We start from the raw sequence: 57,671 nt of genomic DNA, 5'->3' as shown, positions 1-57,671 counted from the left end.
ATACTAGCACTTGTATTTTTTATTAGTAACGACGAATAAACCCTGCTTTTTCTTTTAATCTCAAATCAAAATATGCTATAATTATTTAGGGAGTTGATGGCGTGGAAGAAGTATTGAAACAGATATTAGAGAGGTTAACAAGCATTGAAGAAGGACAACAACGCACAGAGCAAAGGTTAGATACTTTAAACACGACTGTTGCCCGTATAGAAAAGAATCACGGTGCTATGCTAAATGCTTTGTGTGATGCAAGGGAAGTTCAACAAGATACTAACGATCTTATTTTAAATAAACTCAACCACCTCGCAAATAAACTCGATAAACAAGATTTGGTACTACTTAAACATGATAGAGATATTAACAAGCTTAAACAAATCATCAATATTTAACGTTAATAAAGGAACTGGCTAATAGTCGGTTTCTTTTCTTTTAACCCAATATTTCCCTTGAGCGCCCGACTGAAATTAGTAATATCGCTTTAAATACGGTTTTTGACCCCGCCCGTCGCGCTATCCCTGACGGGAAAAGTTATTCATTCAATAAGCTATTATTTCTATCTCTTACTAATTTATCAATAATGACTGCCCTCAAAAATAAGGAAAAGGTTCGTAAGATTGTTACGACCAGGGTACTCTCAGACACGAATATTATTCGGGTTCAGAATCGTATACAAGCCAATACAGCCCCGTGGTAAGGTTTTTATGGCTTGTCTAAAGAATTGACCTAGCCTGTATTTAGGTCAGATTCTTATTCTTTTGAAATAGTATTTAAAAATTGCTCAAATAGGTTTAATAGTTCGGTATCTAGGTCTCTCTTTTCTGACGGATCAAGAGACCGGTCATATAATTTATCTGCCAGTTTACTGATTTTTATATCAAATTCAATTCTGCTCAAGGTGCTACTCCTTTCGTAAATAAAATCACAAAAGATATAATACACTTATTACTTATAAAATTTTGACATATTGTGGAGTTTATCTTTCGTAATAAATAGCGAATATTGTCACCTGAGCCTATGAAGCTCGCTCAAGATTTTTTATTCTGAGCATAGCCTTACGTTCTAAAACAATATTGATAATTCTCCATACCGTAGGTAATATATATCTTTTATTTCTTCACTTTTATTTATTAGTAGACGTTTGGCGACTATCTGTATAGACGTTTGGCGACTATCTGATAAAGGAAACGTATCAACAATAATGAAACCGCAAGCCCTAAAGCCTGACGGTTATTTTTTATACCTGAATTACTTCAAGAGCTTCTATGATATTATAGGTACTTTCAACAACATGAATTTTCAGAGCGTAATGTCATTTTATATTTTTCCGACTCTCCATAAATGCTTGAAAGTCCTTTTCCTCTATTCGATATTCCCGACCCATTTTATAAGCCGTCAATTTGCCTTGACGAATCCACTGCTGAATACCACGTTCTGTAAGCTGTAACAAATCAGCTATTTCCTTGACAGTATAATATTTCACGTTATCACCTCACGCTAATTATATGTAACAATCAGCAATACGTCAATATATATATTTACATGTATATAGACATACACTATAATATACTTAGTAAACCTCTAAAGAAGGTGCAAATAATGGCAGGTACAAAACAATATCCCGGCGTTCTACAGGTGACAGCCAACACCTTTAAACTAACAATCACAGACGGCTATACGGATGTAAAGGACAAAAAAGGCAATGTCATACTAGATAAACAAGGCAACCCTAAAAAACAACAGAAACGCTATTTTAAGACCGTCAACGCCAAAAGCGCAAAAGAAGCTTCTGACCTTCGCGCCCATGGATTGTTGAGATTAAAGGCGGTGCAATACTGACGAATAACAGAATGACACTCCGTCAATTTTATGCCTACTTTAAAGAACATACAGAGAAGCTTGCCCCTAAGACAATACAATTCTATGATGGCCTCTTTACCCCTCGAATTGACACGGCATTAGGACACAAGCAGCTTGATGATATTACGCCTGATAATATCCGGGCATTTATCAAAAATATTAGCGAACCTGGCATGTATAAAGGCACTCACAAAGACAGAAGTCAATTATCACCCAACACCATACATAAATATCATAGGTTGTTAAATCTAGTTTTTAATCGCGCCGTCAAATGGGGACACATGTCCTATAATCCCTGTGAACGCACAGAAGCGCCGAAACAAGAACGCCATCAAGAGGATATTTACAATGAAGAACAGACCGGACGTTTCCTAGTCCTATTAGAGAAGGAAGAAGTTAAACATCGTACAATGGCACTCATTACGCTTGCTACTGGCTGTAGACGGGGCGAAACAATGGGTTTACAATGGAAACATATTGACCTTGATAATAATTTGATTCACTTTGAACAGACAGCACAATATTTAACCGGCAAAGGTACATTACCAAAGACCCAAAAACCAAAAGTAGCAAACGGACAGTTACAATCCCTAAAAGCATAGCAATATTACTAGAAACCCATAAAGCAAAGGAAGCTGCCAAACGGCTAAAACTAGGTGAGCGTTGGGCAGGAGCAAAAAAATCAGAAGATGATTTTGTTTTCACAACTTGGGAAGGTAAACAGGCTCATCCTGACAGCATGAATACATGGCTCAAAAAGTTTGTTGATGACAATAAGCTACCAGCTATCACCCCTAAAAGCTTCCGACACATGGCTGCCACTTATCTTATTACATCTGGAACCGATATTCGAACCATTGCCGGTAAGTTAGGCCATGCTAATACTACTACAACTACTGTTGTATACTCTCACCTTCTCAAATCGGCTGAAAAAGAAACCGCTAATAAGATGGAATCCTTCTTAAAACAGGCCTCCGAGAAAGCAAAAGAGCAGCAAAAAAAGCAGGTAAAATAATTGCCTGCTTTTCATGTTTTTATATGTCTAATATACATTTGTTTAGTAGGGTAATAATCGGCTACAGCACCTGTATTCAACGGTACAATTAGTATATGATGCCTTTGCAACTGTTCAGGCCAATCTGCATAAAAATTCAAATATTATAGATTTACTTTAACTACAACAGTCATAACAGATTCTGTAATTCGAATTTATCAACAATATGCCGCGGATTTCCCTTTTCAGAAGAATCTTCCCATTCTTTCGTAAATTGACGCAATCTTTCTTGTACTGCTTTTTCTGTCTCAACTTGTGCTTCCTTAGCAACCTTATCTTTGATATCATTCTCTACATAAATGGAATCGTGATCGATACCAAAACTTCTAAGCCAATTTTCTATTTGTTGGCATACATTCGAAGGAATAATAATTTTCACAAGATACTCCCCCGCCGGGCGATAATAATCCAGTGGCCAGATATTCGTTCCATGGGCTGTGAAATTACCCGATTGCCTGCACATCCGTTTATCCTTCTTGGGGGCATAAAATGCTACTGGCAAATCGTCAACCAATTTTACTACGTCACTTGTTTGGATAATTTTCCCTTGTAGGATTGTACGTTCATTTAATTGCTTCGGATTAAGAATGAACAATGCTGCATCAGTATCTTTTCTTCCATCTATAGCAAAAAATAATGCAACTGTTGCATCTGTAGACCAATCCAACAATGGCGTTCTTACTCCATAATGCTGTGCTAAGCAAAATTTCATTACAATATCCATATTTTGATCATATGCTATATTTTTTTTATCTAAGAACTTAAAAAACGTCTTTAAATAAAGTCCATCAGGTAAAAATACACTATCACCGTGCGTATGATAATAAGTAACATGTTGAGGGTTCAACGGTCTATCATACCTATCTTTTATTGTATAAAGGTCTCTGTAAGCACTTGGTTGCAATAAAAAATTAGTATCATTATGTCCACGAAACCAGCTATCCCCCTCTATATTATATTTAACAATCACGTTAAATAAGTCTTGTAAAGATGATACTTTTATCGGTTGTAATGTACTTCGTACAACTCCCATAACTTTTCCCCTCCAAAATCATCTGCCGCCATATATAGCCTGATTTAAACTTCAATAGAGACTGGATTAAATCCGCAAACATATCTAGAATACATCTTTAGGCAAATCCTGCAATAAGACAAGCTCTGTATTGAAAAACTACTTCCTTTGGCTGGATAGTTCCCCATAAACTGTAAGATACCTGTCCCATCTGATTTTTTATTTTATCATATATCAGGGGGCTTTTTACTGCCACATATTGTTTATTAATACTTACTTAACTATTGATCGTGCACTTTTTTCTAAGATAAACACTAAACAAACACCATAATTTACATAATACCAAACAAAAAAGGTATATCTTAGAACCTTTCGGCCTTTGATACACCTGAGTTTTTAACTGGTGACCCACCACGGAATCGAACCGTGAACCTACTGATTAAGAGTCAGTTGCTCTGCCAGTTGAGCTAGTGAGTCATATAAATAGTAAATTAGGATGTTCCCTGATATCACTTGGAACTAAGCAATTCGCACAAGTTTTCGTGCCGTTGCTATCGCGCCAAAAAACTTGGCTCTTTACTCATTGGCTGGGGCGCTAGGACTCGAACCTAGGAATGCGGGAGTCAGAGTCCCGTGCCTTACCAGCTTGGCGACGCCCCAACGTCATAGATTAATGTTTAACGCACAATAAGTATTATATATAGTGATCAGCATTTTGTCAAATAGATATTTTTATTAATTGCAACTTGCATTAAAAAATTTACAAAAAAACGCAGCTTTTATGCAAAATTTCTGGAAGGCTGCGTTTTCTTGACCTATGTGAAATGCTCTTGTTCACAGCAAAACTAAAAATCGAATCTTCAATTGTGGACTCTACCCCACCAAAGTGAACTCGTTTCAGCATAGCTGAAACATTGGAGATTCAGCTAAAGAGTCTACTTCACCTGAATTAGCGCCGTCTATAAGGGCGGTAGTCTTGACTCGTGTCCATGATAAAAGGTCAAAAGGTTTAAAAGTCAAAAAGTCAGAAATAATGAGCCTGGGTATGAATTCCGGACATTTTGTTATTAGAATGGCTTACAGGGTTATAGGTAGCTATTTTTAAACATTCTTGATTTTTCCATTAGTAATTATTTTCTGTTACTATAAAGTTGTAAACAGGGAACTGCACCAACGCAAGTAATTATTTTATTGAAATAAAGAGGAGGCGCAAGTTATGGGAAAAGTAGTAGGCATTGATTTAGGTACTACTAACTCGTGTATATCTGTATTGGAAGGAGAACGTCCTGAAGTTATTGTCAATGTTGAAGGCGGTCGCACTACGCCCTCAGTTGTCGCATTTCGCGATAACGAGCGTCTTGTGGGCCAATTAGCCAAACGTCAGTCGGTCTTAAATCCCACAAAAACCTTTTATTCGATAAAACGTTTTATTGGTCGCCGTTTTAAGGAAGTCACAGATGAAATGAAGCTGGTTGGGGCGTCCCCCGCAAAATAGACAGGAAAAACCCAAGAATTTCTCAATATCTCAAAGCCATGCTCATTATTTCAACAAAGTCACTAACTTTTTTCGTATCGACGCGATAATTTTCCTGATTTCGCTACGACTCATCCCGGCTAAATCGAGATCAAATTCTATGTCGTCTACGAATATGTCGCCCATGGCCCAAATGTCCGACTTCTTTATCGTCCAACCTTTGATAAACTTGTGCTTGGGAGGCGATCCGGCCTGACGATAAGATTCAAGTAGCTTGAAATCAAACGCCGTATCGGTTTTGAGCTTGCGTTTTATTGTTCGTATAAACATGATAACAACCTCTTGTGAAATATAGTCACTACAGCCGATGTTTATAGTCACTACAATCATCAGTCTCTACATTCGCAATGTTTTGCACAATTGCCTACGCCGCCAAGGCGATTGAATAATATTCTTCCGGAGTTAGATAGCCGTTGGTTTCATGCAAGCGCTGTCGGTTGTAAAATATTTCAACATATTCAAAGACGGCAGCTCTTGCCTCATCTCTTGTCTTAAACCGATGCTCATTGAGCCATTCGTATTTCATTTTCCCCCAGAATGACTCCATTGGCGCGTTGTCCCAGCAGTTTCCCTTCCGCGACATACTGCAAGTGAACTTATATCTTTTCAGCAGCTTTTGGTAGTCGTGGGAGCAGTACTGGCTGCCTCGATCCGAATGAAGTAATACGTTTTCTGGCCGGCCCACCCGAAAATAAGCGCTCTTCAAAGCGTTTATCACTAGTTCTTTCGTCATTCTATCCCCCATAGATAAGCCTACTATCTTCTGTCCGCAAAGATCCATTATTCCAGCAACATATAGCCAACCTTCCTCAGTCCATACATAGGTAATATCGCTTACCATCTTCTGATTAGGTTTTTCTGCTGTGAACTCACGATTTAAGAGGTTTTCAGCTACCGGCAGGGTATGGTTAGAATTCGTAGTGGCCTTAAACTTCCTGGCTACTTTCGAGCGGATTCCTTCTTGTTTCATGATTCGTTCGACCCGCTTATGGTTTACATGATTGCCGAGTCGTCGTAGTTCCCGGGTCATCTTCCGGCTGCCACAGGTCCGATTCTTTCTTTCATGAATTTCTTTGATTTTTTCAGCTAATGCTTGATTTTCAAGCGTTCTATTGCTTGCCGGGCGTTTTTCCCATGCGTAATAAGCGCTTCTTGCAACAAAGAGCACTTCACATAGCTTCGCTACCCGATATTCATGGCGGTGTTCTGCGATAAACTCGAACCTTTTTACTTGAGGTTCTTGGCGAAGTACTGCGCCGCCTTTTTTAAAATCTCATTTTCCTCCCGCAGCTCACGAATTTCTCGTTCCAGCTTACGCATCTTTTCATCATCGTCGCTGAGCTTGCCGCTGCCGGGAAAAGGATTTACCGGTTTTTCACGGTGCCGCTTTATCCATCCGTGCATCGTATTTTCATTAACCCCAAGATCAGCAGCCACTTTAGCGACCGATTCACCCGTCTGCTCCAATCGTCGAATTGCTTCCATCTTATATTCTGCGCTGTACTTCTTAGCTTGCTTCATCTTTTCTATCCCCTCTCTGATATCAGTATACTATGTGTTTCTACTGTCCATCAAACGGGGTACGCGGCAGGTTCCCTATAAAATAGCTCAAGGCGAGGATAACACTGTTACTTTCATTGTTGATGATAAGAAGTACGCACCAGAGGAAATCTCAGCACAAGTGCTTCGGAAGCTGGTAGATGACGCCAACAAATACTTGGGCGAAAAAATAACCGATGCGGTTATTACCGTGCCTGCCTATTTTAACGATGCCCAACGTCAAGCCACCAAAGATGCAGGCCAGGTTGCCGGCCTCAATGTTTTGAGAATCATCAACGAACCTACCGCCGCGGCCCTAGCGTATGGCCTTGATAAGCAAAAGAATGAAACCATCCTGGTTTTTGACTTAGGCGGTGGTACTTTTGATGTATCTATTCTTGAAGTTGGCGACGGCGTGTTTGAGGTTAAAGCCACAAATGGCGATACCCACCTTGGCGGCGATGATTTTGATAAGGCTATCGTCGATTGGCTGGCTGCCGAATTTAAAAAGGATAACGGCATTGATCTTCTCAAAGATAAGCAGGCACTGCAACGTCTTACCGAGGCAGCCGAAAAGGCTAAAATTGAGTTGTCAGCTGTTACCGAAACAACCGTCAATCTGCCGTTCATCACCGCCGATGCTGGCGGCCCTAAGCATCTGGAGAGCAAGCTTACCCGGACAAAATTTGACGAAATTACCCGCAGTCTGGTAGAGCGTTGCCGCATCCCAGTGAAAAATGCGCTGGCTGATGCCAAGCTGTCCGCTAAAAACATTGATGAAATCATTTTGGTAGGCGGTTCTACCCGTATCCCCGCAGTTCAGGAGTTAATCAAGCTTATGACTGGTAAAAACCCAAATCAAAGTGTTAATCCTGATGAGGTCGTAGCCGTGGGCGCTGCCATCCAAGGCGCCATCTTGAGTGGTGACCTTAAAGATGTAGTACTCCTTGATATTACACCACTATCTCTTGGCGTAGAAACCTTAGGCGGCATCATGACTAAGGTTATCGAGCGCAACACTACCATTCCAGCCCGTCGCAGTCAAGTTTTCAGCACTGCTGATGACAATCAGGCCGAAGTAGATATTCATGTACTTCAGGGTGAAAGGGAAATGGCCAAAGACAATCGTTCCCTTGGTCAATTCAAATTAACTGGCATTCCTGCCGCACCACGTGGTCTGCCACAGATCGAAGTTACCTTCGACATTGACGCTAATGGTATTCTCACCGTCAGCGCCAAAGACAAAGCAACCACTAAGGAGCAGTCCATCACCATCAGTGGCTCGAGTAACCTGGATAAGACAGATATTGACCGTATGGTGGCTGATGCTCAGCACTATGCTGCAGAAGATAAAACCCGCCGACAATATGTTGAACTGAAAAACGAATTAGATTCTCTGGCCTATCAGGCCCGCAATTTGGTAACAGAAAAGGGAGACGCCCTGCCCGCCCATATTAGCGGCCGCCTAACAACCGCACTAGATGCAGTAAAACAAGCGGAAAACACCGCTGACAAAGCTAAGCTGTTACAGCTAAAAAATGAATTAGAACAAGCGTATAACCAAGCCTGCCAATATACTCCCGCTAATGCCGGCCAAAGTACTAATCCCGCTCAGCAACCCCATCCGAATGATGACATAATAGACGCTGAATATGAGTAAATAAACAAAGTCTAATAAAAAGGGGTGATGCTTATGAAATATATCGATTACTATGAAACACTTGGGATTTCCAAAACGGCATCTGAGAAAGAAATCAAGCAAGCCTATCGCAAGCTGGCCCGCCAGCATCACCCCGATCTTCATCAAGGTGATGCCAAGGCCAAAGCGGAGGAAAAGTTTAAGCTCATCAACGAAGCCTATGAAGTGCTGGGGGATCCTGACAAGCGTTCCAAATATGATCAGTTGGGTATGAATTGGCAGGCAGGTGATAACATTCATTTTGACCCCACCAACCCTGCTGGTAACCAGACTTATACCTACCAGAGATCTGCTGATTTTGATACCAGCAACTTTGGTTTTAGTGATTTCTTCTCAAGTATTTTTGGACAAGGTTTTACCCGTAGCGAATACGGCGGCAGCCAGGCCCGCAGTGCCAACTACAAAGGCGAAGACGTGGATGCCAACATTAGCTTAGCTATTAATGAGCTAATCCACGGAGTAGAAAAAGAGCTCTATCTATCTCTACCCAATGTCTGCACAACCTGCCATGGGCAGCGTTTCAGTCAACAAGGTATCTGCCCTTCCTGCGGCGGCGCTGGTGTCATTGAAGATACCAGAACTGTCAAGGTAAAGATACCAGCCGGCCTCTACCCCGGAGCTACACTACGCCTAAAAGGGCTAGGCGGTAAGGGATACGGAACTGGTTCTGCCGGCGATCTGCATCTTCACCTTCAGGTTGCTGAAAACGCGTCTTGGCTGGTAACTGGCAGCGACCTGGAAACCGAACTTGTCCTCTATCCTGAACAAGCCGTATTGGGTGACAGCATCAAAGTCTCTACCCCTCACGGTCCAGTCCAGCTCAAAATTCAACCCAATACACATACAGGTCAAAGACTGCGCTTAAAAAATAAAGGATTGCCCCAAAAACAGGGGTTGGGTGATTTATACCTTAAAATCCGTATCGATATCCCCCAAAACCTATCAACAGCTACCAAAGAACTATACCAGCAGCTACTCAAACTAAATACAACTGAGCAGGAGACGCCGGAAACCAAAATCGCCTAAATGTTACCGGCTGAGCTTAATAACTCCCATTATATGCTTGACAAACAAGTGTAATCAAAACGAAGTAAGTCCGCACCATATCAATCTATGGTGCGGACTTACTTCGTTTAAACTATCTCGTTAAACTTACTGCTTGTCAGGTAAATCTAACACTGCATTCATACTGCCAGTACGATACCCTGACAAATCCAGCGTAACATACATAAACCCTAACTTGCGAAGTTCTCCGCTAATCAACGCTGCTTTGTCCGGAGCAGCCAGCAACGGAATATCTTCAGGAGAAACTTCAATTCGCGCCAGTTGATCATGATGTCTTACCCTAACCTGACCAGCGCAGAACTGTCTAATAACAGCCTCAGCTAATTCGATCTGCTTTAGCCGCTCAGCCGTAATTGGTAAACCATACGCTACCCGTGATGACAGGCAGGCGGCGCTGGGTTTATTCCAGGTAGGAACTCCCCATTCCTTTGATATCACCCGGATTTCCGCTTTAGTCAACCCGGTCTCCAGCAAGGGACTGCGAACCCCTGTTAGTTCATCAATAGCCCGCATGCCAGGCCGGTAGTCTGATTTATCATCTGCATTCGAACCGTCTAATACCCAGGCAATTTGCTCCTCATCAGCCCACTTTTTCAAGTCGCTAAACCGTTGTTTCTTACAGAAGTAGCAGCGCTCCGCTGTATTGGCAACAAAATCGTCACTTACAAGCTCACTACTGTGTAACAGAACATGACGAATACCAATTTGCTTAGCAACATCAATGGCCTCCTGCCGTTCCGTATCAGGCAGGGTTTCCGAATAGGCAGTAACAGCCACCGCATTGTCCCCTAATACCCGCTGGGCAGCAGCAGCCAGGAAGCTGCTGTCAACGCCACCGGAAAAGCCGATTACCACAGTCCCCATTTCCTGTAATAGTTGTATTAAGTTTTCTAATTTATCATTGAATTGCACTCTGGGTTCCTCCTGCACCAAAACTACCTCTGTTACTATTTGCTTGCTACAAAAGCCTGCTCCAAATCAGCAATAATATCCTCTATATCTTCAATCCCAACAGACAGCCGCACCATGTCCTCACTTACACCGGCTGCAGTCAGCTGTTCGCCGTTTAATTGAGAATGGGTTGTGCTGGCCGGGTGAATGACTAGCGACTTGGCATCTCCAACATTGGCAAGAAGCGAGAACAGTTTAAGACTGTTAATGAATTTTTTCCCGGCCGCTAGGCCACCTTTAATTCCAAAAGTCAAAATAGCGCCCGCGCCTTTGGGCAGATATTTTTGGGCCAGTTTATGATCAGGATGGCTTGGTAGGCCAGGGTAGCTAACCCAGGAGACAAGCTCATGTTTTTGCAGGAATTCGGCTACCTGCTGAGCATTTTGGCTATGACGCTCCATTCGGAGGTGTAGTGTTTCCAGGCCCTGTAAAAATGCAAAGCTATTGAACGGGCTGAGGCAAGCACCTAAATCCCGCAAAATTTGTACCCGCAGGCGAATAATATAGGCCAATGGCCCTAAGGCTGCTGCGTATCTTAAGTCATGATAGCTGGGGTCAGGCTCAGATAGTAACGGGAATTTACCATTGTCCCAATTAAATTTACCGCTGTCAATGACAACACCGCCCATAGATGTACCATGACCGCCAATGAACTTAGTGGCCGAATGGATAACAACATCAGCACCAAAGTCAATGGGTCTGCAGAGATATGGGCTAGAAAAGGTACTATCAATAAGAAGTGGTATGCCATTATTATGGGCTATGGCGGCTACGCGTTCAATGTCCAGCACATCAATCTTAGGATTGCCAATGGTCTCGGCATAAAGAGCCTTGGTTTTTGGAGTAATGGCCTTGGCAAAGTTTTCAGGATCACTGGGATCAACAAAAGTAACATTGATGCCCAGCCGCGGCAGATTATAAGCGAACATATTATAAGTACCACCATATAAGGTCGAGGAACTGACAATTTCGTCGCCAGCCTCCGCAATATTAAAGATAGCTGCACTTATAGCGGCGTGACCGGATGCAAAAGCCAGCGCACCTATACCGCCTTCAAGTGCGGCAATGCGTTTTTCAAATACATCAGTAGTCGGATTCATAAGACGGGAATAGATATTGCCAGGCTCTTTAAGACCAAATAGATTGGCGGCATGGTCAGCGTCACGAAAATTGTAGGCTGTAGTCTGATAGATAGGTACCGCCCGGGAACCAGTAGTAGGATCAGGCTCTTGCCCCCCGTGAACAGCCACGGTATTGAATTTTAGATTTTCAGGTAATGCCATGTTTATTCCCCTCCCAATATTTGTAAGTTACTAAAAATAAAAAGGCCAAAGAATGGCTCACTAGAGCAGTTCTTTGGCCTTTAGTTTACTAATCAGCCTAAATAAATATACTTCATATACTGTTATATTACATAAAGTATATCATAGCACTAGGCATTTTGTCAATAAAAAGCACACTAAAAAATGTAAATGCTCTTAATTTTCATATCAGCAGGCAAAGAACTACTATCACCGCCGTTTAGCCAATCAATAGGCAGACTATCGGCACTGATATCAAGCTCATACCGCATTTTTCCATCGCGTGTTATGGCATAGAGGGAGTCGGTATATTGAATTGAACTTACACCGCTAGCTCGCCTCAGTTCGCCCAGTGTAGTCCCTACACCTATACCATTGCCGGTTCTATAACGTTCATCAAACACATGAATAGCAGTGACTATTTTTTCATTCTCTTTTCCCTGAGCAAAAAAAATAATAAGCGACAGGGACCCTGTGCTTTGGTTATACGCTCTAAGCACAGGATATATTCTGCCGCTAAGATATGCTTCACCGTCGGTTACAGCCTGCTCGCCAAACTCCTGGTACAACGGAGCAACCGACTTACCCACCCCAATGTTCCCCGCATAGGCTGTAGCTAATGTAAATTGCCCCGGAGGGCCAGCCACCGCTGCCGAGGGCTTACTGGCCGCTGAATTGTAGCTGGATGTTTTCGTTCCTTGCGGTTTGCTATCAGGTGTAGTTAACGGCTTGTCTGGATTACTAACAGAAGCGACTTTATCTAATGCATCTTTAAGTTCAGTAACCCCGGCTTGCACCAATGCTTCCAGCACCCTCCGGTCATTCTTGATCATAGCCATACTAACACTGCTATTGCCTTTACCATCATTGACGGTAATGTTAGCTCCCCTTTGCAGCAAGACAGTCACCACATTGGCATGGCTATTCCATACAGCCTTCATTAACGCGGTCTGACCGTCTTTATCACGGGCGTTTATATCGGCGCCTTGATCTAAAAGCAGGCGAACTATGGGGGTCCGGCCATAAGCAGCAGCTGCGTGGAGTGGCGTAAACCCATCAGTTTTCCGATAAGAATCAGGCCCCATCCCAGCTTGCAAAAATAGCGTAGTAATACCTTTCTCACCCCGGCCGGCATATTTAACAAAATCATCAGCCGTAAAATTCACACCCATGCGAAAAAGCTGGTTTTCCGGCAAATTAGCGGCTGCCAATTTAGCTTTACTGTCCATAATACCATAGTAAGTCCCAAGTCCAACGATAGCAGGCAGAAGTATTAACGCAAAATATACCAGATGCTTAGGTTCAAGACTTGCCAAAAGACTGCCTATAGCAACCTTTACCTTACTAAAGAGTCCAGCAAAATCAGGTTTACTCACCGTCGGCGGCTTAATTCCTTTTGTTTGCTCAATAGCTTCTTTAATTTTTATTTTTAGCTTTGCCCACAAATTTCGCATATTTTACTCCGATAGATGAATTATTTATCTTAATGATGCGATAAGACTCCCGCCTCTATAGGCGGCGTTACTTCGGATGGGGTAGAGTCTCTATCTGAAGATTCGATGTTCAGCTTTGCTGAACAAGTTCATTTATTATATTCGCTATAAAAACATATATTTCCTTTGTTTTTTCAACAAAAAGCTGCAAGTGAAATAAATATTTTACTAATAAATACTAACTTTTTTAAATAAGTTAACCGCCGTATCTCTGATTTTTCAAGAGATACGGCGGTTATTTCAAACTATTTGCACCTTGTATTCACGCATCCAATGGTCAGCTTGAATGAGATAGGCAAAGAGCTGCGGCCCACCCATCAGTTGACCAAACCAAGGGATATTGGATGCAGCTAAATTGGTTTCAGCAATTTCTCTTAATTTATCAATCGCAAGAACCTGTCTAAGCGGGGATGACGTTTGATTTAAAACAGTGAACGCCTCACTGACAACAGCCCTGGTATAAGCAGGATTATGTGTTTTAGGATAGGGACTCTTTTTTCGCCACAATACATCCTCAGGCAAAATACCTGTCAGCGCATAACGCAATAATCCCTTTTCCCGTTTTTGAGCATTTTTCAGCTCCCAAGGCACATTCCAAACATAATCCACAATCCGGTGATCGCAAAATGGTACTCTAACCTCTAGGCCAAATGCCATACTCATACGATCTTTACGATCAAGAAGTGTTGGCATAAAACGAGTAAGACTAAGGTAAAATATCTCCCGCATTCTGGCCGAACATTTATCTTCGCCAGGCAGTTGCGGCACTTCTGCCAAAGCCTCACTATAGCGCTGCGCAACATAATCGGCTGGCTTAATTCTGTGCTGCATTTCTGGTTTCAGCCAAGGAATGCGGATCTCGGGTTGCGGCGACCAGGGAAAGGTAGCAGCGTTAATCATCTCTTCCCGCTGAAACCAGGGATATCCACCGAAAATTTCATCAGCACACTCACCTGACAGGGCAACTGTCGCTCCTTTTTTGATTTCACGACAAAATAAATATAATGAAGTATCTATATCAGCCATCCCTGGTAAATCACGTGCTACTGCAGCTGGTCTCAAGCTAGCTGCCAGTTCAGGAGTATCTAAGACAATATTATGGTGACATGTACCAAAATGTTCCGATACGCGTCTAACCCAAGGCGTATCAGAGTTGGGTTGAAAACTATTTGCCTTAAAATACAATTCGTTATCTACATAATCTACGGAATAGGTGGCTAGACTTCCTAAACCTGATTGTTTATTTGACATAGCGGCTAGTGCAGTAAGCGCACTAGAATCAAGTCCCCCTGACAGCAGCGTGCAGATAGGGACATCTGACACCAATTGCCGTGTGGTAGCATCAATTAAAAGCTCACGGACTTTAGCCGACGTTGCAGCAAAATCGTCTGTATGCGGTTTGGTTTCAAGCGTCCAATATTTTTTTATCACCTTTCCCTGTCTGTTAACTATCATTGAGTGACCGGGTTTTAGTTCCTTAACACCACGGAACACGCCGTGCCCTGGTGTCCGGGCCGGACCAAGCATAAATACTTCAGCCAGGCCCTCTTCATCAATTTCTGGCCGTACAAGCGGATTCGCTAAAAGCGTCTTAAGCTCTGAGCCAAAAATTAAGCTGCTGCCTTGTTCAGTATAAAATAGTGGCTTTACACCAATGCGATCACGGGCCAAAAACAAGCTTTGGTTTGCTTCATCCCAAATACCAAAAGCATAGATACCGTTAAAGCGTTCAACACAAGCTGAACCCCACTCAATAAAAGCCACAAGCAACACTTCGGTATCACAACGTGTACTGAAAACATGACCCCGATCTGCAAGTTCCTGTCGAAGCTCAGGCATATTATATAGTTCCCCATTATATGTGATAACAAATTTTTGTTCACCACGAAAGCGAATCATGGGCTGCGCGCCCCCTACCGGGTCAATAACACTAAGACGGCGGTGTCCTAATGCCGCATGTGGTGTAATATATGCTCCCTGTGCATCTGGCCCTCGTGCCGCCAGCGTTTCAATCATCGCAGCTACGATATGGCTTTTTTCAACAAGATTTTGCTGCCAGTCAATCCACCCAGTAATTCCACACATTGTACCCATCATCTCCCCAAAAGAATAGCCTGTGTCAACACGCAGCCAGCTCTCTGGTACGTTGCACAGGCGACTTTGCCTCACGCATCACATGCTTATAAATATGCACGATAACAAACTATTGTCACAAACTCAAAGAAAGTATGTATGGCACAAGGATTCAACGGATACGCTAACTTCAAATATACCCGTTGCAATCAGGAGGAAATTATCATGACTGAAACTAAAAATAATATACAAGTAGAAACCAACCTATTTACCGTCCCTGCAAATCCCACCTTTCATGAAGATCCTGATATTGACCATACCAATGCGTTAACTCATGAGAGTAGTTTTGATAACACCTATGATACTTTCCGGGCGGAGGCACTCAAGTTTAACAATAAACACGCTGCGAACAGTTTGGTAGCAAGAATGCTCTGGGGGCATAAAGAGAATGCTAGCCTTAATGTACGGGTTTCGGAAGACGGGTTTCTTGATTTGAATGATGATATTCGTTAAAAGTAAAAGAGAACAAAAATGAAAAAACAGGCCAACTCCGGCCTGTTTTTTCGGCAAACTGTGACTTGCATCACAGTCTCTTCTAAATTGATTTGGTAAACTAAATACAAAGATACAATTCATGCCAAATATAAGGAGGTTTTTATAATGGAAAAGCAATTTATCAAAAATATTGAGTTCAGCAAGGCCCTGGAAATGGTTACTCTGGTAGATTATCAACCTGGCAAAGTGGTAAGCTTGACTTTATCACAAAATCAGACACTTAGTATGACCCTCTTTGCTTTTGCTAAAGGCGAAGCTATCAGCAGCCACTCCGCCCCTGGTGATGCCATGGTTTACATCCTTGATGGAAAGGCTGACATTACAATTGGTAATGAAAAAGTCACCGCAACTACCGGACAAGTCGTTGTTATGCCGGCTGGAATTCCTCATGGCCTTGATGCTGTAGAAAACTTTAAAATGCTGCTGGTACTTGTAATGTAACTTATAGTCTTAAATCAGCGCCAAGTACACCAATGACATTTCCCGTGCCATCACGAATGGGCAAAGATACCGTTAAACAAGGTTGATGAGATATTGCCGAAACATAAACCTTAGATACGTAGAATTGACCTTGCATCGCTTGTTTAAACCATCCTCGCGTTTGCGCATTAGCAATTCCAGCCGGTGGCAGCGAAACAACAAACTGCCCATCCGGAAGGTTAGTCCAAGCGGCCTCAAGTTCAGGTTGTCGCAGCAAGAGGTCATTTACTATTGCATGATGGTTATAAGCATCCATTGATAGGATGCGCTCATCCTGCACTGTCTCTGCAAGCAGATTACGAAGCTTAGCAATTTTGCCGTCAAGCTCGGCCTGCTGGTGACTATTGATATCAATGAGCGTTATTTTGCCGGTAGTAGCTACCAAGTTATCCGCTACGTTAGCTAATACATCCCCCAATTTCCGGGTATCGGCCAACGACTTATCCTGTTGTTCGATGGAAGCCGCCACGGTCATCATTCTACTAGCGGCCTGCTCAGCAATACCAGCAATTTGCCCCAAAAAGTCTGCCGTTTTTTCAGTAGCTGCAAGCTGATGCTGTCTAGCTGCACTGGCTTCTGCTACTTTAGTCTCGACCTGGGTACTGGCAGCAAAAATAGCCTGGAGACTCGCATCTGCTTCCCGCATTTCCTTAGCTCCTGCTTCCACAGCACCCGCGCCTACTTCCGCAGCCTTAGCGGCAGATACAACACCACCGTCAATTTCGGCCAATAATTTATTAGCAGAATGAGCGGCATCGGCACTAGCATCTGATAGCTTTTGAATCTCATGGGCCACCACAGCAAAACCACGTCCGTGCTCACCGGCCCGGGCCGCCTCGATGCTTGCGTTGAGCGCCAAAAGGTTGGTCTGCGCTGATATTCCTTGAATCGTAGCCAATAAGCTATCAATATCGCGAGCCATTTTAGTCAGAGCACTAATTTTCCCATTAACCTCAGCCGTAGCTTGGCGAATAGAATCCATAGCCACAGCTACTTTAGCTGCCGCTTGACAACCTTGTTCTGCCGCATTTTTTGAAGTAATACTGTCTTGATAAATATCGCCAGCTACTGCAGTTATTGTTTGCGTTGCTACCATTACTTCATCAATTTGTTTAGCAGCGTTTTTAGTAGCTTCCGCAATATCCTGGGACAACCCGTCAACGACATTGGTTTCCTGTTTAACTTGCTCCGCTAAATCGGCCGCTTGTCCTATAACCGCATTTACTTGGTTTACCGCTGCCGAAACCTGACTTGATGATACCTGTGTTTCCCGGGTAAATGTCCGGAGCATATCAGACAACGCCGCAATATTACAAGCCAATGGGCGAAGTTCCTCCGGATATTCTTCTATCTTTATCGCTATCGACATATCTCCGTTTAAATAGCCAGCCGTCACTTTACTTAACTTTTCAACCGCCTTATTCTTCCCAAACCATACTGCCATACATTCACTCTCCCTACCCGAGTTAAAGCATACACTCCCCTAAACGCCAATACTTATATATTATTATAAAACTAATTGTTACGGCAAGGGCAAATAAACAAGGGTCTACATTGTATTGTACATTAACATAACGCTTCTCTCTGAGATGTACATTTATAAAAATACTATTGGAAGCACCTCTCATTATCCGGATATCAGACAAAATCCCGCATTTATTTCCCCGGAAATAAATGCGGGATTTTGTTACCCTAACAGAAAGAATAAAACTTATTGAGATAAAACATCAGCCAGTCGATATAACTCTGGATCAATGTCTTTTTTCTTACCAACAGCATCAGTAATGGGCACTTCCACACATTGGTTATTTTTGTAGCCAATCATAATATCACTTCTACCTTCAACAAGAGCTCTGACTGCTCTTTCCGCTAAGCGACTAGCCAGCAGGCGATCTGCTACAGTAGGTGCTCCGCCACGCTGAATATGTCCAATAACCGATACCCTCGTCTCTAATTCCGTCTTGGCTGAGATGTATTTACCCAGATCCATCGCACTACCGGCACCCTCAGCCACAACAATAATACTATATTTCTTACCCTTAGATCGCGACTCTACTAGTTTTTTACAAATATTATCTGATGAGAATGGTTGTTCTGGAACAAGAATAATTTCAGCCCCACCTGCTAGTCCCGCTGTAAGCGCAATCCAGCCACACGCTCGACCCATTACCTCAACCAGCATAACCCGTCCATGCGCAGAGGCAGTATCCCGCAATTTATTTATAGCATCAAGTGCTGTATTTACGGCTGTATCAAAGCCAATCGTATAATCTGTGCCCCAAATATCATTGTCAATCGTCCCTGGCAACCCAATAATCTTAATTCCAAGCTCGCTCAGTTGTTTAGCCCCGGTAAGAGAACCGTCACCGCCAATAACAACGAGACCTTCAATACCATGTGCCTGCAAATTGTCGGCCGCCTTTTGCTGTCCCTTCAAGGTTCTAAACTCTTCACTGCGGGCCGTACCTAAAAATGTCCCCCCTTTTTGGATAATATCCCCTACAGAACGTGAATCTAATTTCGTCATATCATCAGCAATCATGCCCGCATAGCCGTTTCTAATTCCCCATACCTCAATCCCGCAAGTCAATGCCACACGAACTACTGCTCGAATAGCTGCATTCATTCCCGGGCAGTCACCACCACTAGTTATTACCGCAATCTTCTTCATACTATCCCACCTTTCCTAAAATTGGTTAAAATAAAGGTACTACCATACGGAAATGACGTACCCAGTTTTGCAGCTGCCCACAATGAAACCACATATCATTTACAGCACCAATACCACCACCCAAAGCCGCCAAAAGTACTTTAACAACCATTTAAACAGCCCCTTTATGTAATACATAGCCTATGTATAAAATTAGCATTTAATGACCAGCCTAGAGGTTCTTTTTCAAACTTATTTTAGCATATTTATCTACAACAAGCTTAGTGTGAAATGAGGAGTGAGCATGTTTTTAGTATATGCCTTAGCTGGAGTTTTTTGCTTAGGTTTAGCACCATTATTCGGCAAAACAATTTTAAATAACATGAACCCGGTCACCGCGTTTGTTCTGCGCACGACGATTGCAGCGATTATTATTGCCACTTGGTTTCTTAGCGCCCGCGGTTACAATGAACTTCTCACTGTACCACCTTCACTCTGGATAATCATTACAATTGAAGCCATCTTAGCCGCTCTCCTCGGCGACCTAGCCTACTTTTATGCTTTAAAAGCAGGCAATATCAATGAGGTATCTTTGATTATGGCCTGTGCCCCTTTGATTACACTAATTTTAAGTTATTTTCTACTTCACGAAATGGTTACAACCAGTCAGGTCGTAGGGGCCTTTTTTATAACTATCGGCCTGATATTAATCAGTTTCCAGTAAAGTATTATTCTGTACTTATCTTCCCTCTCCCTAATTTAAAACCCTCTGTTCAAAAATTTGAACAGAGGGTTTTTATTGGATGACTCCGGCTTTCTGCTGCATTTTAGCAGTAAGGAAAGTCGAAACTCTTTAGGATACCGTCACACTATTTGACCACTTTCCACAGTGATCTCCCCAACGGCTAATGACTTTGTCATTCAATCTAATTTCGACAATTTCACACATATTGGCACAGCCTGAGCACTCAAAGCTTTTCGGCTGATAGCTAAAATCAGTAATTCCAAAACCACGAAATGCCGTAGGCCGACCGTCACTAACCTCTTCCTTAGCTAACAAAGCCGCACCGACAGCGCCCATAACGTTAAAATGAGGCGGAACTACTACTTTAGTATTTAGTGCCTCCTCAAAGGCCCGGCGCATACCCTTATTAGCGGCCACGCCCCCTTGAAATAAAATAGGTTCTTTAATTTGCTTTCCCTTGCCGACATTATTGAGATAGTTGCGAACCAATGCCTGACATAAACCATTTAAAATATCAGCAGTTGAATGCCCGGTCTGTTGTTTATGAATCATATCAGACTCAGCAAATACAGCACAACGACCGGCAACTCGCACAGGTGCCTGAGACTCTAACGCGATGTCGCCGAATTGCTCAATAGGAATATTGAGTCTAGCCGCCTGCTGATCAAGAAAAGAGCCTGTACCTGCGGCACATACGGTATTCATGGCAAAATCGGTTACAATTCCATTGCGCATAATAATAATTTTGGAATCCTGCCCTCCGATTTCGAGTACGGTCTGTACATCCGGTACCAGATGCATAGCCGCAACAGCATGGGCCGTAATCTCATTTTTTACACTATCTGCCCCTATTACAACACCGCTCAGTACCCTTGCACTACCCGTAGTCCCTACACCACGCACCATAATATCTGGATTGCGCTCATAAATTTGCCGTAAACCTGTTTGTACGGCTTCGATGGGACGTCCTTGGGTACGGATATATAAAGTATCCCTCACTACTGTTTGGTCATCCAAAATGATCACATTGGTACTAACTGAACCAACATCAATTCCTAAATAGGCCTGCATAAACAGCCTCCTTTGAGATATCCAGACAAAGTCCTCAGAGAATTCATCCAGTATATAATTACCAATATTGCTGTTTTTATGCTATATTTATGCTTGTAATCAATCATTTACAAGGATTCCTGTTGGTATACCCTTTAAGATATCTGCATTATTATACTCCTTAACGATTTCCATTACCGTTTTCATACTTTCACTTATATACTTATTTTTATAATAGACTATGTTAAATGATCTATCCCAAGCGTTTTCTTTACTCTTTATCACATATAGCTGTTCACTTTTTATCTCTTCTTCCACCAATCTTATCGATATCGCTGCCAGACAATTATTCTCCAATACAGCATTTTTTATTACGCCCGGACAAGTTACTTCCCAGGCGACTTTCAGTTTAGTTCCATTCTTTTGCATATAATTCTCAAACAATTCCCTGGTGCCGCTTCCTTCTTCGCGCATTACAAAATATTCATTCTCGAGTTCTTTTATCGAAATCCGTTTACGACCTGCAAAACTGTGGCTTTTAGCACATACAATAACAAGATAATCCTTTATGACCGGAGTGTTGACTAAGTCATGGCTTTTGACCTGACCTTCCACAATTCCAATATCCAACTCTGCTTTTAGAATTTTATCTTCTATAGATTTTGTATTATTCATATAGGCAAAGGTTCCCACATGCGGCATTCGTTCCCTAAAATGAGTAAGAATGGACGGTAATAGACAGGAGCCTACTGTTACCGTCGCACCAATACGTATTTTTTCCGAGTGACCTTCGATAAACATATACTTGTTCAATTCATCAAATTGCTTTACTGCTACCCTGGCATAGGTAAGTAGATTTTTCCCGACTTCCGTTATGTATAACTTTTTGGAAATTCTTTCAAATAGCAATACTCCATAATAATTTTCCAATTCTTTAATTGCCTGACTCACCGTTGGCTGAGAAATAAAATATTTGGCAGCAGCAGCACTCATTTTACCAGTTTCGGCCACAGCAATAAAGATTTTCAGATGCCGTATTGTCATTTTTTCTCCTTAAACTTTTGAAAACCAAATTACAGTTAATAGGTTTTACCTATTATTATCATAAAATAATATCACTTTAATTATTAATCAACAAGTGCTATATTGTTACCATAGATATTTTTTAGGAAATAATAGCATAGGAGAATATGAAAAATGGCTACATTAACAATTAGTAAAGAAGATGAAAAAAGAGTAAAGGCACTTGGCTTTCTTAACAACAAAGGAACAGATAATTTTTCAGCAAGAGTGCTTACCGTGAATGGTGCTATTACAGCTGCTCAGGCTAAATGTATAGCTGCTGCTGCTGAGTTATTTGGTAATGGTATTATAACCTTTACAACAAGACTTAGTATAGAATGTCAGGGTATTCCATATAACAAGATTGAGAACTTCCGTTCCTATATTGCCAAAGAAGACCTCGTTACCGGGGGGACAGGTGCTAAAGTACGTCCAGTTGTCGCCTGTAAAGGCACTACCTGCCAATATGGCCTCATTGATGCCTCCGGCTTAGCCAAAGAAATTCATGAAAGATTTTTCAACGGCTATGCTAGTGTGAAATTACCACATAAATTTAAAATTGCAGTAGGTGGCTGTCCAAATAACTGTGTAAAACCGGACTTAAATGATTTAGGTATTATTGGTCAAATGATTCCTATTTTTGATAAAGACCAGTGTAAGGGCTGTAAAAAATGTTCGGTCGCTTCAGCCTGTCCGGTAAATGCCGCTACTATGGTAGAAGGTATTTTAGAAATTAACTCTGACAACTGTAAACATTGTGGGCGCTGTATTGGGAAATGCAATTTTGATGCTATTAAAGACGGAATACAGGGCTATAAGCTATACATTGGCGGCAGATGGGGTAAACGCACAGCTCATGGCCAAGCGTTAAACAAAATGTTTACAAATAAAGAAGAAGCCTTACGCGTAATTGAAACGGCTATTCTTTTTTACAAAGAACAAGGTAAAACCGGAGAACGCTTTTCTCAAACCATAGAAAGACTTGGTTTTGAAAATGTTGAAACGCAACTGCTATCAGATGAAATATTATTGAGAAAGCCGGAAATTTTGGCCTAAGCTTCACATAACAAGTGGAGCTACCTGTTGATTCTAGCCTCCTTTGCCTGGACATAAAAATCTTCCTAAATGATAGAATAATAATATTCTTATCATTTAGGAAGATTTTCCACATATTTACACAATAGAATATTTTCGGTATCGCCATAATTTTATTATTTTATGCATTTGCTGATTGTTTCCACGTTTTTGCTCCACACAAACACTGGTATTGAGGGCGAAAAACTGTTTTACAGAAAAAAACTTTTGCTCCACATTCTGTGCACACCCATACTCTGGAAACTTCCATATAGGGCATGTCCAACATGCGCGCTATTCCCACTGGTTTTCTTTGCGATAGTAATTGAATCACCCAAATCATCTCCTCTACCTATTGACTATGAGTCTTATTCATCCTTATCTACTTCACTTGTATGCTTTTTATAAAGCCAATAAGCTAATTCCAATCTTAATTTATGGAGACTATACTCAAGCAACCCCAGTTGCATATAGTTATCGGCAAATTCGCTCAATTCTTCATCAGTAAAGTCTCTTCTCTCTGACTTGTAGAAAGCCAACTGAGTCATTCTTGCCAATGCCTGTTCTGCCAAGCCTATTTCGCTCATGCATATCAGTAGTTTCTTGCGCATTCCTCATCCCTCACTACACAGCTTGGCTACTAAAAAAGCTTCTCGTTAAAAATCATTATATATTACCATATTTTTCTCTACAAGTAATGTAGCATAACTTGCCCTTAAATCAGCATGAGTTGACTTGTAGGATAGGAAGCTTCCCAACAAACATACAGGATAATATGTCCAGCCTTATGAATAAGGAAATTCGCTGAAGACTAATACCATAAAGAAAAAAGCCAGCGTCCCCAAACCGTAAAGAATATTGCTTAGTAGTTTGAGCAATGCTGGCTGTAAAATATTCCTCTTTTGTCATTATGCCTATCTGCAAATTTTGGGGCTACTACTATTTGTAATGCATTCTACCTGCTCAACTATTTAAATAATTAAGAATCAACTTGCGTGGCACTTGCTGAATGGTGATGACCACCATCGATTAAACTAAGCAACCATGCTACTCCACCATCAGTAGCCAAATCACCGAAAATTAATTCAGTCCTCTGTATATCCAATTCTGCTACACAGGGCTTGCACCATTTTTTTTTAGGCATGGATTTTCAACCTCCTTTTACGTTATAAACATATCCATTGATTAGAACCCTGTTCCACTATCTTGCCAAGCTGCTACGCATCGGTTCTACCCAGTTGTTATTAGATATAAATATTGTCAACTCTTTTGCAATAAGAAACAATGACCAACGAGCATCGGTTATTGTCCAATGTATATTGGTATATAAATATGCAGCAAAGCTATCCCTTATACTTTTTTAATTTAGGGGCATAATTTTTTTCAACCAAGCCTACAACGGTTAATTAGCCATAGCAGCTTTTCTCTTATATTTTTAAATGTCGTACCCCCAACATTCAAACAGTAACTATAGACATGCGAGCTTATAAAAACGGCTATCCTCATCTGCAATAAAAGATCGGTACGAGCCTTGCTCTACTATTCTTCCTTTTTCCATAACAAGTATCTGATCAGCATTTTTAATTGTAGAGATGCGATGGGCAACCATCAATATTGTTAGCCTACCCCGGAGACCGTCAACCGCATCTTGGATGCGCTTTTCATTTTCGGTATCCAGGGAACTTGTTGCTTCATCCAAAATAAGCAATGCAGGCTTTCTTAACAGGGCCCTTGCCAAGACAATACGCTGCCGTTCTCCGCCAGATAGGCGTATGCCCCGATCACCTACCAGCGAATCCAGTTTTTCGGGCAAGCCTTCAACAAACTCATCAATAGCAGCCAGCCGTAAAACGTGCCATATCTCTTCCTCTGTCGCCTCTGAGCATGCCCATATTAGGTTGTCCCGGATACTGGCATTAAATAAAAATGCATCCTGCGGCACATAGCCAATGGATTGCCGCCATAAATATCTATTATTATCAGCATCAAGCCGCTTATCATCAATCCAAATTTCTCCTTGCTCGGTTACTATCAGCCCAAGAACTAAATCTGCCAAAGTGCTTTTGCCGGAGCCTGATACTCCGACAATAGCAGTTGTTGTTCCTGCCGGAATAACAAAATTAGCTTGTCTTACCGCATAGCGCTGACTGCTAGTATCATAACGAAAAGAAACATCGGCAACACGTATCCCAGTTCGCAATGCTAACTGCTTCTCTCTTTGATACAATACTGCCTTTTCTGCTTCGGCTTCACACCGATTTTGAAGCTCGGTAACCTTATGAAACGCCGGCAGCATCATAGCCAATGTCTGGAATCCCGCCTGGAAAGCTGAAAACCTAGGCCACAACCTTGTAAAAATGACGAATATTATGATTAGTTCCCTAGGATCACTGCGGAATATTTGAATAGCAAAAAAATAGAAAATACTAATAAAGACTGCTGCGCCTACTTTATATACAAAGGTGGACTGACTACGAAGTTTGGCTAAATCGACAAGCACACCACCAATCTTTCTCCAATGCCGTTCAAAATTTTCCACTTGCTGTGCTTCAACACCATAGCTTTTAACTTCTTTGATCCCGTTAAAATGCTCACTTATTTCCGAAAATAGCTGGCTGGCACATTCTGATAGTGTCATGCCCATTTTCCGGGTTCTCCTGACAGTAAATTGCAGGCAACCAGATAAAATTAATCCGCAGCAGAGCACCAATAGCGTTAGATATGGAGCTATAATAAAGGCAATCCCCACATGAATAACAGCAATCATTGCAGTAACAATCATTTGCAAAAGCTGATACGCCCCGGTAGTTACCCGTGGCATTTCCGTAGCTATAACATGAATGATGTCTGATCGTTTTGACTTAAGAAAGAATGACCAGCGGGCATAGGTTATCGTCCGGTATATATTTGTATACAAATATGTAGCAAAACTTTCCCGTATACTGCTGTTTAAGATAGACTCATAACTTTGCAGCCATGCCTGCCCGGCGTTGATGCCAATATACACCATAAGGACAAGCGGCAAGGCAACCCCTGAAATGTTTAAGTACTCCTCGACCCAATGTCCAAAACCCGCCGTTTGATTACTGGTAATTCCAGCAAAGGTAAGCAACGGCACCAGCATCATAACACTAGCCCCTTCGAGCAATCCCAAGACAACAGTTAAGAATAGATCAAGTACTAATTTCGCCCGTACAAAATTATACAGTTTTAAAACGTACAAAAATAACGGCTTTAGCATAGATATTCTCCTCAAAAACCTTCTCTACCAACCACGATAAGACTAACCCAACGCCACATGTCTCTATAAAGAAGTTTTGGAACAGCCTCACTGGTCTTATAAAAGCTGTCCCAAAATTTCTTTAGTGACTAGGAATAATGGTGAGTTGATGTCCATGCAGCCCATTCCGCTCCGGTAGGATCTCTGTGAAGAGGTTTAAAACTTGCAAGCCAGTTATCCAAAGCTGTATTCCACTCATCCCATGACATTGCAGTCATCAATACATCTAATTTTGCAACCACGGGTTTACCCCATTCCTTTTTGATCATATCAACTTCACCTCCTTTCTCGTTATTATCCATCAATTATTTTTCTTGTACCTCGAGACCTGTATGTAAGTCTATTTTCCCTATCTATATGTTGCCCGTGTTTGCTTTTTCCCGCAGATACCGCAGATACAGATCCTATGAAAAACACAATAGACAGTAGTCCCCATGCTAGTATTAACATACCACATAACTCTGCCATCAAAGTACCTCCAGCCTTCTATGTCCCACTATTTCCGCCAATATCAGCAAACTTAGCAACAACAGTGAACATACTACTATTACGGCCTCCGGTTACTAGTTTATTCCCAGAGCGAAGCCATGCATGAGCAATCATTTGATCCCCCTTATCTTTTGCAACACCTAAATACATGGTATTTTGCAGCCGTCTATGACGAAGTAGTATCTTTCCGGTTATTGCCTGCACCAAACATTTACTTTCCCATGGAGTGTACTTGCTCACAGCTCGAATAGCCCATCTTACCCGATTAATAAATGTGTCGTGGTTTCCGTCAATAAAAGGAGACTCTTTCATATACTTGCCAAGCCAGACAGTAATATAGCGAAAGGGTACAAGTAAAATAAGTAACCTGACAATTGCCAGCAGTATAAATATATACATCAATAACAGCTTATCAGTCCATGAATAGCGAAAGTATTTTAAAATAAGCCTATGCAACCTTAATAAGGCCTTCTTTATGCAAACAATCAAGAAATCCCAAAATGTCTGCCTGGCACTGCTGCTGCTCTACCTCATATTCTTCACCCAAAATCCGAACTACTTCAGCCACACTTTGGGGAGCTTCAATCAACTCCCAGATTCTACTCGCGATAGAATCCATCCCATAATATTTACCGTTTTCAATACTTATCATTACTATCTCTCCATCCATTTCAGCGGCTACTACTTCCATAATCCGAGATATTATTGTATCAGGACTAATTACTTGCTTTTTCATTAACTTGTACCTCCTATCTCCAATCATTACGTATTATATTCCATTATACGTTCCCACATTTATCCAAACAACTTTTTACACACGAGTTACACTTATCTCAACATAAAAAACAACCCTAGTACTACTGCTCGTATTGCACTAGGGTTATCCACTAAATTGTATCCGTTCAGAAAAATATAGTATCTCCCAATTTAGATAAGTGAGTCTTACCCTTAAGTGCCGCTTATAGGTCTCGGGATTTTTAGCGGCTTGGTCATTGGGATATACAATATCACAAAGCTAAAATTGACCTACGATTGTCCATCCCAAGAACATCACAAATTTAGCATAATAGCCTTTTACGGATTTAAAAGTTGTTTGAATTTGACGACATAACCGGTATGCTCACTATCGAAAATCTAACATTATAGAAGTTATCCCTAGTGGCTCACATCTATAACGTAATTATCATAGAATATTGTGTAGCAACGATATAGGTGGTGTCAACTTGTTCAAGCAAAAATACAATTACACTAATAAAAGACTTACCTTACCAAAAGGTAGCGATATATTTACTTATTTAGATTATACAGAAACACTTAAGGTTGCCAATATATTAACAAAAGAGGGGCCCTATGTTGACGTTAGGGCGTTTGGAGCAATTGGAGATGGGAAAAGCCATCCATTATCAAACTATTATTCAACATTAGCACAAGCGCAAGTCGTTTACCCTCATGCCAAATCTCTCACAGATGAAATTGACTGGTGCGCAATTCAATTGGCTATAAACACTTCAGTTAATCGTAACATAAGAGCTGTGGGTAAGTTTCTGGTTAATCAAACCCTAAAACTTACAACTGGAACTTATGACTTCAACTGTAGCAAAATATTCACTAATCAAGATATCAACCTAATAGAGATAATAGATTACGACATTTCGGTATATAGTGGTATATTATCTGTTAAAGAGTATCCAGGAACGTTTAAAAAAGCTGCCATTTACTTTGGTGACTCAATAACTGAAAGGGTAACATTTAGTAACACTACAATTCTAGGTAAACTAATAAGCAATAACCCTAATGAACGGCTAAGTAGCAGTGACTTTACTAAAGAACAACCGGGGGGTACTGGTATCTCATTCGATAAGCGAGTAACTATGAAGACTCGCTACCCTTCGGCATGTAACGTCAATTTCTATAACTGCCATATCGAAGGATTTGCAGTCGGTATAGGAATATTTGTAGAACCCAGAACCGTAGATCAATTTCCTTGGATAAGTTCAATATCATTTCAAGGTAATATATTGAATAGCGCGCACTTCGTTGACGTTGGCGGTGGAGGTTTTATTCAGCAAGTGCGATTTAATAAGGTTATTGCCCAAGCGTACTCCTCGTACACAGGTAAATATCATAGTGCTATAGGCGGTAAGGGTAATTCTTACGACATAGTATGGTGGGATTTAGTAAAAAAGCCAGCTATAATTCTTGAAGATGCTGTGTATAATAAAATATATGGCTGTAATATCTCACCTGCAGATAACCTTAGCTCCAGCTTTATAAATAACTATATTGATAACGAAAGCCGACCACCACTTCTGACAAACCCTATTATAGAAATAGGAGAAAATACTAAAATTGGAAGTCTGAAAGTTGTAGGTCCTAACCTATGGCAATATACCAGTAAAACTCCACAGGTCTTTATTAACAATTATATGCATTTTTATAGTTCAGCTCTTATCGACGGAAAGATTAAAGGACTCAAAATAACCTATGACATTAAAACGTCTATACGTCTCGCCTGCTATTTTATACTGAGACCATGTGCACTAACTAGCGGCCCGATTTGGGATAATAAAACTCCTATTTTCACCAGTGGGATATATAGGATAACGGCAGTTAACGGCAATATCGTAACCTTTAATAGTACTGTTGGGCTGGATGTAAACGATTATATACATGTTTTTGGTGAAGATATCTACGGTTACATTACTAACCCTAGAGATTATAGTGCTACTATCGAAAGTGCGACTTCTGTGCGAAAGTTTAAGATACTTAAAATAAGCAGTAATACATTAACGCTCGATAGGTTCAGTACTGTACTAACTGTTAACGCCGAAATCTCCAGGTATGAGAATACAGGTACATCAGATTTCATCTGGACATCATCTGATGTCTCTCAGTATGCAACAATCACCAATATACTAACATTTCCTACAAATATGAATAATACCTTTTACGGCTATTGCTTGAATTTAGGAGCTATGGTTACTACTTCTGTGCCGTCAATAGTTAACATCTTCTACAAAAATATAAAATTAGAACTGATTTATTAATTAGGCCTACGTTAAAGATCATCAACAGCGATTTCACCTGGCTCAATCAGCGTAACAGCGGCCCACCTTTAGCGTACGCATTGCTCTGCAGCGACGAAATATTTCACTCATTCCCGTTAATTTGCTTGCTTTCGTTGCACATTAGGAGAAAGAGGTTCAGCTATGGTATCGCGGTCAGAAAGCAAAGCTCATCACGAAATGGTGTTCAATCTCGACGGCCACACTGTTCAGTTTTACTCGGCATATTCACCTCTTTAGCCGCTCACACCAGCGCTTGGTTTTAAGCAGTACAGATATACTACTGCGTAAGTATTTAAATTCTTTACTCTTATGAAACATGATAAAAAATATAAGATTTGGAATAGCAGCACATACAGTAAATTTAGCTATGATGTTGTCAAACATTACACATATAACGTAGGCTATACAACCTGCCACTATCACAGCGGCCGTGTACTTAACGAAGTTTGCAAAATATACCCTTATCGATATTTTAAACCTATGCTTAAAAATGATGTAGGGATCAATCCAAAAGCTCGTTGTTACAATGCTAGCAAAGATTCCGATAAATACACCTATTAAACCGAATCTCTGCAGTAAAATTATAGAAACTACTAAACTGATAATTGCTTGAGCCCACGGTTTGTATTTTGTTTTATAAAACAGGTTCATAACATCAACAAATGTAGTTGGAATTGAACAAATTCCAACTATATAGTAGTTGGCTACAATAGTGAAGACTACTCCAGGAAACAATAAATACTCTTCACCTATCCATATCTTTATAAAAGGGTTGAAAAGATTGAAAAAGGATATCGAGCAAAATCCATATATCCAATATCCAACAAACATCAATACATTAAATACTTCATATACTTTTTTTTCATCTTCTGTTGCGTTCAAATTCCCAATACTTGCCGATATAGAAGCAAATATTTTTATTACAAAACCATGAACTATATTCATTGTCATCTGATAATTCGAGTATAATCCCACCCAATATATGCCGACAAAAGCCGAAATGAGAATATTACTGGTACTGTTAATTGCAACAGTACCAACCTTATGAGACATCATTGCCAATATATTCTTAAAAATGTTTTTTTTGTCAACTACGTCAAGTTCAATCGGACTTTTCTCACGCAAAAAAGGATATAACTTATTGGCTTTATGACTAATTGCAATATTTGAAGCAAACGAGCATACAATCGCAATAGATAGATAAACTAAGTAGTTACTTGTTATATAAAGAACTATTATTTGAATAACATTTTGCACAAATAAAAACGCAGTTGAATTGGTAGTACAAATATACTCTTTTTGGTCTGCAGTAATAATTGCTCGCTTATAACTAAAGAAATACGTTATTGAGGAATTGAAAACAAATAATAAATATATTAGATTGAGATCCTCAACATTCGGCGGTTGTTTGATAATATTTTCAAGAAATGGTAATAATAATACACCTAATACACCTACTGTAATTCCAATTGCCCTATAAGATTTTGCATATAGATTAGTTAACGCCTTAATACGACATACATTGTTATCTGCAAGAGGTTTATACATATATACTATGATAGCATTACCTATACCTAACTCAGCTAATGAGAACACTTGCAGTATATTAACGAACAAGCCACTAACGCCTAAGTAATCAGCATCTAATTTACTAATAAAAACTGTACGACATATAAAACTCAATATGCTATTCAGTAATTGCCCAACAATGCCGTAAGACAAATTTCTTATAGAATTAGTAGTTCGCATTTCTTATTAAACCCATTTCTTTTTAATGTAGCATGCTATAAATCCAGAATAACTGTCTTACGTTTTCGATTGGATCATGTGTAGCTAATGCATGCTTTCTGCAATTCTTCGAAAATTCTAAGGCCAATTGATCTTTTGAAAATATTTCACAAATATAGTGTGCAAGCATATATGGCTCTTCATAAGGATATATAAATCCGTCCTCCTTATCTTTAAGCATATCTTGTACCCCCCCAACACAGGCTGCTACAGACGGTACACCTAACAACATTGACTCTCCTAGAGAGTTAGGAGAGTTTTCTATTACTGAGGGTAATACAAAAACGTGTGATTTCAAGTACTGAATACACATCTCTTCTTCGGCTAAATTCCCTAGAAAAACAACATTATTTTTTATATTCCCACTTCTTATGAGCTGTTCAATAAACTTTGAATACGCACTTTGGGTAAATATTTGTTTTAACCCACTTGCCTCATAAATTACTCTATCCCCGGAAATATACAAAATTGTATCAGGAAATTTTTTTTTAATAATCGGAAGAGCTTGTAATATAAGATGTAGTCCTTTTAAAGGTGAAGCAGCTTGGCTCATAAATATTGAATATCTTTGGCATCTTTCTAATGTCCACCTATATTTATAGAATGAATAACGCAAAGTTTCATTATTAAAGTAATAATTAGCCTCAGGATTAATTTGCATTGTACAGGCTCTATCCCAAGTTGTTCTACCGATAAAATTTTTACATTCTGATAAAGTCTCGATTTCTATTCTTCCTCTATATTCAATGTCCTTTTGTATAGCTCTTAATGACCATTTTTTTCGAAAATCTCTTATTGAACTAGACACTTGTATACAAGCTGGTACGCCACCACCATAATGTTTTGCATAGATAGATAATAGTCCTTGGATTGAAATACATACTTTTTCTTTTTCAAAAACCTTAATCGCAGCATTAGCATGATACGATTCTGAGCCCCATATGTGTACAACATCAAAATTATCCTTTGAATGTATCTTTTGGAAATATTCGGCATATTCATGAATTGAATCGCAACAGTCGGGAATAGATATATATGTAATCTTTTTATCTGGATCTTGTAGAAAAACAACATTTTTATTACCCTTTTCCGGAAATACAATACTTAGGTCGCAGTGATTAGCTATTAACTCCGAAAGATATACCATCCACCCTCCCGTGTTTAGTGGTAGTTTACCTAGCAATGACGAAAATCCAGGTAATGGTATGTTTGTAATCCACAGCACCTTCATTAGCATCGTCCTCTCACACCATTTTTATAAAGTTAATAATTTCTCGAGAAAGCTTATCCCATGAATAATTATTTATTACATAGTTATAAGCCAACTGTACCTTCTCGCTTATAATTGCACTATCTCGACTAAAAAAATCCATGATAGCGTTATAATAACCCTCAACGGTTTCATCATTGACAATAAATAATAGATTTTTCAATTCACAAGGAAGCGAGCTAAAATCCGTTGTTAGAACCGGTGACCCACTTAATATATATTCTATAAGCTTTGATGGAAAACTAAAATCACACACGCCATTTGTTGTGACTCTGGAATTTATCAATAAGTCCGCTTTCATCTGTTCTTCAAGAATCACTTCGTTCTTGACACATCCGTGATATATAATTTGATTATTTGTTTTACAAGCATTAGTAACAATATTTTCAAGTGGCCCAAATCCGTATATATGTAACTCATAATTCCAATAATTATACGTTTTAAATTTATTAAAAACCTCTACTAGTGTATCAATACCATTCCATGCAATTAAACAACCTGAAAATAATATTCGTTTCTTTTGGTTCAGAGACTTTTCTGTTTTAAATCTATGAAGCTTAGATAATAGATCTGTATCATATCCAACTTGACTTGTAATATACGGCATTTTTAGTCCTAATTTTTCATAACCTATTTTGTTCAGCAGTATAACTCCTGAGTATTTATATAAAACTCTTAACCCCACAAGATTTCTAAACTTAAATATTTGTCCAACTAGGGTTACTGGTGTTTGCTCCTTTATACATGGATTATCTATCACGAAGGATATAGTTTTACACTTAAATATATTTTTTAAGATTATAGAAATGAAACTTGTAGTAAATGGTGACCCAATTGTAAAAAGGATCTTTTTATGAGAAATGTTCTTAATTGCCCAGAACATTGCATAAAAAGAAAATAAAAAATCAATAATAAACAAGTTAAAAATAGGTATATTTATGATTGAAAATATTTTATATGTTACATTATCAAATAATGTTTTTGGATTTTTACATACCCTTCTTATTTCCTTTTTTTTTACTGGCTCGATTGAGCATATAGTCAGATTATTTTTGAAAACTTTATGTAACCTTTTTAGTAAAGATAATTCAAATTTAGCTCCTGATACTCCACCATAGTTTAAATCTTCAATAATATTAATTGGTAGAACATAGCCTACGTATAAAATCTTTGTCATAATTCACCTTCTGCAAGTAATTAAATCGAAAAATCATATCCTTGAGTCTCGCAATTACCCCTGACTCACCCGTGCTGCATCTTCGCTTCGCGTTTAATATACCTAAAAAAAGCTTCCTAATAGAACTAATTCGATACTCAAGTACGCAATTATCCAAACATATAGTAGAACTATTCCAAGAGAATTAACTTTGGTCCCACTAAAAATCGTTATTGGTGGTGCAAAAGCAGCATAAATTAAGCTGGACTCTTTTTTTAGTCACCACAATTAATGCTATACTCGTACGATTCTGCTCGCTAGCCGAACTCTTACAAGCTACTAGAGCATTCCCACTGTGACCTTCCTCCGAATGGATTTTGCTTGCAGTTGATTTTTTATTTGTATTTTATTCTTGCATCTTTTTTAAAGAAAACATCTGCTCTACTCAGTGGACCATCCCAAAACTTTATCGGTTTATTGTTTAGCAAGTTAACACACAAATCTATAAACCGTCTTGCCGCAACATTTGCATTCCATTTTGTAGTTATAGTTTCATAGGCCACTTTGCCAAAGTTGTTCCTCTTTATCTTATCTTTTGCAAGAATCAGTACTTTTTTATAAAGGTCACCGACGTCACTATCCTCATATAAATACCCATTTACCCCGTTATCAATTAAAAAGGGGGCAGAGCCTATCATATTTGAAGCAACCACGGCACACCCACTATTCATAGCCTCGTTTAATACTGCACCCCACCCCTCTTTTTGATCACTTGTAAACAAATAGATATTAGCCTTTTCCATATATTCGCGCACTTCTTCCGGTGGCATTTTACCAAGGAAAGATACTTTTTCTTCAAGACCTTTTAGTTTAACCAATGCTCTTATTTTTTCAAATTCTTGGCCATCTCCTATAAAATCCAGTTGAAAATTTATGCCATCGAGTTTTAGATTTTCCGCAACATATACTGCCTTTTCTGGATGCTTCCACTCCAGAAATCTACCGGCCCATAATATCTTTAGAATGGAATTTTCTTTTGAAGACAATAGGGTAGTGATATCATATTGCTTAGTCATAGGGAAGTATCCCCACTTAAGCATCTTATTGGGATATCCACGAAAAATACTAACATCTATAGGTGTGTAAGCACTTGCACAGAGCATGTACAGATTTTTCTTTCTATTTAGTGTAAAATGAGTAATAGAGTTATATAATGCCCGTGGACTTAGTATATGAATAAATCCGTCTTTGAATATCCGCTCTGAATACTCAAATGTTATTTTATTAGTATTTATTCTGTCTTTCAGATAGGTACCTTTAACCGAGCCGATGATAACCACATCACTATTTCTTATTAAATTACTGACCACACTTGAACCTCTCTCTGTTTCATATTCTTTTACCTCAAATTGGTATGGTGAGTTGAAACTCCAGCCCATCTCTATGCGTTCTCTTTCCATCGGTTTTGTAGATACAAACATGAATTTGTTTCCAATTAAACTATGCATAGCACTACAAAATGGTATTTGATGATGAGTTAAATAATTAGATATAAAGGTAATTTTCATTTTTCGACACCTATGATCTCATTCTGTCCACTATACTTTGCAAGAAGGAATAGCGACATAATAAATACAAATATGGCATATCCTCCCATTAAGAATGCTGATTCTGCTACGCCCTGAAAAAATAGCGCCACTACCCCTAACCAGGAAATATACTGTGAACGAGTTGCAGTTCTTACATTCACTAATTTATACATTATTCTCATCATATAACTAATGTACATCACAAGGACACCCAATCCAAATGTTGATAAGATGTCAAATTCTGCATTGTGCATCATCATTTTGCTATACATTGAATAGTCCCCCAAAAGCAAATTTGACTTCCAATCATCATTCATTATCTCCAGCCAAAAAATTTCTCTACCAGAAAAAACCGTCTTACCCATTATCTCAAGGTCTAAATAATCTCCTGTTTGATAAATAAATATATAGGCAAAAACAAATACAATAGGAAGTAACAGGGCAAAAGATGTCGTAAAAATGTTAGCTCCTATACGTTTTGTTGTGACAGAAGCAATTAAAACAAATACTAATGCAACAAATGCTGCTCGCGAATTAGTTTGAGAACATAGAAATACTAAGTATGTTATCATCAAATATATAATTAATCCATTAACCTTTTTCTCAACTCTGAGATATTCTGCATAAGAATATAAGACTACAGTATTTAAAAAAATAAATGCACCAGCTGTATTGGGATTCGAAAATCCTAAATTCAAACTATTTTCCAACAAATGGCTGTACACTCTACTTGTAAAAGATAGATATATTAAAAAAATTGAGATAATTAAATTAATAATATATATAAACTCAACAGTCCCCTTCTGGGGTACTATTACTGTACCAACCCAAATCGCATTCATCATACAAACAAAATTCAGTAATTTTCCAAGATCAGCAAGAGTAATTGAAGATGCTGTAAGCATCACACTGAGAATGCAAGCAAAAACAGTACATAGCAAATATCCTATAAATCGAAGTCTCGTAGACGTTAATATTGTTAAGATAAGTAAAACAAAATTTGTTATATACAAAGAGTAGTACATTAAACGCAACTCAATTTCCCCGCCAAACATTAGTGAAAAGATCATTCCTATATTTAGCAACCATAGAACTCTGATAAGCATGTCCTTTATATCTGTTTTGCCATCAAATATAATGTTCATTTAACTAATCCTTCTCATTTTAAAATTTCATTATATAAATCGATATATTTCATGGTCATTCTTTCTAGTGTAAAATTTTTTTTAATATGTTTAATACAACGTTCAGAATAATGCTGTTTACCCTGACATTTAATCTTGGCAATTATATTGATGACAGTGTTTACATCGCCAGGTTCTACCACATAACCACAACCGTTAGCTACTATTTCCGGGTTTGCAGTAGAATTGTACACAATTACTGGTGTGCCGCACGCCATCGCTTCGCCTACCACTAATCCAAAGGTTTCCTCTATTGAAAAATTGATAAACACATCGGCTGTTGAATAGATTGCTGCTAACTCATCTATAGAATTAGTTCTGCCATATGCCGTTATATTATTGGGCAAACTATCTATCTGTGATTTAATAAAATTACCTACAAGCACAATATGATAATTATAATTCAGCCCTTTTGATAACTTTATAAAATCCAATAATCCTTTTCGCTCGTTCCAGACGTCTGCAACACCCAAAATTACAAACTTTCCTTGCATTTTGTTTTCTGCAACTGTTTTTTTTTCTTGTGGGCTAAATACTTTGGTATCTATGCCATTCGACAGTGTCATTATTTTATATCTTGACAAATATGATTTCGAAGCTACCAAGTGTAACCACGCGGAAACAGTTATGATCTGCATATTTTTTATGCCATTGATAGCATTTTTTTTTGCCTCAAAATCTTTGCTAATAGTACTGCTATTTCCACAATCTAACCATTGATTTGGTGCAGCGCAGTCTTTACAAATGCTTTGATATTTTTTGCACCCTAGTGCGGTGAAGTGATAACATCCGCCAGTAAAAGCCCAACAATCGTGCAATGTATATATAATAGGTATTTTACTCTTTGCTAAGTATTTAAAGAACATTAAGTAATCCAACATCTGGTGATGAATATTGTGAACATGTATAATGTCTGGCCTAATCTTGTCAATTCTTTCTATTAGCCTCATAGTTCCAAGTGCAGAGTGTACTGGCTGTTTACCCAATACCTTATTTAGTGCTCGTCTAACATAGTTCTGTACCTGGTTTTCAATTTTAAAAGCATTTTCTATAGTGGTCTCAAAATATCCAAAGGCAATATAACTCTCAAAGCTATTTTGTATTGCCTTGTGGTGGATTTCTTCCACTATTCTACCAGTACTGCCTCTACCACAGGTTAGGTTAACTTGTAAAATTTTTTTCATGATTCATTCCTGATAAAATCAATTATTTTTTTCCCCTGAACAATATAGTTTTTATACTTGGTAACATAGTCGCGTGCTTTTTCTCCAACCGACTGCAATTCATACTGCGGCTTTTCCAGAATCTCTTCTAGCTTATTTTTTAATCCATAAATTGTTTCATTTTCCAAAATGAATACATGATCTAAATACTCTGCTGGTATGCCCACTAGGCGTGTAGTAAGCATAGGCGTACCAGACATCATATATTCCATAACTTTTGATGGGAAAGAATACTTCGTATATTCATCTTTGGTACTTCTTACATTAATAAGCAACCCAGCCATCTTCTCATATTGCAGTACGCTTTTTCTATCTACTCTGCCAAAATATTTTATTCTGCTATCATTCTGAGCCGCAATTTTGATTTCAGTAACGCAATCACCCGAGCCAAATAGCCACAATTCATAATCGCCGTTGATTTGCATAAATGCTTCAATTATCATTTCAAGCCTATATGCTTTGTTTAAGATACCGGCATACATAACTGCTTTTTTTGTCCGAATCTTGCGGATTTCTCCTATACCTTCGTTATGGTCGCACATCCCTTCCACAATTATATACGGCTTATTTTTGATATTAACTATGTCATTCATGGGTTCAGTAAATAAGACATATCTGTCAAACTCTCCTTGCAACTTAATACCGGCGGTAACAAGGGTATTGGCAAATAACTTTTGTAACCCTTGGGCTTTATTAGTAGCAAACATATTCATAGGCAAGTCAGGAATAATCGCAACCGCTTTGCAATTATATTTTTTGCATAACTTAATGACAGGTGCAGCGACAGGACCATAAACAGAGTAAATCATTACTGCCTTATCAGAAATCTTGGCATTAACCTTTAGCCATAACTCTAGCTCAACATAGGTTGATACTCCAAAACAAATTTGTTTTAAAAATTGAAGATTTACTGCAGGCAACCAGTGAGTGAACACATTTGGTAAAATTTTTTCCCTTTTTCGCCCCCAGAAAAGATAAGGTCCCCCAGGAAAAACCGACATCATCGGAAAGGAGTGCATATCTAGTTCGAGATCCTCAACTGCGGCAAGTCCCTTCAGCATGGTACTTTCAAATGTCTGTGGTGCAGCTGATGGTTTCCTTCTACTATCTTTTACAACCCTCTCAAAGGTGTCTTGATTATAAGCCATACTAAGATAAAACAGTTTCATAATCTATGAACCTACTCCTCAAAATACTTTCCAAATATATAATTATATTTTTGGGGGTTAAAGGGAATAAATCCTCCACCGGAGTGGAAAGTTAATTCCGAAAAAATTACATTATTATCCGCGTTATATAAATCGACTCTTACAAATTCAAAAGGCTGCGCCAACTTTTCCGCTACAGCTAGAGCCTCCTCTAGAGATTTTGGAGGCTCATAAACTACATCTGAGTTATATCCATAAATGATTGGGATTTTATTCCAATGGATATCATAGATATTACTTCCTCGTTTACCGTTTTCATCAACATTGTATTGTATAAACTTTGCCTTACCTTTAAAGCAAAAAATCTTATATTCTGCGAGCGGAGAAAAGGTTTTAATATACTTATCACACAGTATTTTAGGTTTTATGCAAAAATAGTTCTTTTCTCTGGCTGGATAATAGAAATTAACTTTTAGCCACTGACAAAAGAGATTATTGGCTCTCCAGCGATTCCATTTCGACTTATTTCTTACGATCATATTGTGTCCCGAACTGTGGCTGCATTTCAAAACAAATTCATTAGGTAGGGTAGCAAGCTTTAAATCGTTAAGATCATCTAAAACACAGTATGTTTCGTTCAAGTATTTTTCGCCTACCGCATCGGCAACATACTTTTTCACTTCATATTTATCGGTATATCTCCAATAATCCCACTCGCATTCTCGCAGACGTAATGCTCCGATATGTTCATTAAAAGTTATTGGATTTTTATAGTTTGGACAACACCCAAAAATTATAAAATATATTATCTTTGTATATGTTTCATCACTAAAAAGTTTTGTTTGATTAGCAAATAACTTTACAAATATTTGCTTTAACGCAATTCTTATTTTCCAAACCATCAATATGCCTTCAATAAATTAATATATTTTTTAATATTATCCTCAATATTGAGTTTATCCATAATATAGCTATGTGCTTGTCTACACGCCAGTTGATAAATTTCGTTATCCATATTGATATATTCGTTAAGCGCTTGCATAAAGGCATCTTGCCGTTCAAGTGATATTGCGTAACCACCGCCACTGCCATTAATATCTGTCCATGGCGTACCAGTACTTATCAACACCGGACGTGAATGTACCATTGCTTCTACAATAGAATGTCCATAGTTTTCAGAAATCGATGGCGATATAAAAACATGATTGTCCTTGAAGGCATCTGAAATTTTACTATGCTCAATTATTCCTTTATATGTAACCTTTATATTTGCCGGAACTTTTTCAATCAACCTTTGGCAATAGTTCCAATATTCATTTCCGTCAATATTACCGTATATATCAAATTCCACCGAGCCACTCACTTTGTACAATAACTCAATCGCTAAATCTATATTTTTTATTTTATGTAATCTTGAAATTGTTACGAGACGTAGCTTTCCCTTCTCTTTGTATGGAGTATCAGTCATTCGATCTACCAAACACAAATTAGGTATTGTCACAATTTGGCTTTTATTTATTTGTAAATTCTTTTGTATCTCCGTTGCTTCACTGCTGTCAGTTGCATGAAAAAAAACATTCTGATATAGCTTCAAGGCTTTTATATAATAAACAAATGGTATTTTCTTATACCAATGATAATTTAATCTATTAGTGATTAATTCACCACGGGGGGCAATCACAACTTTAACTTCTCTATTTATAAACTTTTTATAGCAGAGTGCTGGCAAACTAAACTTTATTGAGAATAAACTACTCACATAAATTACATCAGGTGAAACTTGCTTTATTAAGTTTAAGACAAATTTGAATTGTTTTTGCTCTTTGTTTAGATAGTACACATGCGAATTGAAAAGGAAATTTTCTCCTTCTCTAACAGATGTATATTTCTCTTTATACCCTTGTTCATATATGGTTGATACGACAGTTAGATCTAGCTTATTTCCCAATGCTTTAGCTAAATTGGTCATACTAATAGTAGCTCCACCTCTGCGCATTGAGGGATAAAAGCAATCAGAAAACATTATTACCCTACTCATCTTAATTTCCTCATTTCGGATATTCTCTTCTGCATAAACAATGTACAGCATGACACTTCCCTTGTAACAATGCTACCTGCGGCAATTATACAATTATCGCCTATTACTGCCCCCTTAAGAATAATTACACCGGCACCTACCCAAACATTTTTCCCTATTATAATACCTTTAGTATTGTAATCATTATGTCTTAAACCACTTTCATTACTTACGACATGGTCATGATCAAAAACACATACGTTAGGTCCAAAAATAGTATTATCTCCAATTGTAATTGAATCACGGCAAGTAACTATGCAATTTGAGTTAAAAAATACATTTTCCCCGATTGTCAATACTCCATTACGACAGTTTAATTCTAGGTTTTTTCTCGAAACCAAATTCTTCCCTAAAACTACCTTACTATGTTCCCCAATAAGACTAATTTGTGTTGTTAATGAAACATGTGTCATCAAGATAGGAGCAACTAACTGATTTATGTATATAAGCCTAATAAAAATAAACTTAAATACTCGAAATAAAACCGCACAAATTTTACATAATATTTCCATTTAATGCCCCCAAACATGCTTTAGGCTTGAAGTAGGTTCGATTTCATCAACTTCGTTGTCTAACTATATATAATTTCAAGCAGTCTAGGGTACGTTTTTTTTCTATCGAATTTATCTTCAGCAAGCCGCCTTGAATTACACGCTAAATTCGTTCGAAACTTCTTATCGTTGTATAGTTTTTGTATGGCATTTGCAATATCTTCTGCATTATCTGGTAAGCAGTTAATCCCACAGTTATAATCTTCCAGTAATTTCCTATACTCAATACACTCTTGTGTTGATACCACCGGTAAGCTGGCAGCCGCATAGTCACCAACTTTGTTTATGATACTCTGAGAAGCACCCGAAATAATTGGGTTTACTGCTACATCAGATTTACTAATATACCCCACCATCTCACGGTAATGTAATCTGCCTATAAAATCGCAATTTACGTTCTTTCCTTGTGCATAACTCATAAAATTACTCATTAAAGGTCCATCACCTAACACCTTGAATATTATATTGTGAATACCCTTTTGAACTAGTATATTTAAGGCATCTATTACTATGAATAGGTTGTAACTATGCCCTAATGTACCAACGTAGGTTACCCAAAAGTCATTACTAGGTTTATTAATAGCACTCTTTGTTACAGCCTCGTCAAATTGCAAAAGATCCGTACCCAAATAAACTACTACACCATCATCCAATTCTTTATTATAACTTAAGCCAACGTCCAAATATGTTTTTGAAACCGCTGCGATTTTCGTTGAGTTCTTATATATATATTTTGCCATTAGGGTATATGGTAAGAATATAGCATTACTTATGAGTGGCATGTTTAATACCAATTTAAACGCTTCGGGCCATATATCCTGAATGTCGGCTATAAAGGGAATACCATTCTCTTTACAATATTGTGTAGCTACAAATGCCGCATCTAAAGATGGCACTGCACACAGTATTACATCAGGTTTTTCGCGAGATTTTAAGTATTCCTTTAGGTTTCTTCCAAAGACAAAGTGACTATATAGCCTTCTAATGCCAATATTTTTGCAATAAGATGGCTCATACAGCATTGTATAATGAAAACGACCAGCATACGCATCATCATCAACAGCACGCATTTTTTTTGTTTTGTGTGAAAAACTAGATGTGATAATCTCAACATTATCGCCGTGGTTTCTAATCATATCGGCCAGATAAATAAAACGATTATTTCCTTTTTCATCTGGAGTTTGACTAAAGTGATCTATAATAATAATATCTCTCATCTTGACCTCGATAAATTGAGCTGTTTTGCAATCACGATTTCATTGTACTTCATCATATATATGTTTTCTTCAAACACTCCTATACATGGAGTGTTTTTAATTCCGCGTATATTATTTAGTATTTGCTCAGGAATATTGACACCGCATTCGTATGCATGCGGATACCCCCCGCCAAATCGAGGGTTTACTTCTGATATGTAAAATTCATCATTAACCCTAAAAACGTCAATATCTAAAACTCCCCTAAAGCCGGTTCTTTTTACAAAATCTGTGATTAAAATAAATAATCTGTCCTCCTTTACCGAGACAGCCTTATCCGTCTCACCAGAACGCATCCTAATTTTTTCTTTTGTAAAAATCGAAATTAACTCAGCAGAGATCATATCTATATATACATCCACTCCATATTCAGTGCCATCCAAAAATTCTTGGATCATCAAATCATCATGTGCGTCAAACAAAATTTCTATCTCTTGTATTGAGTTTACTTTGTAAATGTTTTTACTTGCACTACCTTTTCTGGGCTTTACAAATGCCGGAAGCGTTATATTGCCAAGATTTACGTCATTATAGAATATTCTTTTATCAACGTAAGTTTTCGCCGTTTTATAACAATTTTGCTTAAGAAACTCATACATTTTAAATTTGTCAAAACACATTTCTATAAGCTCATATCTTGAGACTATTGGGATTGTTCCTAAATTTAGAAATTCGTCCTTATGTCTAGAAATCAAACTTAATTCCGGATCAATTAATGATAAAACGGCTTTAATATTGTTATCCTTGCATATTTTTAAAATTTCTTTTATATAGCTGGTATTGTCAATTCTTGAAACTATATAATACTTATCCGCATCATAAATAGCAGGAGCCAACTCACTACAGTCTGTTGCTATAACAAGTCCCTCTTCTTTTAATTGCCGCTTAAAATATTGAACAATTTTATTTCTACTACCTACACTTAGTATTAGAATGTTCATCTAAAAACCTCATTTCGTGCCTACATCGTTCCCTTGCAAAATTTCCTTCTACGACATTAGTAGCTATAGCAATATTTTTTTTATTGACAACATTAAAAATAGTTTTTATTATTATCCAAGCATCATTAAAAAAAGAAATATTATTTACGTATTCAACATCTTTAATTAATCTTGCATTCCAGTTTAAATAATTTCGTCCACTAATCTGGGCAAGACCCGTCAAACCAGGTCTTACTGTATGTCTGCACTTTTCTATTTCAGAATAAAAAGGTAAATATTCAATTAATAATGGTCTGGGGCCTACTAGGCTCATGTCTCCTTTTAATATGTTCCAGAGCTCTGGTAGTTCATCAAGGCTCGTACTACGTAGGAATCGGCCAAATCTCATAAGCCTTTTTTCATCCGGTAGCAACTCACCCTCTTCGTCACGTATATCTCCCATAGTTCGAAACTTATATATAGTAAAAATTCTTTCATGTAGTCCCGGTCGTTTTTGAGCAAATATTATTGGACTGTCAAGTATAACCCGGATAAGTATTGCTACTATTAGTAATATTGGTGACAACATAATTATAGATAGCAAAGATAGAATAATATCCAATAAACGTTTTACGTATCTTTGATACATCGACCTATTACCCCCACAACTCGCTCCAAATCCTTATCTGTCATTTTTGTGTCACTTGGCAGGCATATACCTCGATTAAAAATATCCTCTGAGACTGATGGTCGAATGAGAGGAGTTTCTGTAAAAAAACTACAGTCTTTAAACACCGGCTGAAGGTGCATGGGTTTCCATACTGCCCGCGCTTCTATACCCCCGTTTTCAAGTGCTTTTATGATGTCAAAAGGCTTTATTTTGCTTGTATTACTGAGTGTAATGACAGTTAGCCAGTAGTTGGGAGTTCCAAATTCATTAATCGGCATAATTTCAATCTGCGGTATATCTACAAACGCATTTTTGTAAAACTCATATATGTATTTTTTCTTGGCGATACGTTCCTCCAATGCCGTGAGCTGACCTCTTCCAATACCTGCAACAATATTACTCATTCGATAGTTATAGCCAATCTCACTATGTTGATAGAACGGTGCAATATCACGGCTTTGTGTCGCCCAAAAGCGAATTTTTTCTATTGCAAATTCGTCGGCCGAAACTGCGACACCGCCACCCGAGGTAGTAATAATCTTGTTGCCGTTAAATGAGAAAACACCTATATCACCTAGTGTACCAGTTTTTTTACCTTTATAGGTTGCGCCTAAACTTTCAGCAGCATCTTCTATAATTGGAGTTTTATATTTCTTAGCAATCTTAGCAATTTTATCAAAATCTGCCGATTGACCGTAGAGGTTTACAACTATAAGTGCTTTGGGGTTCGAGTATTTTTCATAGGCGCTCATAAGTGCATTTGGTGACATATTCCATGTTTCGTAGTCACTATCAATAAATACAGGCTTCGCTCCACAGTATAATATAGGATTGCAGGTACCAGCAAAGGTAAGGCTTGAGCAAAAAACAATATCCCCAATATCTACTCCAAACCATTTTAATGCAAGATGTATTGCTGAAGTACCAGACGATAGGGCAACAGCACACTTCGCACCTGTATAATTGCAGATTTCTGTTTCAAACCCATCCACGTTAGCTCCCAGCGGTGCAATCCAGTTGGTGTCAAATGCTTTTTGTATATACTTCATTTCCTCGCCACACATGTGCGGACTTGAAAGATAAATTCTCTCCCCCATTAGATATCAACTCCCTTGATTAGATCGAATAATCATCTCACCATATATCTTAGACTTTACTTTTGCCATATAACCTTATTGATAATTTTTGAGTAGCTCTGTATGATCTTTACAACCGTTGCCGACACATTAGCATCAATATAGTCCAATGGTAACACTGTCGGTTGACTACTTTCCTGCATCAATGTACTTAACTCAATGGCTTGCTCAATATCTTCACTACTAATTCCACCAATTACTACTGTCCCTTTATCCAGTACCTCTAGCCGCTCAGTAGACGTCCTCAGTAAGATTCCGGAAAATTCTAATATCGCGCTTTCCTCAGAGAGTGTACCACTATCAGAAAGGACACAAAAGGATTTTTTTTGCAGTTTATTATAATCCAAAAAGCCGAACGGCTGCAGGCTCTGAACCAAAGGATGAAAGGTAAAATTACGTTGTTCGATAAACTTCTTACTTCGGGGATGAGTTGAGTATATAACCGGCATGTTATAACGTTCAGCAATATTGTTAATTGCAGTCATTAATGATAAAAAATTTGTTTGATTATCTATGTTTTCTTCGCGATGGGCTGAGACTATAATGTATTTACCTGCTTCAAGCCCCAACCTATGTAGGACATCGCTGGCTTCAATCTTTGCCATCTGCTCCTGCAGTACTTCCTGCATTGGCGAACCAGTGACAAAAATATGCTCTTTTCTAAATCCCTCCGACAATAGATATCGCCGCGAATGTTCAGTGTAAGGCAGATTAATGTCTGAAATATGATCCACAATTTTTCGGTTGATTTCCTCGGGTACATTCTGATCAAAGCATCGATTGCCTGCTTCCATATGGAAAATCGGCACCTTAAGTCTTTTAGCCGAAATCGCGGATAAAGCAGAATTTGTATCACCCAAGATAAGTAGCGCGTCCGGCTTTTCCTTTTGTATAACTTCATAAGATTTGGCAATAATATTGCCTATAGTTTCTCCAAGGTTTTTGCCTACACTATCCAAATAATAATCAGGTGCACGCAGTCCTAAATCATCAAAAAACACTTGATTGAGTGTGTAATCCCAATTCTGGCCGGTATGCACTAATATATGATTATAATAGCGGTCACAAGCTTTAATGCAAGCTGATAGCCTAATTATTTCAGGACGTGTACCAATTATCGTCATTACTTTAAGTTGCATGTGATTACACCTCTAAGCAATATGTATCAGGCTTGCTTGGCTCAAATGCTTCGTTGGCCCACATCACTGTGACCATATTCGTGTCACCTGTATTAGTAATGTTATGGGCGTAGCCTGTTGGTATATCTACAACCTCTAATTTATCACCACTGACAGGATATTCAATGAGATCACCCGAGTTTATCATTCTAAGCTTAATAACCCCCTTACCACTAACTACTAAAAACTTCTCATTTTTTGTGTGGTGCCAGTGGTTGCCTTTAGTGATTCCCGGCTTGGAAATATTGATTGATACTTGCCCCCGGTCAATTGTTTTAATAAACTCAGTAAATGAACCCCGGTTATCTATGTTCATCTTTAGCGGATAGCTGAATTCGTGCTGAGGTAAGTAGCTTAAATATGTACTATAAAGCTTTTTGGCAAAGGCATCAGACATATCCGGAATGCTTCTTGTTGCTCTGCTTTCCTTGAAAGAATTTATTAAATTAACTATTTTCCCAAGTTTAACGGTGTGGACAGTTTCTACATAACAGTAACTGTCTTTTTTATTTGCTTTACCCTCAAGTGCGTTGATAAATTCATTTATAACATCATCTATATAGACTAAATTCATCTCCACATCAGGATCATTCACCTGTATTGGCAAACCATTAGCAATATTATTGCAGAAGGTCGTTACAGAGCTGTTGTAGTTAGGTCTGCACCACTTACCAAATACGTTGGGGAGACGATAAACGTATACATTTGCCCCCATTAATTTTTCATAAGCGAATATCAAGTCTTCTCCAGCCTTTTTACTTTTGCCGTATGCGTTGTCTTGACCGGCCTGAATCGATGATGTGACAAGAATTTTGGGGTTACTGTTATGTTTTTCTAAACTGCTCAGCAGTATTGATGTAAATCCGTAGTTGCCTTCCATAAACTCCTTGTATGTTGGTGGACGGTTAACACCGGCCAGATGATATACAAAGTCACACTCACGCGTATATTCATCAAGCAGATCTGAGCCAGAATCAACATCATACGCAAGTATCTCTGAATAGCCCCGGTTTTTAAGTTCAGTAATCATATTTTTACCGATAAATCCGTTAGCACCTGTGACCAATATTTTCATGCTCTCACCTTCAATAAATGTTTATATCTGCGCCCAACCCAAGAACTGGCCGCTACTTCTTCTCTTATATAGTCCAATGCTAACAGTTTTTCTTTTATCTGTTCTATAGTGAGCTGATACGTATTGTGAGAATTATATTCCTCTGTTGTGGTAAGGCTCACACTTCCGTCAATAAAGTATTTGTCATAGTTTAAATCTCTGGTATCTGCCTGGACTCGAAAAAAGTTACCCATATCAATGGCGTTGATATATTCTTCACGCGTAAGCAAAGTTTCATAAAGCTTTTCACCATGTCGTGTCCCAATTATCCGGATTTCGTTATCGGCATTGAAGATTTCCTTAATTGCCTGAGCGAGATTTCCAATCGTGCAGGCAGGTGCCTTTTGCACCATAATATCTCCGGCCTTGGCGTTCTCAAAGGCAAATACTACTAGTTCAACCGCCTCGTCAAGGTTCATTAAATATCTGGTCATATTAGGATCCGTTACTGTTAACGGCTGCCCATTCTTTATCTGATCCACGAACAAGGGGATAACTGAACCACGGGAAGCCATTACATTCCCGTAGCGAGTTCCACATATAAGCGTTTTATCAGGGGAAATTGATTTGGCTTTGGCGACAAACACTTTTTCCATCATAGCCTTAGAAATTCCCATGGCGTTAATAGGGTACGCCGCCTTATCTGTCGAGAGACAGATCACTTTTTTAACTTCTGTGGCAATAGCAGCGTTAAGCACATTCTCAGTACCCATAACATTAGTCTTCACTGCTTCTAAAGGAAAGAACTCACAAGATGGAACTTGTTTTAATGCAGCTGCATGAAATATGTAGTCCACACCGTGTATTGCATTTCTTACGCTGGTCTGATCCCTGACATCACCTATGTAAAATTTAATTTTCCTATTCATATAGATTTTTCGCATATCATCTTGCTTTTTCTCATCACGAGAGAATATGCGTATCTCACTGATGTCTGTGCTTAAAAAACGTTTCAGCACTGCATTGCCAAAGGAACCTGTACCCCCGGTGATCAACAACGTTTTTCCTTTAAACATCCACATTCACCTCTTTAAATCGTGAAATGATAGTCTGGTTGGAAATTACCAGTTTTCTCATATAAGCATCCCGCCCTCCGGTTTCATTATTGGATTTGGATTTTCAATTATTCTCAGACCGTTTGAATAGGTGTCAGTATGATTCTTCAGAAAAACCTCTATCTGCCTATCCAGTAACGCTTTGTTTTCCGGCCTTGCCAACCGAAAGACCTGCACTTGCCTAACTAAATTGGCGCACTGCTTAAAATGAGAAAACTTTCTACCTAAACAATTTATAAACTGGACTCGATAAGTATTACCCATGATTGCGGCCAGTTTGGCTGCCCCTCGTAGTGGGAATATAGAGATGTCATTACATGGCTGCACCACAATTTCGTAAATTACTGCAATGGGTAAGGGCTGCCTGCTAAAGCGCTCATACACTGGCACGGCACATTTATCTCTGCCTTCAACAACTCGACTAGAAGCAGTTGTATTAATACCAAGCATACATGCAGAATCCGGCCAAAGTTTTTGTCTGGGATATCCTGGCTGCACCTGAAACATTCCATCTTGATCACAAGTAAGCGCTGAAATGTCGTCTGCTAACCATAAATATCCACGTTTATGTAGGGCGGACGCCATTGTTGACTTGCCTGCGCCAGATATACCGGTAAATAGAACGCCGCAACTATTGATTTCTACTGTGCTGCCGTGGATGGGTAAAGTTCCGCGTTGCATAAGCAATACCCCCATAACTGTACCTAAGAGATATAAGTTCACCATTTTGGAATTAGCTAAGTCGCATTTCTTAACTATGATTTGTTCCCCTTTAGTAACATAGAATGTAGCAACTCCGTCTACCTGAAATAAAAATTCATCGCTGCCAGCCTGGTAGTAATACGTTTCTTCTATAGAATATTTAATCTTGTTAGGTACATCACCATATTTGATCCTAACATCGGCAGTCTCTCCTATTACTCTCGACAACTCTGGCAGCATAATTTGGGATTCAATTCTCAAGCCGAAAGCCAAATAACTATAACTAGGTATGCTGCTATTGTCACTATTTTGCTCTGTCATCATAAACCTCGCGATACAATTCTCATAACATTTCTATAAAACCAAGTAAATGGCGATAAAATATAATAGAAGAAATATAAACGCCCTGATAATGGAATCAATTCTAAATCTTCATTCGTCGGTAAGAAATACCTAGCAATACAAGATAATTGTCTCCGCCATCCATAATTTAAGCTAAATTCATATTTTTTTTGCCGATAAATTATACTTGCTTTTTCTTTAAGGGAGTTAGTAGTATTGAAATGATTATCTGTTATAGACCGCAGTGCCATAATTGCTAAATTTTGAGCTTTGGCATCTTCTTCTACCAAATCGGTAACAGCCTCAGGTAAAGGCGTTTCTAATAACCCTCGCAGCAAAAAGAGTGCTTGATTAAGGGCCTTCATCATACCCATATTATTAGCAAGTAGATATACCTTTTCCCAGGAAAATTCTCCTTTTTTGATCACAATGTCGATATCCAGCAACCACTTTATGCGAAACCACGCGTGGACAGCACCATGTATTACTAGATATAATAACAATTCTTCTTTGCCAAGCGTATTTATAGACTGACCAAACATCTTCATTGAAATTAGATTACTTTCAAGTATATTCAACGGCAAATCCATGCCCCGGCAATCTAATCGCCAGTGAATTTCTATACATACGTTAAGTTTAGGGTGCCAGTACTCAACATTCTTATTGACTTCCATCCATCTTTTTAACCGTACAGATGTTGTTTTAGCTAATGGATGGTTCCAGATATAGCCGTGCTTTTCAATTATTTTTCTGGCTTCGTCAATATCTTCTGGACGTACCAGAATATCTAAATCTCTTGATGTCCTTAGTGTTATATCCCCATATAGCTGCTGCGCAAGGGGAAATCCTTTAATGACAATCGCGCGAATCCCGTTTTGTTCCAATGCTCGCAGTATTCTCATGAATTCTGTTATCATCTGCAAAGTTTTTCGCGCATTATCCTGATTCAATTCTCGCAGAGCAGATACTACTTCATTAGGTACTGCAGGATGTGCTAACGTACGCAAGTAGCGATATAGCAAAGGATACACCCTATGGTGCGAAACCAACTGGGTAAAAACAGGCCAATTAATCCCACTGGCAATCAGCTTATCTATGGTGTCCTGGTCTGTATCCTTACTTTTTAGATTGGAACACAGTAATACCAATCTAAGCTCTGGCGATAGCTCGTTATGAATTTTACTCGAATTAGAGTGCAATAGCTTCTCCCCCTTTGTACCATACCGCCAACATCCGTTAAACCATTACCATTCGATTCAGTGCATTAATCCTGTTGCTGTCTGATAGCCTCCAGCATACCCACTGTTTTGAGTCTTATTTTCAGTTGTTTGATTATTGACTGGCTGAGGGTTGGGTGAACTTCCAACCAAATACGTTGGAACGATCTTCTTGATAATACTAACTACATCTTCATCATGAATTGCCTTTGTTAAAGCGGTGATCCTCAGATGGAACTGCTTCTCACCAACTGTTCTTATGTTCGCAACAAAGATTTTTTCATGTTTGGTTGCACCAGTGCCTTCTTCCGCAGTAAGCAACTCTTCAAACAGCTTTTCGCCAGGCCTTATTCCTGTATATTCAATTTTTATATCCTCATAGGGTATAAGCCCGGAAAGTTCTATTAGGTCGTGAGCTAAATCGACAATTTTAACAGGTTTACCCATATCTAGTACAAAAACCTCGCCGCCCTTGGCAATTGACCCAGCTTGTAGTATTAGCTGTACAGCTTCGGGAATGGTCATGAAATAGCGTTTCATATCAGGATGCGTAACCGTTATTGGCCCACCTGCAGCTATCTGCTTTTTAAATAAAGGTATTACACTACCCCGACTTCCTAAGACATTGCCAAATCGAACTGCCACAAACTTTGTATCGCTAGTTTTATTGATGCTTTGAATGACGAGCTCAGCCACCCTTTTAGTAGCTCCCATTACACTGGTCGGATTTACCGCCTTATCTGTTGAAACCATGACAAAGACTTCTGCTCTAAATCGATCTGCTGCTTCAGCGATTACTTTAGTGCCAAAAATATTATTACGCACGGCTTCTTTAGGCTGAAACTCCATCAGTGGTACGTGTTTGTGAGCAGCGGCGTGAAAAACTACTTGTGGTGTATTCGCGTTAAAAATCTCATCAATTCTTTCACCGTCACGTACGTCCGCAATAATTGGCCTTACATCTATATTTGGAAACTTTATTCGTAGTTCTCTGTTGATCTCGTAAATACTATTTTCGCCTTTTCCTAGCAGGCACAGTCTAGCTGGCGATAATTTTGCAATCTGGCGACATAACTCTGAACCAATAGACCCCCCCGCACCAGTTACAAGAACGCGTTTTCCGGAAATATAGCCGGCAATTTCATTCAAATTAAGTCGGACTGGCTGTCGCTTTAACAAGTCCTCTAAATCTATATCACGAAGTTGCTGAATGGTAACCTTGCCGTCTATCATCTCATATATACCAGGAAGCGTTTTAACTGTGCAATCAGTATGCTTGCATTCGTTCAAAATATCCCGCACAACACTGCCACCGGCGGAAGGCATCGCAATGATGATTTCGTCCACTTGATATTTCTTCACTATTTGTCGTATTGCTGACCGTCCGGCGAGAATTTTGACCCCATATATCATTTGATTGCGTTTATACGGATCATCGTCAATAAAGCCAACGATCTGTTTACTGTCGTAATAACGTTGCTTTATTTCCCTGGCAATCATTGCCCCTGCGTCGCCAGCACCGACGATTAGTAAATTAGAAGTGTCTATTTCACCCTTTTTGCGACGCCAATGAGATATAATACGCAGACATAATCGAGATAAGCCAACAAGAATAATGGTTGAGAACCAACTTATCAAATGAATGCTTCTGGGTATGTCCGGACCAACGAACGCTGTATACGTCGTAATGATGATCGAACTCACTGTCACTGCTGCACTTATTGCTACCAATTCATTAATACTGGCATAACGCCACAAACGGTGATATAAGCCAAACCCATAGAAGGCAATAATACGAATCACAATAAATATAGGTAAAACAGAAAACAGGATTTGCAAATAGGGTTCAATAACAGCCATGTCCTCAAAACGTATCACCAGCGCCAATAGCGGTGTAACGCTAACTATAACTATGTCAAGTAATAACAAAATTCCTAAAAATAACTTGCGTCGCATTTGAACATCTCCCACATGAATTAATTTGCAGTTTTAGCAAATTCCTCATAATAGTGATAATAAGCACGCTGTCCGGTATATGTTTCTGAGCGATTAATAATTAGGCCCAATATACTACCATTAGCCTCTTCCAGCTGTTCCTTAGCTCTTTGAGCCATCTCAGGCTTAACTCTGCCGATTCCCACTACTAATAAAACACCGTCAACTTTTGAACCAAGAATGCAGGCATCGGTAACTGGTAGTACCGGCGGGCTATCAACCAGTACATAATCGGCCTGACACTTAAGTGCGGCTATTACTTCCGTTAACTTACCAGAATCAAGAAGTTCGGCGGGATTACGTGGCGTTGGTCCGCTGGTAACCAAACGGAGGTTAGGAATATCTGTGTCCTGTACTATATCTGCAAGGGAGCATCCCTGATATAGAAAGCTTGTTAACCCCTTATTGCGCTTCCTAAAAAGTGTGTGCTGCGTAGGCTTACGCAAATCACAATCTAAAATAATTACTTTTTTGCCGGTCTGTGCTAAGGCAACAGCTGTATTCCTAATAATCAATGATTTTCCCTCTTCTGGTTCTGCGCTTGTAAATAGTATACTTTTCACGTTTCTATAGACCTTGGAATATAAAAGATTTGTCCTTATAGTTCGAAATACTTCCGATATTATAGTTGTTTGATTCACACCACTGACTGGATTTTCTTGACTCTTCTTCATGTGACCTCACATCCTAATTCACATTTTTTTCTTTATGATCTTCTCTGGTTAAATAGAGCGTGGATTCTATTCCAAAATGGCTCCTTTTTGCCAAATGTGATTTTATCCAAATCTGGTACAATTCCCATTACCGGTAAATTCAGAAGTTGTTTAGCCTCTTCGTCATTACGAATCGTCCAATTTTTGTACTCTACTATAAGTGACAGAACTATGCCGATAAATAATCCGAGTATTGCCCCAATTACTGCATTTAGTACTGTTCGGGGTTTAATTGGTGATTCGGGTACAACTGCAACATCAAGCACTTGGACGTCTGAAGGCCGCATTACTTCATTAATTCGGGCCTCTTCATACCGCTTATCGAGCATAATATATATTTCTTGAGCAACCAGGGCCTCCCGCATTAGACGGCTTATCCCCTGTTCTTTTGCAGGAAGCGCTGACATCTCTTTTTCACTAGAAGCTATTATATTTTCGATTGCCGCTTTTTGCGCCATTGTTGCGGCTACTTCCGCCTCGGCCGTAATTTTTCCCTGCAGCAGATTCTGGTGGATTGCATTGCCAGAGGCAGCATCGGCGTTAACAACTAGGGCCGCTTCGGCATTTAGTTTCGCTTTGACTTCATCAATTGCCGCTCTAAGAGAAATTACCTTAGGATTGCTGTCCGAATACTTAGGCAATGAACTTACCAATTCCACTTCTAAATCAGCCAATTTTGACTTGTACTGTTGGATAAGGAGGTTATCGGCAATAAAACCAGGCTTTTCCCCTGCCAACTGCTGTTCAATACTGCTCAGTTTTGCCTGAGCGGACATTAAATTCACAATATTTTCAGACTTGAGTTTATCAATACCTATCACTTTATCCAGCATTGCTTTGGACTGGACATCAGGGGCAATCATCTTTTGCGTACGTTTATATTCTTCCAGAGCCCCTTCGCATTTCTCCAATTCCAGTTTGGACTCTTTCAGTCGCTGACCAATAAACTCCCGTACGGCTCCTTGCTCCGCAGTCAATAAGGAAATAAGTGTTTCACTGAGTGTATTCGCAACAAACTGAGCTTCCTCCGGAGACCTTGCTTGAACCCGTAAGTACAATATATCTGCCGTTTTTGAAGGTTGAATGTTTATGCTTGCGACCAGTTGCTCATACCGCGGAAGATAGTCCGCGTCCGCATAAACCTTATTAATTACTTCCTGCACAACAGTGCGACTCTTGATCATTTCTGCATAATTGGCCAGGTTTTGTTTGGTATCAAGTGGTAACCCACCCGCCATATCTGACAGTAGTGAGGTCGCTAGTCCTCTAGGCACTTTAACCCTCAAACTGGTTACCGCTTCATAAGTAGGGGGAGTAATAAAGCTAACCAACAATACAGTAATCACTGTTATCAGGCTAATTAATAAGATCAGTCGATACCTTTTATTTGCAATCCTTACACAATCTTGCAGGTTAAATGTCCTCTGAATCATGCCAAATTCCTCCGTATGGTCTCCTCAAACATCTGTATTGAATACTAATCATCGTTCAACTCCGCAAACTGGTAGCCAATATTGATAAAGGGCAGTATATCTCTGCCAATGTCCACTCGCCCATTAGGTGCAAGATATACCGCATCACCATCGTTTAAAGCATAGTTCTGTGACATATCACCTTGTCTTAGCAATTTAACAAGGCTAATCTCCAAAGGTTTGTTCTTGCTTTCCTTGCGAATGATGTAAACCTTCTTTTTTAAAGCATCCTTGGTATAACCACCAGCTGCTCCGATCGCATCAAGCAATGAGTGCTGCTTTTCCAACTCATATATCCCTGGTCTTGCTACCTCACCCAATACATAAATGCGCGTGGTACGGAATTTTATTACATTAACTGTAACCTTCGGCTCCCTCGCATAGTGGCTGATTCCGGCAGTGATAATATTTGCCAACTGACTGGTGGAAATTCCACTGGCCCGTACCTCACCGACTAAGGGAAATGCAATTTTGCCGTCATTCTTAATAATCAGATCTTTGACTTGCAGCTCGTCAAAATCCAGTACGCTGATGGCCAATACATCTCCTGGCCCTAGGAGATAATCCTCGGCACAGACAATATTGGCTACACCCAACATCATGAGAAGAGCTAGGACAATACTCACTGTCTTTCTCATTACTTAACCTCCATAGCTTGGTCCCAAGTCTGACCTCTATATTTTCCGGAAATATGTATTTATACAGCCTTTATTATAGTTTTACAGTTTTTTCATGCAAGCAATTTGTCGTGAGTTGCATTTATACGGCCATAAGTTGATTTCATATACAATCCTGTTATATCTACTCAAAGGTTAATGGAAGCAATATATTCTTTTTACAGTCAGCCCTAGTGTGTAGTCCGGCAATAGTCCTAAGAATAGGACTATATTGTCTACTGACTGGAATTTCACCATTATAACCAGTGACCTTAGCAACCATAGTATTGTTTTCTCCTGGAACCATCTCTGATAAATAGTCGGGATTGATAGCAAAACTTCGGTGACAACGAATCAATCTGTTTTCCCCTATTTTATTCAAAAAGGCATTTAACGTATAATTGCTTTGATACGTTTTGTTCTCAGCCACAACCGTAACTTTGCGATTCCCTTTTTGTAAAAAGCAGCAAGCAATTTTTGCAATATCTACTAGGACAATTCTTTCACCTTCCCATAAGGATATCCGGTCAGACTTTTTTAGGGCTATTTGCTTTTGTATTACCTCTTCATTTACTTCATCAATTTTAAACGATTTTAAAGCAGATTGGTCATGTGCCATTACAAGGAGAATTTCAGTATCAGAAACACGATTTAATCTTACACCGGACTCTTTTAGCAATTCTTTTGCAGGAAATCGATCATCAAAAAACATGCCTGTTATCTTCATTTTTTTAATTTTTTCTACCGCATCAAACATGTTAAAAAAATTACCTGCTACTTTCACTCCAAAACCCAACTCACTTGCCAATTTTTCTAAAAAATAACGTTCATCATCAACCAATACGACTTTGACCATTTTTTTGGCCTCCTCATACAGCAGTTATTTTTTATATGTTCCAAGCCTTACCGCCGAAACTATCAGGACTAAAGGCCCACATCATGTGCTTGCCTCACAGAGGAATATAGTATATTTATTTTTGGTAATAACTGTAAATAAGTCACTAATGCCCATTCTAAATAGTAATACAATTATTTTCAACAACTTTATTACTCCCGTTTTCGACACTCCTTTAACTAATCTCACAACAATAATGTCAATTTATAATGTATAGGACATATAGCCTATACGACTAGGTACATCTTTAATAAAACCACAGGGTAATTGTCGGTTTTTTTGAATTTCAAGAATTAAGATGCAATTATCCGCACAATTGATCATTTTACAAAA

56 protein-coding genes and 2 tRNA genes are annotated in these 57,671 nt (G+C 39.0%); 12 read left to right on the top strand and 46 right to left on the bottom strand.

All coding sequences use genetic code 11. The annotated features are described in order from the left end of the window. Nucleotides 1-101: 101 nt before the first annotated feature. The gene (locus tag AC1ECB_RS28425) at nt 102-389 is read left to right on the top strand and encodes a hypothetical protein (RefSeq protein WP_485666885.1); all 288 of its coding nucleotides are present in this window, start codon (nt 102-104) and stop codon (nt 387-389) included. Nucleotides 390-747: 358 nt separating this feature from the next. Here AC1ECB_RS28425 and AC1ECB_RS28420 read toward each other — a convergent pair whose 3' ends face one another. After that, entirely contained in the window at nt 748-894 is a 147-nt protein-coding gene (locus AC1ECB_RS28420) for a hypothetical protein (protein WP_485666884.1), read from the bottom strand. A 415-nt stretch (nt 895-1,309) separates the two neighbouring features. After that, nucleotides 1,310-1,480 (bottom strand): helix-turn-helix domain-containing protein, encoded by a 171-nt coding sequence (locus AC1ECB_RS28415; RefSeq protein WP_485666883.1) that lies wholly within the window; start codon nt 1,478-1,480, stop codon nt 1,310-1,312. 116 nt (nt 1,481-1,596) lie between these two features. On the opposite strand from AC1ECB_RS28415, the gene AC1ECB_RS28410 reads away from it, so the two are divergent. From AC1ECB_RS28410 to AC1ECB_RS28400, 3 genes are read left to right on the top strand one after another with little or no spacing between them, the layout of a single operon-like run. Further along, a complete protein-coding gene (locus AC1ECB_RS28410) occupies nt 1,597-1,836 on the top strand; it encodes a hypothetical protein (RefSeq protein WP_485666882.1) in 240 nt (79 codons plus the stop codon). A gap of 11 nt (nt 1,837-1,847) precedes the next feature. Next, nucleotides 1,848-2,459: a tyrosine-type recombinase/integrase gene (locus AC1ECB_RS28405; protein ID WP_485666881.1), complete on the top strand. Its 612-nt coding sequence runs from the start codon at nt 1,848-1,850 to the stop codon at nt 2,457-2,459. Beyond that, a complete protein-coding gene (locus AC1ECB_RS28400; RefSeq protein ID WP_485669419.1) occupies nt 2,378-2,872 on the top strand; it encodes a tyrosine-type recombinase/integrase in 495 nt (164 codons plus the stop codon). The genes AC1ECB_RS28405 and AC1ECB_RS28400 overlap by 82 nt, the downstream gene beginning before the upstream one ends. 169 nt (nt 2,873-3,041) lie before the next feature. On the opposite strand, the gene AC1ECB_RS28395 is transcribed toward AC1ECB_RS28400, so the two are convergent. The 3 genes from AC1ECB_RS28395 to AC1ECB_RS28385 all read right to left on the bottom strand — a co-directional run bounded on the left by AC1ECB_RS28395 (nt 3,042) and on the right by AC1ECB_RS28385 (nt 4,583). Continuing rightward, nucleotides 3,042-3,944, bottom strand: a complete 903-nt coding sequence (locus AC1ECB_RS28395; RefSeq protein WP_485666880.1) for an FRG domain-containing protein — start codon at nt 3,942-3,944, stop codon at nt 3,042-3,044. 380 nt (nt 3,945-4,324) lie between these two features. Further along, nucleotides 4,325-4,400: transfer RNA gene (locus tag AC1ECB_RS28390), tRNA-Lys, on the bottom strand. A 107-nt stretch (nt 4,401-4,507) separates the two neighbouring features. Then, nucleotides 4,508-4,583 (bottom strand) — tRNA-Gln (locus tag AC1ECB_RS28385). Between the two features lie 556 nt (nt 4,584-5,139). Between AC1ECB_RS28385 and AC1ECB_RS28380 the strand changes: the two genes are divergently transcribed. Next, on the top strand, nt 5,140-5,418 hold the full coding sequence (locus AC1ECB_RS28380; RefSeq protein ID WP_485666879.1) for an Hsp70 family protein: 279 nt from the start codon (nt 5,140-5,142) through the stop codon (nt 5,416-5,418). 45 nt (nt 5,419-5,463) lie between these two features. On the opposite strand, the gene AC1ECB_RS28375 is transcribed toward AC1ECB_RS28380, so the two are convergent. Together AC1ECB_RS28375 and AC1ECB_RS28370 are read right to left on the bottom strand one after the other, a co-directional pair. Further along, nucleotides 5,464-5,787, bottom strand: coding sequence for a hypothetical protein (locus AC1ECB_RS28375; RefSeq protein ID WP_485664417.1), 324 nt, complete (start codon nt 5,785-5,787; stop codon nt 5,464-5,466). Between the two features lie 34 nt (nt 5,788-5,821). Then, nucleotides 5,822-6,987 (bottom strand): IS3 family transposase gene (locus AC1ECB_RS28370; protein WP_485669255.1). Its coding sequence is split into 2 segments (ribosomal slippage): nt 5,822-6,714 and nt 6,714-6,987, totalling 1,167 coding nucleotides; the frame shifts between segments, so codons are not numbered across the junction. Nucleotides 6,988-7,012: 25 nt separating this feature from the next. On the opposite strand from AC1ECB_RS28370, the gene dnaK reads away from it, so the two are divergent. Further along, nucleotides 7,013-8,656 carry a molecular chaperone DnaK gene (gene dnaK / locus AC1ECB_RS28365; RefSeq protein ID WP_485666878.1) on the top strand — a complete coding sequence of 548 codons (1,644 nt, stop codon included), beginning with the start codon at nt 7,013-7,015 and terminating at the stop codon, nt 8,654-8,656. 33 nt (nt 8,657-8,689) lie between these two features. Further along, a complete protein-coding gene (locus AC1ECB_RS28360) occupies nt 8,690-9,721 on the top strand; it encodes a DnaJ C-terminal domain-containing protein (RefSeq protein ID WP_485666877.1) in 1,032 nt (343 codons plus the stop codon). 126 nt (nt 9,722-9,847) lie between these two features. Here AC1ECB_RS28360 and larE read toward each other — a convergent pair whose 3' ends face one another. The 4 genes from larE to asnB form a co-directional block, all read right to left on the bottom strand. Next, entirely contained in the window at nt 9,848-10,672 is an 825-nt protein-coding gene (gene larE, locus AC1ECB_RS28355) for an ATP-dependent sacrificial sulfur transferase LarE (RefSeq protein WP_485666876.1), read from the bottom strand. A 35-nt stretch (nt 10,673-10,707) separates the two neighbouring features. Next, entirely contained in the window at nt 10,708-11,994 is a 1,287-nt protein-coding gene (locus tag AC1ECB_RS28350; RefSeq protein ID WP_485666875.1) for a homocysteine synthase, read from the bottom strand. A gap of 176 nt (nt 11,995-12,170) precedes the next feature. Continuing rightward, nucleotides 12,171-13,466 carry an ankyrin repeat domain-containing protein gene (locus tag AC1ECB_RS28345; RefSeq protein ID WP_485666874.1) on the bottom strand — a complete coding sequence of 432 codons (1,296 nt, stop codon included), beginning with the start codon at nt 13,464-13,466 and terminating at the stop codon, nt 12,171-12,173. A 279-nt stretch (nt 13,467-13,745) separates the two neighbouring features. Continuing rightward, nucleotides 13,746-15,590 carry an asparagine synthase (glutamine-hydrolyzing) gene (gene asnB / locus AC1ECB_RS28340; RefSeq protein WP_485666873.1) on the bottom strand — a complete coding sequence of 615 codons (1,845 nt, stop codon included), beginning with the start codon at nt 15,588-15,590 and terminating at the stop codon, nt 13,746-13,748. Nucleotides 15,591-15,803: 213 nt separating this feature from the next. On the opposite strand from asnB, the gene AC1ECB_RS28335 reads away from it, so the two are divergent. Together AC1ECB_RS28335 and AC1ECB_RS28330 are read left to right on the top strand one after the other, a co-directional pair. Then, entirely contained in the window at nt 15,804-16,091 is a 288-nt protein-coding gene (locus AC1ECB_RS28335; RefSeq protein ID WP_485666872.1) for a hypothetical protein, read from the top strand. Nucleotides 16,092-16,238: 147 nt separating this feature from the next. Next, complete coding sequence (locus AC1ECB_RS28330) at nt 16,239-16,574, top strand: cupin domain-containing protein (RefSeq protein WP_094607782.1); 336 nt, start codon at nt 16,239-16,241, stop codon at nt 16,572-16,574. 1 nt (nt 16,575) lies between these two features. Here the strand turns inward: AC1ECB_RS28330 and AC1ECB_RS28325 are convergent, their stop codons facing one another. The 3 genes from AC1ECB_RS28325 to AC1ECB_RS28315 form a co-directional block, all read right to left on the bottom strand. After that, nucleotides 16,576-18,057, bottom strand: coding sequence for a methyl-accepting chemotaxis protein (locus AC1ECB_RS28325; protein WP_485666871.1), 1,482 nt, complete (start codon nt 18,055-18,057; stop codon nt 16,576-16,578). A gap of 267 nt (nt 18,058-18,324) precedes the next feature. Beyond that, nucleotides 18,325-19,284 (bottom strand): 6-phosphofructokinase, encoded by a 960-nt coding sequence (gene pfkA / locus AC1ECB_RS28320; RefSeq protein ID WP_485666870.1) that lies wholly within the window; start codon nt 19,282-19,284, stop codon nt 18,325-18,327. Between the two features lie 25 nt (nt 19,285-19,309). Then, on the bottom strand, nt 19,310-19,435 hold the full coding sequence (locus tag AC1ECB_RS28315) for a hypothetical protein (RefSeq protein WP_485666869.1): 126 nt from the start codon (nt 19,433-19,435) through the stop codon (nt 19,310-19,312). Nucleotides 19,436-19,567: 132 nt separating this feature from the next. On the opposite strand from AC1ECB_RS28315, the gene AC1ECB_RS28310 reads away from it, so the two are divergent. After that, a complete protein-coding gene (locus AC1ECB_RS28310) occupies nt 19,568-19,987 on the top strand; it encodes an EamA family transporter (RefSeq protein ID WP_485666868.1) in 420 nt (139 codons plus the stop codon). 129 nt (nt 19,988-20,116) lie between these two features. Here the strand turns inward: AC1ECB_RS28310 and AC1ECB_RS28305 are convergent, their stop codons facing one another. Both AC1ECB_RS28305 and AC1ECB_RS28300 read right to left on the bottom strand, forming a co-directional pair. Beyond that, on the bottom strand, nt 20,117-21,079 hold the full coding sequence (locus AC1ECB_RS28305; protein WP_485666867.1) for an acyl-CoA dehydratase activase: 963 nt from the start codon (nt 21,077-21,079) through the stop codon (nt 20,117-20,119). Nucleotides 21,080-21,178: 99 nt separating this feature from the next. Continuing rightward, nucleotides 21,179-22,102: a LysR family transcriptional regulator gene (locus AC1ECB_RS28300; protein ID WP_485666866.1), complete on the bottom strand. Its 924-nt coding sequence runs from the start codon at nt 22,100-22,102 to the stop codon at nt 21,179-21,181. A 153-nt stretch (nt 22,103-22,255) separates the two neighbouring features. On the opposite strand from AC1ECB_RS28300, the gene AC1ECB_RS28295 reads away from it, so the two are divergent. Further along, nucleotides 22,256-23,176 (top strand): 4Fe-4S dicluster domain-containing protein, encoded by a 921-nt coding sequence (locus tag AC1ECB_RS28295; protein WP_485666865.1) that lies wholly within the window; start codon nt 22,256-22,258, stop codon nt 23,174-23,176. 386 nt (nt 23,177-23,562) lie between these two features. On the opposite strand, the gene AC1ECB_RS28290 is transcribed toward AC1ECB_RS28295, so the two are convergent. The 6 genes from AC1ECB_RS28290 to AC1ECB_RS28265 form a co-directional block, all read right to left on the bottom strand. Then, nucleotides 23,563-23,805, bottom strand: a complete 243-nt coding sequence (locus AC1ECB_RS28290) for a hypothetical protein (protein ID WP_485666864.1) — start codon at nt 23,803-23,805, stop codon at nt 23,563-23,565. Nucleotides 23,806-24,173: 368 nt separating this feature from the next. After that, complete coding sequence (locus AC1ECB_RS28285) at nt 24,174-24,338, bottom strand: hypothetical protein (protein ID WP_485666863.1); 165 nt, start codon at nt 24,336-24,338, stop codon at nt 24,174-24,176. A gap of 324 nt (nt 24,339-24,662) precedes the next feature. Then, nucleotides 24,663-26,435 (bottom strand): ABC transporter ATP-binding protein, encoded by a 1,773-nt coding sequence (locus AC1ECB_RS28280; RefSeq protein ID WP_485666862.1) that lies wholly within the window; start codon nt 26,433-26,435, stop codon nt 24,663-24,665. A 128-nt stretch (nt 26,436-26,563) separates the two neighbouring features. Continuing rightward, nucleotides 26,564-26,743 (bottom strand): hypothetical protein, encoded by a 180-nt coding sequence (locus AC1ECB_RS28275; RefSeq protein WP_485666861.1) that lies wholly within the window; start codon nt 26,741-26,743, stop codon nt 26,564-26,566. Between the two features lie 217 nt (nt 26,744-26,960). Then, nucleotides 26,961-27,419, bottom strand: a complete 459-nt coding sequence (locus AC1ECB_RS28270; protein WP_485666860.1) for a lasso peptide biosynthesis B2 protein — start codon at nt 27,417-27,419, stop codon at nt 26,961-26,963. Further along, a complete protein-coding gene (locus AC1ECB_RS28265) occupies nt 27,412-27,699 on the bottom strand; it encodes a lasso peptide biosynthesis PqqD family chaperone (RefSeq protein WP_485666859.1) in 288 nt (95 codons plus the stop codon). The genes AC1ECB_RS28270 and AC1ECB_RS28265 overlap by 8 nt, the downstream gene beginning before the upstream one ends. A 487-nt stretch (nt 27,700-28,186) precedes the next feature. Here AC1ECB_RS28265 and AC1ECB_RS28260 point away from each other — a divergent pair, with 487 nt between their 5' ends. Beyond that, a complete protein-coding gene (locus AC1ECB_RS28260) occupies nt 28,187-30,010 on the top strand; it encodes a hypothetical protein (protein WP_485666858.1) in 1,824 nt (607 codons plus the stop codon). A gap of 246 nt (nt 30,011-30,256) precedes the next feature. Here AC1ECB_RS28260 and AC1ECB_RS28255 read toward each other — a convergent pair whose 3' ends face one another. The 24 genes from AC1ECB_RS28255 to AC1ECB_RS28140 form a co-directional block, all read right to left on the bottom strand. After that, on the bottom strand, nt 30,257-31,780 hold the full coding sequence (locus AC1ECB_RS28255) for a lipopolysaccharide biosynthesis protein (protein ID WP_485666857.1): 1,524 nt from the start codon (nt 31,778-31,780) through the stop codon (nt 30,257-30,259). A 22-nt stretch (nt 31,781-31,802) separates the two neighbouring features. Then, nucleotides 31,803-32,966, bottom strand: coding sequence for a glycosyltransferase family 4 protein (locus AC1ECB_RS28250; RefSeq protein ID WP_485666856.1), 1,164 nt, complete (start codon nt 32,964-32,966; stop codon nt 31,803-31,805). A 97-nt stretch (nt 32,967-33,063) separates the two neighbouring features. Further along, nucleotides 33,064-34,266 carry a glycosyltransferase gene (locus tag AC1ECB_RS28245; protein WP_485666855.1) on the bottom strand — a complete coding sequence of 401 codons (1,203 nt, stop codon included), beginning with the start codon at nt 34,264-34,266 and terminating at the stop codon, nt 33,064-33,066. Between the two features lie 374 nt (nt 34,267-34,640). Beyond that, nucleotides 34,641-35,813: a glycosyltransferase gene (locus AC1ECB_RS28240; protein ID WP_485666854.1), complete on the bottom strand. Its 1,173-nt coding sequence runs from the start codon at nt 35,811-35,813 to the stop codon at nt 34,641-34,643. Continuing rightward, nucleotides 35,810-36,979, bottom strand: a complete 1,170-nt coding sequence (locus AC1ECB_RS28235; RefSeq protein WP_485666853.1) for a hypothetical protein — start codon at nt 36,977-36,979, stop codon at nt 35,810-35,812. The genes AC1ECB_RS28240 and AC1ECB_RS28235 overlap by 4 nt, the downstream gene beginning before the upstream one ends. 14 nt (nt 36,980-36,993) lie before the next feature. Next, entirely contained in the window at nt 36,994-38,202 is a 1,209-nt protein-coding gene (locus AC1ECB_RS28230) for a glycosyltransferase (protein WP_485666852.1), read from the bottom strand. Beyond that, nucleotides 38,199-39,410: a glycosyltransferase gene (locus AC1ECB_RS28225; RefSeq protein ID WP_485666851.1), complete on the bottom strand. Its 1,212-nt coding sequence runs from the start codon at nt 39,408-39,410 to the stop codon at nt 38,199-38,201. Before AC1ECB_RS28225 ends, AC1ECB_RS28230 begins: the two co-directional genes overlap by 4 nt. 11 nt (nt 39,411-39,421) lie before the next feature. Next, on the bottom strand, nt 39,422-40,291 hold the full coding sequence (locus AC1ECB_RS28220) for an ATP-grasp fold amidoligase family protein (protein ID WP_485666850.1): 870 nt from the start codon (nt 40,289-40,291) through the stop codon (nt 39,422-39,424). Continuing rightward, nucleotides 40,291-41,358 (bottom strand): glycosyltransferase family 4 protein, encoded by a 1,068-nt coding sequence (locus AC1ECB_RS28215; RefSeq protein ID WP_485666849.1) that lies wholly within the window; start codon nt 41,356-41,358, stop codon nt 40,291-40,293. The genes AC1ECB_RS28220 and AC1ECB_RS28215 overlap by 1 nt, the downstream gene beginning before the upstream one ends. A gap of 65 nt (nt 41,359-41,423) precedes the next feature. After that, on the bottom strand, nt 41,424-41,978 hold the full coding sequence (locus AC1ECB_RS28210; RefSeq protein ID WP_485666848.1) for an acyltransferase: 555 nt from the start codon (nt 41,976-41,978) through the stop codon (nt 41,424-41,426). A gap of 59 nt (nt 41,979-42,037) precedes the next feature. Continuing rightward, entirely contained in the window at nt 42,038-43,234 is a 1,197-nt protein-coding gene (locus tag AC1ECB_RS28205; RefSeq protein WP_485666847.1) for a glycosyltransferase family 4 protein, read from the bottom strand. Continuing rightward, complete coding sequence (locus tag AC1ECB_RS28200) at nt 43,231-44,214, bottom strand: ATP-grasp domain-containing protein (protein WP_485666846.1); 984 nt, start codon at nt 44,212-44,214, stop codon at nt 43,231-43,233. The genes AC1ECB_RS28205 and AC1ECB_RS28200 overlap by 4 nt, the downstream gene beginning before the upstream one ends. Beyond that, a complete protein-coding gene (locus AC1ECB_RS28195; RefSeq protein ID WP_485666845.1) occupies nt 44,186-44,842 on the bottom strand; it encodes a sugar transferase in 657 nt (218 codons plus the stop codon). Before AC1ECB_RS28195 ends, AC1ECB_RS28200 begins: the two co-directional genes overlap by 29 nt. After that, nucleotides 44,824-45,912, bottom strand: coding sequence for a DegT/DnrJ/EryC1/StrS family aminotransferase (locus tag AC1ECB_RS28190; RefSeq protein WP_485666844.1), 1,089 nt, complete (start codon nt 45,910-45,912; stop codon nt 44,824-44,826). The genes AC1ECB_RS28195 and AC1ECB_RS28190 overlap by 19 nt, the downstream gene beginning before the upstream one ends. A gap of 104 nt (nt 45,913-46,016) precedes the next feature. Beyond that, nucleotides 46,017-47,138 (bottom strand): non-hydrolyzing UDP-N-acetylglucosamine 2-epimerase, encoded by a 1,122-nt coding sequence (wecB, locus tag AC1ECB_RS28185; protein WP_485666843.1) that lies wholly within the window; start codon nt 47,136-47,138, stop codon nt 46,017-46,019. Between the two features lie 4 nt (nt 47,139-47,142). Continuing rightward, nucleotides 47,143-48,252, bottom strand: coding sequence for a capsular polysaccharide biosynthesis protein CapF (locus AC1ECB_RS28180; RefSeq protein WP_485666842.1), 1,110 nt, complete (start codon nt 48,250-48,252; stop codon nt 47,143-47,145). Beyond that, the gene (locus AC1ECB_RS28175) at nt 48,249-49,307 is read right to left on the bottom strand and encodes a polysaccharide biosynthesis protein (RefSeq protein WP_485666841.1); all 1,059 of its coding nucleotides are present in this window, start codon (nt 49,305-49,307) and stop codon (nt 48,249-48,251) included. Before AC1ECB_RS28175 ends, AC1ECB_RS28180 begins: the two co-directional genes overlap by 4 nt. Before the next feature lie 57 nt (nt 49,308-49,364). After that, nucleotides 49,365-50,372, bottom strand: a complete 1,008-nt coding sequence (locus AC1ECB_RS28170) for a hypothetical protein (protein ID WP_485666840.1) — start codon at nt 50,370-50,372, stop codon at nt 49,365-49,367. Continuing rightward, complete coding sequence (locus AC1ECB_RS28165; protein ID WP_485666839.1) at nt 50,369-51,589, bottom strand: nucleotidyltransferase domain-containing protein; 1,221 nt, start codon at nt 51,587-51,589, stop codon at nt 50,369-50,371. The genes AC1ECB_RS28170 and AC1ECB_RS28165 overlap by 4 nt, the downstream gene beginning before the upstream one ends. 57 nt (nt 51,590-51,646) lie before the next feature. Beyond that, nucleotides 51,647-53,563, bottom strand: coding sequence for a polysaccharide biosynthesis protein (locus AC1ECB_RS28160; protein ID WP_485666838.1), 1,917 nt, complete (start codon nt 53,561-53,563; stop codon nt 51,647-51,649). A gap of 20 nt (nt 53,564-53,583) precedes the next feature. Then, a complete protein-coding gene (locus AC1ECB_RS28155; protein ID WP_485666837.1) occupies nt 53,584-54,276 on the bottom strand; it encodes a CpsD/CapB family tyrosine-protein kinase in 693 nt (230 codons plus the stop codon). A gap of 32 nt (nt 54,277-54,308) precedes the next feature. Continuing rightward, nucleotides 54,309-55,748 carry a GumC family protein gene (locus AC1ECB_RS28150; RefSeq protein WP_485666836.1) on the bottom strand — a complete coding sequence of 480 codons (1,440 nt, stop codon included), beginning with the start codon at nt 55,746-55,748 and terminating at the stop codon, nt 54,309-54,311. Between the two features lie 44 nt (nt 55,749-55,792). Beyond that, nucleotides 55,793-56,425 (bottom strand): polysaccharide biosynthesis/export family protein, encoded by a 633-nt coding sequence (locus AC1ECB_RS28145; protein ID WP_485666835.1) that lies wholly within the window; start codon nt 56,423-56,425, stop codon nt 55,793-55,795. A 163-nt stretch (nt 56,426-56,588) separates the two neighbouring features. After that, nucleotides 56,589-57,299, bottom strand: coding sequence for a LytR/AlgR family response regulator transcription factor (locus AC1ECB_RS28140; RefSeq protein ID WP_485666834.1), 711 nt, complete (start codon nt 57,297-57,299; stop codon nt 56,589-56,591). Nucleotides 57,300-57,671 lie beyond the last annotated feature (372 nt).

The organism is Sporomusa sp. 246TCP1 (assembly GCF_057319775.1).
The sequence above is the reverse complement of the archived record's forward strand: the minus strand, read 5'-3'. Positions and strand labels throughout refer to the sequence as shown.

Coding starts and splice junctions, on each gene's coding strand:
- AC1ECB_RS28410 (WP_485666882.1), top strand. CDS start 1,597: ATGGCAGGTACAAAACAATATCCCGGCGTTCTACAGGTGACAGCCAAC.
- AC1ECB_RS28405 (WP_485666881.1), top strand. CDS start 1,848: ATGACACTCCGTCAATTTTATGCCTACTTTAAAGAACATACAGAGAAG.
- AC1ECB_RS28395 (WP_485666880.1), bottom strand. CDS start 3,944: ATGGGAGTTGTACGAAGTACATTACAACCGATAAAAGTATCATCTTTA.
- AC1ECB_RS28380 (WP_485666879.1), top strand. CDS start 5,140: ATGGGAAAAGTAGTAGGCATTGATTTAGGTACTACTAACTCGTGTATA.
- AC1ECB_RS28375 (WP_485664417.1), bottom strand. CDS start 5,787: ATGATTGTAGTGACTATAAACATCGGCTGTAGTGACTATATTTCACAA.
- AC1ECB_RS28360 (WP_485666877.1), top strand. CDS start 8,690: ATGAAATATATCGATTACTATGAAACACTTGGGATTTCCAAAACGGCA.
- AC1ECB_RS28350 (WP_485666875.1), bottom strand. CDS start 11,994: ATGGCATTACCTGAAAATCTAAAATTCAATACCGTGGCTGTTCACGGG.
- AC1ECB_RS28345 (WP_485666874.1), bottom strand. CDS start 13,466: ATGCGAAATTTGTGGGCAAAGCTAAAAATAAAAATTAAAGAAGCTATT.
- asnB (WP_485666873.1), bottom strand. CDS start 15,590: ATGTGTGGAATTACTGGGTGGATTGACTGGCAGCAAAATCTTGTTGAA.
- AC1ECB_RS28335 (WP_485666872.1), top strand. CDS start 15,804: ATGACTGAAACTAAAAATAATATACAAGTAGAAACCAACCTATTTACC.
- AC1ECB_RS28330 (WP_094607782.1), top strand. CDS start 16,239: ATGGAAAAGCAATTTATCAAAAATATTGAGTTCAGCAAGGCCCTGGAA.
- AC1ECB_RS28325 (WP_485666871.1), bottom strand. CDS start 18,057: ATGGCAGTATGGTTTGGGAAGAATAAGGCGGTTGAAAAGTTAAGTAAA.
- pfkA (WP_485666870.1), bottom strand. CDS start 19,284: ATGAAGAAGATTGCGGTAATAACTAGTGGTGGTGACTGCCCGGGAATG.
- AC1ECB_RS28315 (WP_485666869.1), bottom strand. CDS start 19,435: ATGGTTGTTAAAGTACTTTTGGCGGCTTTGGGTGGTGGTATTGGTGCT.
- AC1ECB_RS28310 (WP_485666868.1), top strand. CDS start 19,568: ATGTTTTTAGTATATGCCTTAGCTGGAGTTTTTTGCTTAGGTTTAGCA.
- AC1ECB_RS28305 (WP_485666867.1), bottom strand. CDS start 21,079: ATGCAGGCCTATTTAGGAATTGATGTTGGTTCAGTTAGTACCAATGTG.
- AC1ECB_RS28300 (WP_485666866.1), bottom strand. CDS start 22,102: ATGACAATACGGCATCTGAAAATCTTTATTGCTGTGGCCGAAACTGGT.
- AC1ECB_RS28295 (WP_485666865.1), top strand. CDS start 22,256: ATGGCTACATTAACAATTAGTAAAGAAGATGAAAAAAGAGTAAAGGCA.
- AC1ECB_RS28290 (WP_485666864.1), bottom strand. CDS start 23,805: ATGCGCAAGAAACTACTGATATGCATGAGCGAAATAGGCTTGGCAGAA.
- AC1ECB_RS28285 (WP_485666863.1), bottom strand. CDS start 24,338: ATGCCTAAAAAAAAATGGTGCAAGCCCTGTGTAGCAGAATTGGATATA.
- AC1ECB_RS28280 (WP_485666862.1), bottom strand. CDS start 26,435: ATGCTAAAGCCGTTATTTTTGTACGTTTTAAAACTGTATAATTTTGTA.
- AC1ECB_RS28275 (WP_485666861.1), bottom strand. CDS start 26,743: ATGATCAAAAAGGAATGGGGTAAACCCGTGGTTGCAAAATTAGATGTA.
- AC1ECB_RS28265 (WP_485666859.1), bottom strand. CDS start 27,699: ATGAAAAAGCAAGTAATTAGTCCTGATACAATAATATCTCGGATTATG.
- AC1ECB_RS28255 (WP_485666857.1), bottom strand. CDS start 31,780: ATGCGAACTACTAATTCTATAAGAAATTTGTCTTACGGCATTGTTGGG.
- AC1ECB_RS28250 (WP_485666856.1), bottom strand. CDS start 32,966: ATGGTATATCTTTCGGAGTTAATAGCTAATCACTGCGACCTAAGTATT.
- AC1ECB_RS28245 (WP_485666855.1), bottom strand. CDS start 34,266: ATGACAAAGATTTTATACGTAGGCTATGTTCTACCAATTAATATTATT.
- AC1ECB_RS28240 (WP_485666854.1), bottom strand. CDS start 35,813: ATGAAAATTACCTTTATATCTAATTATTTAACTCATCATCAAATACCA.
- AC1ECB_RS28235 (WP_485666853.1), bottom strand. CDS start 36,979: ATGAACATTATATTTGATGGCAAAACAGATATAAAGGACATGCTTATC.
- AC1ECB_RS28230 (WP_485666852.1), bottom strand. CDS start 38,202: ATGAAAAAAATTTTACAAGTTAACCTAACCTGTGGTAGAGGCAGTACT.
- AC1ECB_RS28225 (WP_485666851.1), bottom strand. CDS start 39,410: ATGAAACTGTTTTATCTTAGTATGGCTTATAATCAAGACACCTTTGAG.
- AC1ECB_RS28220 (WP_485666850.1), bottom strand. CDS start 40,291: ATGGTTTGGAAAATAAGAATTGCGTTAAAGCAAATATTTGTAAAGTTA.
- AC1ECB_RS28215 (WP_485666849.1), bottom strand. CDS start 41,358: ATGACCAATTTAGCTAAAGCATTGGGAAATAAGCTAGATCTAACTGTC.
- AC1ECB_RS28210 (WP_485666848.1), bottom strand. CDS start 41,978: ATGGAAATATTATGTAAAATTTGTGCGGTTTTATTTCGAGTATTTAAG.
- AC1ECB_RS28205 (WP_485666847.1), bottom strand. CDS start 43,234: ATGAGAGATATTATTATTATAGATCACTTTAGTCAAACTCCAGATGAA.
- AC1ECB_RS28200 (WP_485666846.1), bottom strand. CDS start 44,214: ATGAACATTCTAATACTAAGTGTAGGTAGTAGAAATAAAATTGTTCAA.
- AC1ECB_RS28195 (WP_485666845.1), bottom strand. CDS start 44,842: ATGTATCAAAGATACGTAAAACGTTTATTGGATATTATTCTATCTTTG.
- AC1ECB_RS28190 (WP_485666844.1), bottom strand. CDS start 45,912: ATGAAGTATATACAAAAAGCATTTGACACCAACTGGATTGCACCGCTG.
- wecB (WP_485666843.1), bottom strand. CDS start 47,138: ATGCAACTTAAAGTAATGACGATAATTGGTACACGTCCTGAAATAATT.
- AC1ECB_RS28180 (WP_485666842.1), bottom strand. CDS start 48,252: ATGAAAATATTGGTCACAGGTGCTAACGGATTTATCGGTAAAAATATG.
- AC1ECB_RS28175 (WP_485666841.1), bottom strand. CDS start 49,307: ATGTTTAAAGGAAAAACGTTGTTGATCACCGGGGGTACAGGTTCCTTT.
- AC1ECB_RS28170 (WP_485666840.1), bottom strand. CDS start 50,372: ATGATGACAGAGCAAAATAGTGACAATAGCAGCATACCTAGTTATAGT.
- AC1ECB_RS28160 (WP_485666838.1), bottom strand. CDS start 53,563: ATGCGACGCAAGTTATTTTTAGGAATTTTGTTATTACTTGACATAGTT.
- AC1ECB_RS28155 (WP_485666837.1), bottom strand. CDS start 54,276: ATGAAGAAGAGTCAAGAAAATCCAGTCAGTGGTGTGAATCAAACAACT.
- AC1ECB_RS28150 (WP_485666836.1), bottom strand. CDS start 55,748: ATGATTCAGAGGACATTTAACCTGCAAGATTGTGTAAGGATTGCAAAT.
- AC1ECB_RS28145 (WP_485666835.1), bottom strand. CDS start 56,425: ATGAGAAAGACAGTGAGTATTGTCCTAGCTCTTCTCATGATGTTGGGT.
- AC1ECB_RS28140 (WP_485666834.1), bottom strand. CDS start 57,299: ATGGTCAAAGTCGTATTGGTTGATGATGAACGTTATTTTTTAGAAAAA.